This window comes from Pseudomonas sp. yb_2 (assembly GCF_043103905.1).
GTDB classification, from domain to species: Bacteria; Pseudomonadota; Gammaproteobacteria; order Pseudomonadales; family Pseudomonadaceae; genus Aquipseudomonas; species Aquipseudomonas alloputida.
The window spans coordinates 1-54,967 of the sequence record NZ_JBICKH010000025.1 but is presented as its reverse complement, the minus strand read 5'-3'; the positions used below and the strand labels follow the sequence as shown (position 1 = coordinate 54,967).

51 protein-coding genes and 1 pseudogene (1 of these 52 cut by a window edge) are annotated in these 54,967 nt (G+C 62.6%); 38 read left to right on the top strand and 14 right to left on the bottom strand.

Going from position 1 to position 54,967, the window contains the following annotated elements; genetic code table 11:
- The 3 genes in view from potA to ACF8FB_RS05485 are tightly spaced (each overlapping or abutting the next) and all read left to right on the top strand, a layout consistent with a single transcriptional unit that may run on beyond the window.
- A protein-coding gene (potA, locus tag ACF8FB_RS05495) for a polyamine ABC transporter ATP-binding protein (protein WP_010955706.1) crosses the window boundary here: on the top strand, positions 1-882 show its 3' portion. It extends 261 nt beyond the left edge of the window; only the last 882 of its 1,143 coding nucleotides appear in the window; its start codon lies off the left edge, out of view; the stop codon is at positions 880-882.
- The gene (locus tag ACF8FB_RS05490; protein WP_003253736.1) at positions 879-1,799 is read left to right on the top strand and encodes an ABC transporter permease subunit; all 921 of its coding nucleotides are present in this window, start codon (positions 879-881) and stop codon (positions 1,797-1,799) included. Before potA ends, ACF8FB_RS05490 begins: the two co-directional genes overlap by 4 nt.
- Positions 1,796-2,689 carry an ABC transporter permease subunit gene (locus ACF8FB_RS05485; RefSeq protein ID WP_010955705.1) on the top strand — a complete coding sequence of 298 codons (894 nt, stop codon included), beginning with the start codon at positions 1,796-1,798 and terminating at the stop codon, positions 2,687-2,689. The genes ACF8FB_RS05490 and ACF8FB_RS05485 overlap by 4 nt, the downstream gene beginning before the upstream one ends.
- Positions 2,690-2,795: 106 nt before the next feature.
- Here ACF8FB_RS05485 and ACF8FB_RS05480 read toward each other — a convergent pair.
- A pseudogene (locus tag ACF8FB_RS05480) lies at positions 2,796-3,250 on the bottom strand (transposase).
- 253 nt (positions 3,251-3,503) lie between these two features.
- Here ACF8FB_RS05480 and ACF8FB_RS05475 point away from each other — a divergent pair.
- The 11 genes from ACF8FB_RS05475 to ACF8FB_RS05425 all read left to right on the top strand — a co-directional run bounded on the left by ACF8FB_RS05475 (position 3,504) and on the right by ACF8FB_RS05425 (position 15,708).
- Positions 3,504-4,592: an efflux RND transporter periplasmic adaptor subunit gene (locus tag ACF8FB_RS05475; RefSeq protein WP_010955703.1), complete on the top strand. Its 1,089-nt coding sequence runs from the start codon at positions 3,504-3,506 to the stop codon at positions 4,590-4,592.
- A complete protein-coding gene (locus tag ACF8FB_RS05470) occupies positions 4,589-5,656 on the top strand; it encodes an efflux RND transporter periplasmic adaptor subunit (RefSeq protein ID WP_010955702.1) in 1,068 nt (355 codons plus the stop codon). The genes ACF8FB_RS05475 and ACF8FB_RS05470 overlap by 4 nt, the downstream gene beginning before the upstream one ends.
- Positions 5,653-8,706: an efflux RND transporter permease subunit gene (locus tag ACF8FB_RS05465; protein WP_010955701.1), complete on the top strand. Its 3,054-nt coding sequence runs from the start codon at positions 5,653-5,655 to the stop codon at positions 8,704-8,706. The genes ACF8FB_RS05470 and ACF8FB_RS05465 overlap by 4 nt, the downstream gene beginning before the upstream one ends.
- A 233-nt stretch (positions 8,707-8,939) precedes the next feature.
- On the top strand, positions 8,940-9,122 hold the full coding sequence (gene oscA, locus ACF8FB_RS05460; RefSeq protein WP_003248957.1) for a sulfur starvation response protein OscA: 183 nt from the start codon (positions 8,940-8,942) through the stop codon (positions 9,120-9,122).
- 50 nt (positions 9,123-9,172) lie between these two features.
- Positions 9,173-10,180 (top strand): sulfate ABC transporter substrate-binding protein, encoded by a 1,008-nt coding sequence (locus ACF8FB_RS05455; protein ID WP_350298456.1) that lies wholly within the window; start codon positions 9,173-9,175, stop codon positions 10,178-10,180.
- A 184-nt stretch (positions 10,181-10,364) separates the two neighbouring features.
- Positions 10,365-11,183 (top strand): sulfate ABC transporter permease subunit CysT, encoded by an 819-nt coding sequence (gene cysT, locus ACF8FB_RS05450; protein ID WP_003248961.1) that lies wholly within the window; start codon positions 10,365-10,367, stop codon positions 11,181-11,183.
- Positions 11,184-11,194: 11 nt separating this feature from the next.
- Positions 11,195-12,067 carry a sulfate ABC transporter permease subunit CysW gene (gene cysW / locus ACF8FB_RS05445; RefSeq protein ID WP_010955698.1) on the top strand — a complete coding sequence of 291 codons (873 nt, stop codon included), beginning with the start codon at positions 11,195-11,197 and terminating at the stop codon, positions 12,065-12,067.
- A gap of 3 nt (positions 12,068-12,070) precedes the next feature.
- Entirely contained in the window at positions 12,071-13,060 is a 990-nt protein-coding gene (locus ACF8FB_RS05440; protein ID WP_003248965.1) for a sulfate/molybdate ABC transporter ATP-binding protein, read from the top strand.
- Positions 13,061-13,270: 210 nt separating this feature from the next.
- The gene (locus ACF8FB_RS05435; RefSeq protein WP_010955697.1) at positions 13,271-13,852 is read left to right on the top strand and encodes an alpha/beta hydrolase; all 582 of its coding nucleotides are present in this window, start codon (positions 13,271-13,273) and stop codon (positions 13,850-13,852) included.
- Between the two features lie 64 nt (positions 13,853-13,916).
- A complete protein-coding gene (locus ACF8FB_RS05430; protein WP_010955696.1) occupies positions 13,917-14,747 on the top strand; it encodes a sigma 54-interacting transcriptional regulator in 831 nt (276 codons plus the stop codon).
- Positions 14,748-14,922: 175 nt separating this feature from the next.
- Entirely contained in the window at positions 14,923-15,708 is a 786-nt protein-coding gene (locus tag ACF8FB_RS05425; RefSeq protein WP_010955695.1) for a MetQ/NlpA family ABC transporter substrate-binding protein, read from the top strand.
- A 119-nt stretch (positions 15,709-15,827) separates the two neighbouring features.
- Here ACF8FB_RS05425 and ACF8FB_RS05420 read toward each other — a convergent pair whose 3' ends face one another.
- Complete coding sequence (locus ACF8FB_RS05420; protein ID WP_392511103.1) at positions 15,828-18,194, bottom strand: penicillin acylase family protein; 2,367 nt, start codon at positions 18,192-18,194, stop codon at positions 15,828-15,830.
- An 86-nt stretch (positions 18,195-18,280) separates the two neighbouring features.
- On the opposite strand from ACF8FB_RS05420, the gene ACF8FB_RS05415 reads away from it, so the two are divergent.
- Complete coding sequence (locus ACF8FB_RS05415) at positions 18,281-18,847, top strand: sugar O-acetyltransferase (RefSeq protein WP_004575846.1); 567 nt, start codon at positions 18,281-18,283, stop codon at positions 18,845-18,847.
- Here the strand turns inward: ACF8FB_RS05415 and ACF8FB_RS05410 are convergent.
- Positions 18,826-19,395, bottom strand: a complete 570-nt coding sequence (locus ACF8FB_RS05410) for a DUF6436 domain-containing protein (RefSeq protein ID WP_010955693.1) — start codon at positions 19,393-19,395, stop codon at positions 18,826-18,828. The genes ACF8FB_RS05415 and ACF8FB_RS05410 overlap by 22 nt on opposite strands.
- Positions 19,396-19,537: 142 nt before the next feature.
- On the opposite strand from ACF8FB_RS05410, the gene ACF8FB_RS05405 reads away from it, so the two are divergent.
- Positions 19,538-20,464: an alpha/beta hydrolase gene (locus tag ACF8FB_RS05405; protein ID WP_049588323.1), complete on the top strand. Its 927-nt coding sequence runs from the start codon at positions 19,538-19,540 to the stop codon at positions 20,462-20,464.
- On the opposite strand, the gene ACF8FB_RS05400 is transcribed toward ACF8FB_RS05405, so the two are convergent.
- Positions 20,465-21,217 (bottom strand): DUF2059 domain-containing protein, encoded by a 753-nt coding sequence (locus ACF8FB_RS05400; protein WP_010955691.1) that lies wholly within the window; start codon positions 21,215-21,217, stop codon positions 20,465-20,467.
- A gap of 113 nt (positions 21,218-21,330) precedes the next feature.
- On the opposite strand from ACF8FB_RS05400, the gene ACF8FB_RS05395 reads away from it, so the two are divergent.
- Entirely contained in the window at positions 21,331-21,963 is a 633-nt protein-coding gene (locus ACF8FB_RS05395) for a 2OG-Fe(II) oxygenase (RefSeq protein WP_049588366.1), read from the top strand.
- Positions 21,950-22,453, top strand: coding sequence for a DUF523 domain-containing protein (locus tag ACF8FB_RS05390; RefSeq protein ID WP_350298458.1), 504 nt, complete (start codon positions 21,950-21,952; stop codon positions 22,451-22,453). Before ACF8FB_RS05395 ends, ACF8FB_RS05390 begins: the two co-directional genes overlap by 14 nt.
- Before the next feature lie 119 nt (positions 22,454-22,572).
- Here ACF8FB_RS05390 and ACF8FB_RS05385 read toward each other — a convergent pair whose 3' ends face one another.
- Positions 22,573-23,061: a transporter substrate-binding domain-containing protein gene (locus ACF8FB_RS05385; RefSeq protein WP_104886929.1), complete on the bottom strand. Its 489-nt coding sequence runs from the start codon at positions 23,059-23,061 to the stop codon at positions 22,573-22,575.
- Between the two features lie 223 nt (positions 23,062-23,284).
- Here ACF8FB_RS05385 and ACF8FB_RS05380 point away from each other — a divergent pair, with 223 nt between their 5' ends.
- Positions 23,285-23,761 (top strand): DUF4399 domain-containing protein, encoded by a 477-nt coding sequence (locus tag ACF8FB_RS05380; protein ID WP_010955687.1) that lies wholly within the window; start codon positions 23,285-23,287, stop codon positions 23,759-23,761.
- A 47-nt stretch (positions 23,762-23,808) separates the two neighbouring features.
- Here the strand turns inward: ACF8FB_RS05380 and serA are convergent, their stop codons facing one another.
- The gene (gene serA, locus ACF8FB_RS05375; RefSeq protein WP_003248995.1) at positions 23,809-25,038 is read right to left on the bottom strand and encodes a phosphoglycerate dehydrogenase; all 1,230 of its coding nucleotides are present in this window, start codon (positions 25,036-25,038) and stop codon (positions 23,809-23,811) included.
- A gap of 171 nt (positions 25,039-25,209) precedes the next feature.
- On the opposite strand from serA, the gene ACF8FB_RS05370 reads away from it, so the two are divergent.
- The 4 genes from ACF8FB_RS05370 to ACF8FB_RS05355 all read left to right on the top strand — a co-directional run bounded on the left by ACF8FB_RS05370 (position 25,210) and on the right by ACF8FB_RS05355 (position 29,395).
- Positions 25,210-26,607: an FAD-binding oxidoreductase gene (locus ACF8FB_RS05370; protein ID WP_392511102.1), complete on the top strand. Its 1,398-nt coding sequence runs from the start codon at positions 25,210-25,212 to the stop codon at positions 26,605-26,607.
- A 26-nt stretch (positions 26,608-26,633) separates the two neighbouring features.
- Positions 26,634-27,299 (top strand): fumarylacetoacetate hydrolase family protein, encoded by a 666-nt coding sequence (locus ACF8FB_RS05365; protein WP_010955685.1) that lies wholly within the window; start codon positions 26,634-26,636, stop codon positions 27,297-27,299.
- A 182-nt stretch (positions 27,300-27,481) separates the two neighbouring features.
- Positions 27,482-28,402, top strand: a complete 921-nt coding sequence (locus tag ACF8FB_RS05360) for an SdiA-regulated domain-containing protein (protein WP_350298459.1) — start codon at positions 27,482-27,484, stop codon at positions 28,400-28,402.
- A 90-nt stretch (positions 28,403-28,492) separates the two neighbouring features.
- Positions 28,493-29,395, top strand: a complete 903-nt coding sequence (locus ACF8FB_RS05355; RefSeq protein WP_010955683.1) for an SdiA-regulated domain-containing protein — start codon at positions 28,493-28,495, stop codon at positions 29,393-29,395.
- Between the two features lie 104 nt (positions 29,396-29,499).
- Here the strand turns inward: ACF8FB_RS05355 and rpiA are convergent, their stop codons facing one another.
- Positions 29,500-30,174 carry a ribose-5-phosphate isomerase RpiA gene (rpiA, locus tag ACF8FB_RS05350; RefSeq protein WP_003249004.1) on the bottom strand — a complete coding sequence of 225 codons (675 nt, stop codon included), beginning with the start codon at positions 30,172-30,174 and terminating at the stop codon, positions 29,500-29,502.
- A 133-nt stretch (positions 30,175-30,307) separates the two neighbouring features.
- Between rpiA and ilvA the strand changes: the two genes are divergently transcribed.
- Positions 30,308-31,822 carry a threonine ammonia-lyase, biosynthetic gene (ilvA, locus tag ACF8FB_RS05345; protein ID WP_010955682.1) on the top strand — a complete coding sequence of 505 codons (1,515 nt, stop codon included), beginning with the start codon at positions 30,308-30,310 and terminating at the stop codon, positions 31,820-31,822.
- A 147-nt stretch (positions 31,823-31,969) separates the two neighbouring features.
- Positions 31,970-32,395, top strand: a complete 426-nt coding sequence (locus tag ACF8FB_RS05340) for a DUF2269 domain-containing protein (RefSeq protein WP_010955681.1) — start codon at positions 31,970-31,972, stop codon at positions 32,393-32,395.
- A gap of 130 nt (positions 32,396-32,525) precedes the next feature.
- On the opposite strand, the gene ACF8FB_RS05335 is transcribed toward ACF8FB_RS05340, so the two are convergent.
- Positions 32,526-33,182 carry an HAD family phosphatase gene (locus ACF8FB_RS05335; RefSeq protein ID WP_010955680.1) on the bottom strand — a complete coding sequence of 219 codons (657 nt, stop codon included), beginning with the start codon at positions 33,180-33,182 and terminating at the stop codon, positions 32,526-32,528.
- Positions 33,183-33,323: 141 nt separating this feature from the next.
- Here ACF8FB_RS05335 and ACF8FB_RS05330 point away from each other — a divergent pair, with 141 nt between their 5' ends.
- Together ACF8FB_RS05330 and ptsP are read left to right on the top strand one after the other, a co-directional pair.
- Positions 33,324-33,803 (top strand): RNA pyrophosphohydrolase, encoded by a 480-nt coding sequence (locus ACF8FB_RS05330; RefSeq protein WP_003249017.1) that lies wholly within the window; start codon positions 33,324-33,326, stop codon positions 33,801-33,803.
- A 22-nt stretch (positions 33,804-33,825) separates the two neighbouring features.
- Positions 33,826-36,105: a phosphoenolpyruvate--protein phosphotransferase gene (gene ptsP / locus ACF8FB_RS05325; RefSeq protein WP_003249020.1), complete on the top strand. Its 2,280-nt coding sequence runs from the start codon at positions 33,826-33,828 to the stop codon at positions 36,103-36,105.
- Between the two features lie 133 nt (positions 36,106-36,238).
- Here ptsP and ACF8FB_RS05320 read toward each other — a convergent pair whose 3' ends face one another.
- The gene (locus ACF8FB_RS05320; RefSeq protein WP_003249022.1) at positions 36,239-36,985 is read right to left on the bottom strand and encodes an NRDE family protein; all 747 of its coding nucleotides are present in this window, start codon (positions 36,983-36,985) and stop codon (positions 36,239-36,241) included.
- Between the two features lie 130 nt (positions 36,986-37,115).
- Here ACF8FB_RS05320 and ACF8FB_RS05315 point away from each other — a divergent pair, with 130 nt between their 5' ends.
- The 3 genes from ACF8FB_RS05315 to ACF8FB_RS05305 are packed head-to-tail and all read left to right on the top strand — an operon-like array spanning position 37,116 to position 39,744.
- Positions 37,116-37,898, top strand: coding sequence for a sulfite exporter TauE/SafE family protein (locus ACF8FB_RS05315; protein ID WP_003249024.1), 783 nt, complete (start codon positions 37,116-37,118; stop codon positions 37,896-37,898).
- A gap of 16 nt (positions 37,899-37,914) precedes the next feature.
- On the top strand, positions 37,915-38,721 hold the full coding sequence (gene lgt / locus ACF8FB_RS05310) for a prolipoprotein diacylglyceryl transferase (RefSeq protein WP_010955678.1): 807 nt from the start codon (positions 37,915-37,917) through the stop codon (positions 38,719-38,721).
- Positions 38,722-38,772: 51 nt separating this feature from the next.
- Complete coding sequence (locus tag ACF8FB_RS05305) at positions 38,773-39,744, top strand: thymidylate synthase (protein WP_350298460.1); 972 nt, start codon at positions 38,773-38,775, stop codon at positions 39,742-39,744.
- Positions 39,745-39,800: 56 nt separating this feature from the next.
- On the opposite strand, the gene cadR is transcribed toward ACF8FB_RS05305, so the two are convergent.
- Positions 39,801-40,244: a cadmium resistance transcriptional regulator CadR gene (gene cadR, locus ACF8FB_RS05300; protein ID WP_010955676.1), complete on the bottom strand. Its 444-nt coding sequence runs from the start codon at positions 40,242-40,244 to the stop codon at positions 39,801-39,803.
- A gap of 83 nt (positions 40,245-40,327) precedes the next feature.
- Here cadR and ACF8FB_RS05295 point away from each other — a divergent pair, with 83 nt between their 5' ends.
- From ACF8FB_RS05295 to ACF8FB_RS05275, 5 genes are all read left to right on the top strand, one after another.
- Entirely contained in the window at positions 40,328-42,580 is a 2,253-nt protein-coding gene (locus tag ACF8FB_RS05295) for a heavy metal translocating P-type ATPase (protein WP_392511101.1), read from the top strand.
- Between the two features lie 9 nt (positions 42,581-42,589).
- Positions 42,590-43,459, top strand: a complete 870-nt coding sequence (locus ACF8FB_RS05290) for a LysR family transcriptional regulator (protein ID WP_392511100.1) — start codon at positions 42,590-42,592, stop codon at positions 43,457-43,459.
- A gap of 228 nt (positions 43,460-43,687) precedes the next feature.
- Complete coding sequence (locus ACF8FB_RS05285) at positions 43,688-44,746, top strand: putative 2-aminoethylphosphonate ABC transporter ATP-binding protein (protein ID WP_392511099.1); 1,059 nt, start codon at positions 43,688-43,690, stop codon at positions 44,744-44,746.
- 1 nt (position 44,747) lies between these two features.
- Complete coding sequence (locus tag ACF8FB_RS05280; RefSeq protein ID WP_392511098.1) at positions 44,748-46,472, top strand: putative 2-aminoethylphosphonate ABC transporter permease subunit; 1,725 nt, start codon at positions 44,748-44,750, stop codon at positions 46,470-46,472.
- 18 nt (positions 46,473-46,490) lie between these two features.
- The gene (locus ACF8FB_RS05275) at positions 46,491-47,516 is read left to right on the top strand and encodes a putative 2-aminoethylphosphonate ABC transporter substrate-binding protein (RefSeq protein WP_392511097.1); all 1,026 of its coding nucleotides are present in this window, start codon (positions 46,491-46,493) and stop codon (positions 47,514-47,516) included.
- 289 nt (positions 47,517-47,805) lie between these two features.
- On the opposite strand, the gene ACF8FB_RS05270 is transcribed toward ACF8FB_RS05275, so the two are convergent.
- Positions 47,806-49,170, bottom strand: coding sequence for a GTPase/DUF3482 domain-containing protein (locus ACF8FB_RS05270; RefSeq protein WP_004577212.1), 1,365 nt, complete (start codon positions 49,168-49,170; stop codon positions 47,806-47,808).
- Entirely contained in the window at positions 49,163-50,554 is a 1,392-nt protein-coding gene (locus ACF8FB_RS05265; RefSeq protein ID WP_392511096.1) for a DUF2868 domain-containing protein, read from the bottom strand. Before ACF8FB_RS05265 ends, ACF8FB_RS05270 begins: the two co-directional genes overlap by 8 nt.
- Before the next feature lie 54 nt (positions 50,555-50,608).
- Here ACF8FB_RS05265 and ACF8FB_RS05260 point away from each other — a divergent pair, with 54 nt between their 5' ends.
- The gene (locus tag ACF8FB_RS05260) at positions 50,609-51,124 is read left to right on the top strand and encodes a dihydrofolate reductase (RefSeq protein WP_392509465.1); all 516 of its coding nucleotides are present in this window, start codon (positions 50,609-50,611) and stop codon (positions 51,122-51,124) included.
- Between the two features lie 131 nt (positions 51,125-51,255).
- Here the strand turns inward: ACF8FB_RS05260 and ACF8FB_RS05255 are convergent, their stop codons facing one another.
- Positions 51,256-52,647: an L-cystine transporter gene (locus tag ACF8FB_RS05255; RefSeq protein ID WP_392509464.1), complete on the bottom strand. Its 1,392-nt coding sequence runs from the start codon at positions 52,645-52,647 to the stop codon at positions 51,256-51,258.
- A 244-nt stretch (positions 52,648-52,891) separates the two neighbouring features.
- Between ACF8FB_RS05255 and ACF8FB_RS05250 the strand changes: the two genes are divergently transcribed.
- Positions 52,892-53,947, top strand: a complete 1,056-nt coding sequence (locus ACF8FB_RS05250; protein ID WP_021783642.1) for a phosphorylcholine phosphatase — start codon at positions 52,892-52,894, stop codon at positions 53,945-53,947.
- Between the two features lie 8 nt (positions 53,948-53,955).
- Here ACF8FB_RS05250 and ACF8FB_RS05245 read toward each other — a convergent pair whose 3' ends face one another.
- Positions 53,956-54,624 (bottom strand): FMN-dependent NADH-azoreductase, encoded by a 669-nt coding sequence (locus ACF8FB_RS05245; protein WP_392511095.1) that lies wholly within the window; start codon positions 54,622-54,624, stop codon positions 53,956-53,958.
- 102 nt (positions 54,625-54,726) lie between these two features.
- On the opposite strand from ACF8FB_RS05245, the gene ACF8FB_RS05240 reads away from it, so the two are divergent.
- Positions 54,727-54,967, top strand: a 241-nt coding sequence (locus ACF8FB_RS05240; protein WP_392511094.1) for a LysR family transcriptional regulator, incomplete at its 3' end; no start/stop codon positions are given.

Here is a 54,967-nt window from a genome sequence, read left to right as displayed (position 1 = left end):
GACATGCCGCCCTACGAGCGGCCAATCAACATGATGTTCCAGTCCTACGCACTGTTCCCGCACATGACCGTGGCGCAGAACATCGCCTTCGGCCTGCAGCAGGACAAGATGCCCAAGGCCGAGATCGATGCCCGCGTGGCCGAGATGCTCAAGCTGGTGCACATGACCCAGTACGCCAAGCGCAAGCCGCACCAGTTGTCGGGCGGCCAGCGTCAGCGTGTGGCGTTGGCCCGCTCGCTGGCCAAGCGCCCTAAACTGCTGCTGCTCGACGAGCCAATGGGTGCACTGGACAAGAAACTGCGTTCGCAGATGCAGCTGGAGCTGGTCGAGATCATCGAGCGCGTGGGTGTAACCTGCGTGATGGTGACCCACGACCAGGAAGAGGCCATGACCATGGCCCAGCGCATCGCCATCATGCACCTGGGCTGGATCGCCCAGATCGGCTCGCCAGTGGACATCTACGAGACACCTACCAGCCGCCTGGTGTGCGAGTTCATCGGTAACGTCAACCTGTTCGAAGGTGACGTGGTCGACGACGCCGAAGGCTACGCGATCATTGCCAGCCCGGAGCTGGAGCGCAAGATCTACGTGGGCCACGGCATCACCACCTCGGTGGAAGACAAGCACATCACCTACGCCCTGCGCCCGGAAAAGATGCTGGTCACCACCCAGCAGCCAACCTGCGAGCACAACTGGTCGCGCGGCAAGATCCACGACATCGCCTACCTGGGCGGCCACTCGGTGTTCTATGTCGAGCTGCCGAGCGGCAAGGTCGTCCAGTCGTTCGTTGCCAACGCCGAGCGCCAAGGTACCCGTCCTACCTGGGGCGATGAAGTGTACGTATGGTGGGAAGACGACAGCGGCGTGGTACTGCGGTCATGAAACTGCGCAAGCTCAAGCGAGCCTTCCAGCGTCTGGTCCCGGAGGGGCGGCACTTGGTGATCGGCGTGCCGTTCATCTGGCTGTTCCTGTTCTTCATGCTGCCGTTCTTCATCGTCCTGAAGATCAGTTTTGCCGAAGCTGACGTGGCAATTCCGCCGTATACCGAGATCTACACCTACGTCGAAGACAAGATCCAGCTGGTCCTCAACCTGGCCAACTACGGGCTGTTGACCGAGGATGAGCTGTACCTCTCGGCCTATCTGGGTTCGCTGAAGATGGCGTTCTTCAGCACCCTGCTGTGCCTGCTGATCGGCTTCCCGATGGCCTACGCCATTGCCAACGCCAAGAAGGAGACCCAGACGGTCCTGCTGTTGCTGATCATGATGCCAACCTGGACCGCGATCCTGATCCGCGTCTATGCCTGGATGGGTATCCTCAGCAACAACGGCCTGCTCAACGGTTTCCTCCTGTGGACCGGCTTGATCGACCAGCCGTTGCAGATCCTCAACACCAACCTGGCGGTGTACATCGGCGTGGTCTATTCGTACCTGCCGTTCATGATCCTGCCGCTGTTCGCCAACCTGGTTAAGCATGATCCGAGCCTGCTCGAAGCTGCCTCCGACCTGGGTTCGAGCACCTTCAACAGCTTCTGGAAGATCACGGTACCGTTGTCGAAGAACGGCATCATCGCCGGCTGCATGCTGGTGTTCATCCCGGTGGTGGGCGAGTTCGTGATCCCGGAACTGCTGGGTGGCCCGGAAACCCTGATGATCGGTAAAGTGCTGTGGCAGGAGTTCTTCAACAACCGTGACTGGCCGGTGGCATCCGCCCTGGCGGTGGTGATGCTGGCAATCCTGATCGTGCCGATCCTGCTGTTCAACCGTAGCCAGGCCAAAGAGATGGAGGGCCGCGCATGAAACGCTTCAGTTTCTCCAAGCTGATGCTGGTGCTCGGCTTGCTGTTCATCTACCTGCCGATGCTGATCCTGGTGATCTACTCGTTCAACGCCTCCAAACTGGTGACGGTGTGGGGCGGCTGGTCGATCAAATGGTACGTCGGCCTGCTCGACAACTCCCAGCTGATGGGTTCGGTGATGCGCTCGCTGGAAATCGCTTGCTACACGGCGGTGGCGGCAGTGGCGCTGGGTACCCTGGCGGCCTTCGTGCTGACCCGCGTCACCCGCTTCAAGGGCCGCACGCTGTTCGGTGGCCTGGTCACTGCGCCGCTGGTAATGCCCGAAGTGATCACCGGTCTGTCGCTGTTGCTGCTGTTCGTGGCCATGGCGCAGATGATCGGCTGGCCTCAGGAGCGGGGTATCGTCACCATCTGGATCGCCCATACAACGTTCTGTGCGGCGTATGTGGCGGTGGTGGTGTCGGCTCGCCTGCGTGAGCTGGACCTGTCGATCGAGGAAGCGGCGATGGACCTGGGTGCCAAGCCGTGGAAGGTGTTCTTCCTGATCACCATCCCGATGATCGCGCCATCGCTGGCGGCGGGCGGCATGATGTCGTTTGCCCTGTCGCTGGACGACCTGGTATTGGCCAGCTTCGTCTCTGGGCCTGGCTCGACCACCTTGCCGATGGAAGTGTTCTCGGCGGTGCGCCTGGGTGTGAAGCCTGAGATCAACGCCGTGGCCAGCCTGATCTTGCTGTCGGTATCGCTGGTGACCTTCTTCGTCTGGTACTTCAGCCGCCAGGCCGAAGAGCGTCGTCGCAAGGCGATTCAGCAGGCGATCGAAGAGGGTGCTGCAGCCAACGCTTCGCAGCCGCAGGTCAAGCGCCCGGCGCAGGTGGCTGCGTCGGCCTGACCTGGCCCTTTCGCGGGCACGCCCGCTCCCACAGGGACCTCACAGCCTTCAGGGTTGTGGTGAGCCCTGTGGGAGCGGGCATGCCCGCGAAGGCTCCAGCACCGATTCAAAGCCATACCGCATCCCAATGTGGATAGTCCCTGATACTTCTGACCAATCCAGCCCTCAAGGGATTGGCAACAATGTACCGGGCTACATGAACCACACACTCTTCCTGCCGCAGCGCATGGTCCTGGTAACCCGGTTGCCATATCGGCTTGTGCCCGACACCGGCCTTGCGCAAGGCAATCGCTGTGCGTGATTTGAACTTGCGCATCAACGTTCCCAATGTCACTTCTTTCAGCTCAATCAGCCAATGCAGATGGTCCGGCATCACTACCCAGGCCAACGATTGGCAGTCCTGAATGTCATCTGAGGCCCGAAGGTGTTTGACCACCAGACGGGCATGGTGGAAGTCGCGGAACAGTGGTTTGCGTTGATGCGTGATGGTGGTCAGCTGTAGAGCCTGCCGGGCTCGGAGAAGCGCCCACGGCGCAATCGGTGGCATTCGGCTAACGGCATTTTGATCTTCCTTGAATGTGAGCCTCCCTGTGAAAGGTAGCGGTTGGAACGGGGATGGCCGATGCCTGATGGTTTCTGGATATGGCAGATACTGATACATGGCTGTGGAGGCCTCTTCGCGGGCTCGCCCGCGAAGAGGCCCCCGCAGGCACCAAAAATGCCAGCATGGCCCCCGTCAGTGATGTTTATCGAACCCTGAACTACGCTCACAGTCGCATCCCACAAATCATTTGTGCACAAGCAAGGAGCCAGCATGGCGTTGATGCGTCCGCTGTCGGTTGTCTGCCTGGGGCTGTTGTACATGCTCACCGGCTGTAGCAAGGAAGAGGTCCCCGAGACACTGCCTCGGGTGGGTGTGCAGCAGGTACAACCCACCGATTTCGCTGCCAGGGTCACTTTGACCGGCGACGTGCAGGCGCGGGTGCAGACCGATTTGTCATTCCGCGTCGGCGGCAAGATCATTTCGCGTAGCGTCGACGTGGGCGATCACGTCAAGGCCAACCAGGTGCTCGCCCGGCTTGACCCGAAAGACCTGCAGAACAATGTCGACTCGGCCAAGGCCGAGGTATTCGCCGCGCAGGCGCGGGTCACCCAGACCAGTGCGGCCTTCGTGCGCCAGCAAAAACTGCTGCCCAAGGGCTACACCAGCCAGAGCGAGTACGATGCTGCCGAGGCCGCGCTGCGCAGCAATCAGAGCGCACTCAAGGCCGCCCAGGCGCAACTGGCCAATGCCAACGAGCAACTCAGCTACACCGCACTGGTCTCCGAGGCCGCCGGGGTGATCACCGAGCGTCAGGCCGAGGTTGGCCAGGTGGTGCAGGCGACCATGCCGATCTTCAGCCTGGCCGTCGATGGCGACCGCGATGCGGTGTTCAACGTCTACGAGTCGCTGCTGGTGGCGCCGCCCAGCGATGCCGGGGTAGTCGTGAGCCTGCTGGACGATCCCAAGGTCCAGGCCCATGGCTTCGTACGTGAAATCACCCCCACGGTGTCGGCGCAAAGCGGCACCGTACAGGTCAAGGTAGGGCTCAAGGACGTGCCGCCCGGGATGCAGTTGGGGGCACCGGTTACTGCCACCACCAACGCCCAGGGCCGGCCCAGCATCGAGCTGCCATGGTCGGCACTGACCAAGGCCTTGCATGAGCCTGCCGTGTGGGTGGTGGGCGAGGGCGACAAGGTGGAACTGCGCAAGGTCGAAATCCGCCGTTACCTCACCGGCAAGATCGTGGTCGCCAGCGGCCTGAAAGGCGGCGAGACCGTAGTGGTCAACGGCGGCCAGTTGCTGCACCCCGGCATGCAGGTACTGAAGGTCGACGCCAAGGGCCCGGGGGGTGAGCTATGAAGCGTCTGTTGCTGATGCTCTCGGCCGCTGTGCTGCTGGTCGGTTGCACTAGTGAAGAAGAGGCACCAGAGGTGATCCGGCCAGTGCTGTCGGTCAAGGTCGAACCTCAGGTGCAGTCGCAGCTGGGCCGCTTCGCCGGCAGTATCCAGGCGCGCTTCGAAAGCACCTTGGGCTTCCGGGTTTCCGGGCGCATTGCCCGACGCTGGCTGGACGTGGGCGCCCAGGTGAAGCCGGGCGACACCTTGGCCACCCTGGACCCGACCGACCAGCAGAACCAGTTGCGCGCCGCCGAAGGCGATCTGGCCAAGGTGCAGGCACAGTGGATCAACGCCCAGGCCGATGCCCGTCGCCAGCAGCAGTTGTATGACCGTGGGGTAGGCGCCCAGGCACAGCTGGATATCGCCCAGACCAACCTGAAAACCACCAGTGCGGCGTTGGAGCAGGCGCGCTCCGCCGTCAGCCAGGCCCGTGACCAGCTTGACTACAGCACCCTGCGTGCAGACCACGCTGCCGTGATTACCGCGTGGCAGGCCGAAGCCGGGCAAACCGTTACCGCCGGGCAAGCCGTGGTGACCCTGGCCCGGCCGGACGTGAAGGAGGCGGTAATCGACCTGCCGATCGGCCTGGCCGAGCAGTTGAGCAAAGGCCTGACCTTCACCGTTGCCTCGCAACTGGACCCGACCATCAACACCACGGCCAGCCTGCGTGAACTGGAGCCCCAGGCTGATGCTACCACCCGTACCCGCCGCGCTCGCCTGACCCTGGCCAGCACACCGGCGGCCTTTCACCTCGGCACCGCCATCAGTGTGACCCTTAGCTCGGAAGTGTCCCCGCGCAGCGAACTGCCCTTGAGTGCCTTGCTCGAGCGTGATGGCAAGACCCAGGTGTGGGTGATCGATACGCAGAACAAGACCGTGGCCACCCGTGACGTGGCGCTGATCGACCGCACCGCTGACAGCATCGTGCTGAGCGCCGGTGTGCAGCCCGGTGAGCGCGTGGTCACCGCCGGCGTCAACAGCCTCAAGCCTGGCCAGAAGGTCACCTTCGACGAGGATGCGCAATGAAAGGAAGCTTCAACCTGTCCGACTGGGCACTCAAGCATCAATCGTTCGTCTGGTACCTGATGTTCGTTAGCCTGTTGATGGGGATTTTTTCCTACTTCAACCTGGGCCGCGAGGAAGACCCGTCGTTCACCATCAAGACCATGGTCATCCAGACCCGGTGGCCCGGTGCGACCCAGGACGAAACCCTGTACCAGGTTACCGACCGCATCGAGAAGAAGCTCGAAGAACTCGACTCGCTCGACTACACCAAAAGCTACACCCGCCCTGGCGAATCCACGGTCTACGTGTACCTTCGCGATACCACCAAGGCCAAGGACATTCCGGATATCTGGTACCAGGTGCGCAAGAAAATCCAGGATATTCGTGGCGAATTTCCCGCCGGTATCCAGGGGCCGGGCTTCAACGACGAATTCGGTGATGTATTCGGCTCGATCTATGCCTTTACCGCTGACGGCCTGACCCTGCGCCAACTGCGGGACTACGTGGAACAGGCACGGGCCGAGGTCCGCGATGTACCCAACATCGGCAAGATCGAGCTGGTCGGCACCCAGGACGAAGTGCTGTACCTGAACTTCTCCACCCGCAAGCTGGCAGCCCTGGGCATTGACCAGCGCCAGGTGATGCAGGCACTTCAAGCGCAGAACGCGGTAACGCCGGCCGGCATGATCGAGGCCGGCCCGGAGCGCATCTCGGTGCGTACGTCCGGGCAGTTTGCCTCGGAAAAAGACCTGCAAACCGTCAACTTGAGGATCAACGACCGCTTCTTCCGCCTGGCCGATATCGCCGACATCGAGCGCGGCTACGTCGACCCGCCTTCGCCAATGTTCCGTTACAACGGCCAGACAGCCATTGGCCTCGCCATCGGCATGAAGGCCGGCGGCAACATCCAGGTGTTCGGTGCGGCGTTGAAAAAGCGCATGGACCAGGTGGTCCAGGACCTGCCGGTGGGTGTCGGTGTACACACCGTTTCTGACCAGGCCGTGGTGGTCAAGCAGGCGGTAGGCGGTTTCACCAGCGCACTGTTCGAAGCGGTGGTGATCGTGCTGGCCGTGAGCTTTGTCAGTCTTGGCGTGCGCGCCGGGCTGGTGGTGGCCTGCTCGATCCCACTGGTGCTGGCCATGGTGTTCGTGTTCATGGAGTACAGCGGCATCACCATGCAGCGGATCTCGCTGGGTGCGCTGATCATTGCGCTAGGCCTGCTGGTGGACGATGCGATGATTACCGTGGAGGTGATGGTCACGCGGCTGGAAATGGGTGAAAGCAAGGAGCAGGCGGCGACGTTCGCCTACACCTCCACAGCCTTCCCCATGCTTACCGGCACCTTGGTGACCGTGGCCGGGTTCGTGCCTATCGGCCTCAACGCCAGTTCTGCGGGTGAATACACCTTCACCCTGTTCGCGGTGATTGCCGTGGCCCTGATCGTGTCGTGGGTGGTGGCTGTGTTCTTCGCGCCGGTGCTTGGCGTGCATATTCTCAAAGGCGACAAGCTCAAGGCTCACGAGGCTGAGCCTGGCCGGGTCGGGCGGGCATTTGAAGGCGGGTTGCTGTGGTGCATGCGCAACCGCTGGTTGACCATCATCGGCACCGTGGTGCTGTTCGCCCTGGCGATCTTCTGCATGCGTTTTGTGCAGAACCAGTTCTTCCCGTCCTCGGACCGCCCGGAAATTCTCGTCGACCTCAACCTGCCGCAGAACGCTTCGATCGAGGAGACGCGCAAGGTGGTCGACCGTTTCGAGGCGCGGATCAAGGACGACCCGGACCTGGTGCACTGGAGTACCTACATCGGCCAGGGCGCGATCCGCTTCTACCTGCCCCTCGATCAGCAGTTGCAGAACCCTTACTACGCGCAGCTGGTGATTGTCAGCAAGGGCTTCGAAGAGCGTCAGGCCATGATGGACCGCCTGCAGAAGATCCTGCATGAAGAATTCGTCGGCGTCGGCACCAACGTGCAATCGCTGGAGATGGGCCCGCCGGTGGGCCGGCCGATTCAGTACCGGGTCAGCGGTGCCGACATCGACCAGGTGCGCAAACACGCCATCGAGCTGGCCACCTTGCTCGACCAGAACGAGCACATCGGCGAGATGATCTACGACTGGAACGAGCCGGGTAAGGTGCTGCGCGTGGAAATTGCCCAGGACAAGGCACGCCAGCTGGGGCTGTCGTCCGAAGATGTTGCCAATGTGATGAACAGCATCGTAAGTGGCGTGCAGATCACCCAGGTCAACGACAATATCTACCTGGTCGATGTGGTCGCCCGCGCCGAAGACAGCGAGCGTGGCTCACCTGATACGCTGCAGAACCTGCAAATTCTTACCCCTAACGGCACGTCGATCCCGCTGCTGTCGTTCGCCACCGTGCGCTACGAACTGGAACAGCCGCTGGTGTGGCGCCGCGACCGCAAGCCGACCATCACCATCAAGGCCTCGGTCAATGGCGAGATCCAGCCCACTGACCTGGTGGCCCAGCTGAAGCCGAAAATCGACGAATTCGCCAGCAAGTTGCCGGTAGGCTTCGAAGTGGCTACCGGCGGTACGGTGGAGGAGAGTGCCAAGGCGCAAGGGCCGATCCGCAAGGTTATCCCGCTGATGCTGTTCCTGATGGCGACCTTCCTGATGATCCAGTTGCACAGCGTGCAGAAGCTGTTTCTGGTGGTCAGCGTGGCGCCGTTGGGGCTGATCGGGGTGGTGCTGGCGCTGGTGCCTACGGGTACGCCGATGGGCTTTGTGGCGATCCTCGGCATCCTCGCGCTGGCGGGCATCATCATTCGTAACTCGGTGATTCTGGTGACCCAGATAGACGAGTTCGAAGCCCAGGGCTTGTCGCCGTGGGATGCGGTGGTGGAGGCCACCAACCACCGACGCCGGCCGATCCTGCTGACCGCGGCGGCGGCGAGCCTGGGCATGATCCCGATTGCACGCGAGGTGTTCTGGGGCCCCATGGCCTACGCCATGATTGGCGGGATCATCGTGGCGACCTTGCTGACGCTGCTGTTCCTGCCGGCGCTGTACGTGGCCTGGTACAAGATCCGCGAGCCGCAGAAACACGCCTGAAGGCCCATATGGCCCCTGGTAGGAGCGGGTTTACCCGCGAATGCGATGGTGCATCGACCACCGTATTCGCGGGTAAACCCGCTCCTACCAGAGGCGTGTTCTCTTAAATGGTTATATAAAAATTCTTAAACAGTATTTTTAAGAATAATCCCGCCTCACTACTATTGCCCTCAAGCCAGGCGCAAAACCCCTTCAAACCTCTGCCCGGCGCCCTCACTCCAAGGAGAACGAGCATGAGTGCATCTCTGCGTAGCATCGACGGTCAGGACGAAGCCACCATCTTGCGTGAAATCCAGAGCGCCCTGCGCGACCTGCGTTTCGGTGCGGTGGAGATCACCGTGCACAACGCTCAGGTCGTACAGATCGAGCGCAAGGAGAAGTTCCGCCTGCAACAGCCCGGCAACAAGCCCGGCTGATCGGCGCCACAACATCCAAAACTAGAAAAATGCCAATCGGGAGCTTCACCATGTCCATCCGCCGTTATGCGCTCGCCGCCCTGGCCAGTGCTGTTTTTGCCGGTTCCGCCATCGCCAAGGACTACGAACTGCTCAACGTGTCCTATGACCCGACCCGTGAGCTGTACCAGCAGTACAACGCCGAGTTCATCAAACACTGGCAACAGGCCCACCCGGGTGACAAGGTGAAAATCCAGCAATCCCATGGGGGGTCGGGCAAGCAGGCCCGTGCGGTGATCGACGGCCTGCGCGCCGACGTGGTGACCCTGGCCCTGGCCGGTGACATCGACGAAGTGGCCAAGCTTGGCAAGACCCTGCCCGAGAACTGGCAGACCCGCCTGCCTGACGCCAGCACCCCGTACACCTCGACCATCGTGTTCCTGGTGCGCAAGGGCAACCCGAAAGGCATCAAGGACTGGGGCGACCTGATCAAGAAGGACGTGTCGGTCATCACCCCGAACCCGAAAACCTCCGGCGGTGCGCGCTGGAACTTCCTCGCAGCGTGGGCGTACGGCCTGAAGGTTGGCGGTAGCGAAGAGAAGGCCAAGGCCTATGTGCAGGAGCTGTTCAAGCATGTACCGGTGCTGGATACCGGCGCCCGTGGTTCGACCATCACCTTCGTCAACAATGGCCAGGGCGACGTGTTGCTGGCCTGGGAAAACGAAGCCTTCCTGGCCCTGAAGGAAGACGGTGGTGCCGACAAGTTCGAGATCGTCGTGCCGTCGCTGTCGATCCTGGCCGAGCCGCCAGTGGCCGTGGTCGACAAGAACGCCGAGAAGAAGGGCAATACCGAGATTGCCATCGAATACCTCAAGCACCTGTACAGCCCGGCCGGGCAGAAGATTGCCGCCGAGAACTTCTACCGCCCGCGTGACGAGAAAGTCGCTGCGCAGTTCGGCAAGCAGTTCCCGAAACTGGACCTGGTGACCATCGACAAGGACTTTGGTGGGTGGAAGACTGCACAACCGAAATTCTTCAATGATGGCGGTGTGTTCGACCAGATCTATCAGGCACAGTAAGCGCCAAAGGAAAGCGGGGCCGCGTGCGGCCCATTCGCGGCACAAGGTCGCTTCCACAAGGAACCATGATCTCCTGTGGGAGCGGCCTTGTGTCGCGAATGGGCTGCCAAGCAGCCCCAGGATTCAAAAGCTTGCACCGGCCCGGGATTGTTTCCGGGCTGAGTGCGTTCAACCAGGGATATTTATGTCGCGTCGTATCTCCCCCGTCATACCCGGCTTCGGGCTGACGCTGGGCTACACCTTGGTGTACCTCAGCCTGATCGTGCTGATACCGCTGGCGGCCATGTTCATCCATGCCTCGCAGCTGACCTTCGAGCAGTTCTGGACCATCATCAGTGCGCCGCGAGTGATCGCTGCGCTCAAGCTGAGCTTCGGCACCGCCCTGTTCGCCGCCATCATCAACGGTGTGATCGGTACCCTGCTGGCCTGGGTGCTGGTGCGTTACACCTTCCCCGGGCGCAAGATCATCGATGCGATGATTGACCTGCCGTTTGCCTTGCCCACCGCGGTTGCCGGTATCGCCCTAACGGCCCTGTACGCGCCGCAGGGCTGGGTCGGCCAGTTCGCCACCGACCTGGGCTTCAAGATCGCCTACACCCCGCTGGGCATCACCCTGGCACTGACCTTCGTGACCTTGCCGTTCGTGGTGCGTACGGTGCAGCCGGTACTGGCCGACATCCCGCGTGAAGTGGAAGAGGCCGCAGCCTGCCTGGGGGCCAAGCCACTGCAGGTGTTTCGCCACATCCTGGCGCCGGCCCTGCTGCCGGCATGGCTCACCGGCTTTGCCCTGGCCTTCGCCCGTGGCGTGGGCGAGTATGGTTCGGTGATCTTCATTGCCGGCAACATGCCGATGAAGACCGAGATTCTGCCGCTGCTGATCATGGTCAAGCTCGACCAGTACGACTACACCGGCGCGACCGCCATCGGCGTGTTGATGCTGGTGGTTTCCTTCATCCTGCTGCTGCTGATCAACCTGCTGCAGCGCCGCATCGAAACCCCTTGAAGGAGGCCGGCATGTCCAGTTCATCCCTGAGTGCAAGTGCCGCAGCCAACGCCGCCCGCCGTGGCAGCGCCACGTCACGGCGTATCCTGATCGGCCTTGGCTGGCTGGTGTTCGCCCTGTTCCTGCTGCTGCCGCTGGTGATCGTGGTATCGCAGGCGCTGAAGAACGGTTTTGGCACCTTCTTCGAGGCGATATTCGAACCCGATGCGTTGTCGGCGCTGAAGCTGACCCTGCTCGCCGTGGTTATCTCGGTGCCGCTGAACCTGGTATTTGGCGTAAGCGCTGCCTGGTGCGTGAGCAAGTACACCTTCCGTGGCAAGAGCATCCTGGTCACCCTGATCGACCTGCCGTTCTCGGTGTCACCCGTGATTGCCGGCCTGGTCTACGTGCTGATGTTCGGCGCGCAAGGCCTGCTCGGGCCGTGGCTGCAGGACCACGATATCCAGATAGTGTTCGCCCTGCCGGGCATTGTCCTGGCGACCATTTTCGTGACCGTACCGTTCGTGGCCCGTGAGCTGATCCCGCTGATGCAGGAGCAAGGCACGCAAGAGGAGGAGGCCGCACGGCTGCTCGGTGCCAACGGCTGGCAGATGTTCTGGCACGTGACCCTGCCGAACATCAAATGGGGCCTGATTTACGGCGTGGTGCTGTGTACCGCGCGGGCCATGGGCGAGTTTGGCGCGGTGTCGGTGGTGTCGGGCCACATCCGTGGCGTGACCAACACCTTGCCGCTGCATGTGGAGATCCTCTACAACGAGTACAACCACGTCGCGGCCTTCAGCGTGGCCAGCCTGTTGCTGATCCTGGCGCTCTTCATCCTGCTGCTCAAGCAGTGGAGCGAGAACCGTATTAACCGCCTGCGCCACAGCGCCGCGGAGGAATGATTCATGTCGATCGAAGTTCGTAACGTCAGCAAGCGCTTCAACAGCTTCCAGGCCCTGAACGCTATCAACCTGGACATCAACAGCGGCGAGCTGGTGGCTTTGCTCGGCCCGTCCGGCTGTGGCAAGACCACCCTGCTGCGCATCATTGCCGGCCTGGAAACCCCGGACCAGGGCAACATCGTGTTCCATGGCGAGGACGTTTCCGGCCATGATGTGCGTGACCGTAACGTCGGGTTCGTGTTCCAGCACTACGCGCTGTTCCGCCACATGAGCGTGTTCGACAACGTTGCCTTCGGCCTGCGCATGAAGCCCAAGGGCGAGCGCCCGAGCGAGAGCAAGATTGCCGAGAAGGTGCATGAGCTGCTGAACATGGTGCAACTGGACTGGCTGTCCGACCGCTACCCCGAGCAGCTTTCCGGTGGCCAGCGTCAGCGTATCGCCCTGGCCCGTGCCCTGGCGGTGGAGCCGAAGGTGCTGCTGCTGGACGAGCCATTCGGTGCGCTGGATGCCAAGGTGCGCAAGGAGCTGCGTCGCTGGCTGGCGCGGCTGCACGAGGATATCAACCTGACGTCGGTGTTCGTTACCCACGACCAGGAAGAAGCCATGGAAGTAGCCGACCGCATCGTGGTGATGAACAAGGGCGTGATCGAGCAGATCGGCTCGCCGGGTGAAGTGTACGATCAGCCGGCCAACGATTTCGTCTACCACTTCCTCGGTGACTCCAACCGCCTGGCCTTGAGCGAAGGGCATCACGTGCTGTTTCGCCCGCACGAGGTGTCGCTGTCGCGGCACGAGACCGAAGGGCACCATGCGGCCGAGGTGCGCGACATTCGGCCGTTGGGCGCAACCACGCGGGTGACCTTGAAGGTGGAAGGGCAGAGTGAGCTGATCGAGGCCGAAGTGGTGAAAGACCATGACAGCCTGACCGGGTTGGCGCGGGGAGAGACGTTGTTCTTCCGGCCGAAGGTGTGGCAGAAGGTGGCGGATATCTAAGTCGCACAAGGCAAAGAGAGCCCGGGCATGGTCCCGGGTTTTTCTTGCCTGAACGCGTGACAGGGCAGCTTTACAGCCTTTCTCAAGCGAGTGGCTGTAGCCTGCTTGTTATGCAATATGGGTATTAATAAATATCTTCTTATTCCTTTACGAATATTTCGCCCTCCCTATACTTGTCTCCAAGCACGCAAACTTACTGGAGGCGTCCCCATGCGCAATGAGTCGATTCGCTACCTGATTGTGCCGGGTTGGCAAGGATCGCCAGACAACCATTGGCAGAGTCACTGGCAGCGCACCCTGCCCAACAGTGCACGGGTTGAACAGCAAGACTGGCTCACCCCGCAGCGGCAGGACTGGGTGCACGCGTTGGAGCAGGCGATTGCCGCCGAGCGCTCGCCGGTGATCCTGATTGCCCACAGCCTTGGTTGCATCACTGTCGCCCATTGGGCAGCGCAGGCAAGCCCGGCCTTGCTACGGCAGGTGCGTGGTGCACTGCTGGTGGCGCCGGCAGATGTCGAACGGCCCACGTGCGCACCCGTGCTGCGCAACTTTGCGCCGATCCCTACCGAGGTGCTGCCGTTCCCTAGCCAGGTTGTCAGCTCGGACAACGACCCAGCCGTGAACGTGCCACGGGCGCTGTACCTGGCCCAGGCATGGGGCGCCGAAGCGGGTTTGCTGAGCAATGCCGGGCACATCAACGTCAAGTCCGGTCATGAGCGCTGGGAACAAGGTTTCGCCTACCTGTATCGCCTGCAGAGCCGGATTGAGCAGCGCGCACTGCGCCGCGCCTGATCGCCCTTACTGTTCACCCTTTGCCTGACGCCTGGCCATTACGGGCCTGGGGCGGGAGTTCGTCATGACGTTTCAAAACCCGTTCGGCCAGCCGCTACTGACCTTTCCCGAGCTGGACAAGAGCCCGCTGAGCATTCGTGCCAAGGCGCTGGTGTTCATCGACCCGCGCTCGCAGCAGCTGCGCGAGGACCTTGAGCGCCTGGCGCCACAACCTTTGCCGGTGCTGATCCGTGGCGAAACCGGCACCGGCAAGGAGCTGCTGGCCCGGCAGATCCACCGTACCAGCGACCGTGGAGGGTTGTTCGTGTCGGTCAACTGCGCGGCCATCAGCCCCACCTACGCCGATGCCGAGCTGTTTGGCTATAGCGCCGGCAGCCATGGCGGTACGGCCAGCAGCCGCGCCGGCTGGTTCGGTTCGGCCAGCGGCGGCACCTTGTACCTGGACGAGATTGCCGACTTGCCGTTGGCCATCCAGGGCAAGCTGCTGGCGGCCCTGGAAAACCGCGAGGTCACTCGGGTGGGCGCGCAGCAGCCACAGCCGGTGGATGTGCGTCTGGTAGCCGCCACCAGCATCGACCTGGCCCGTGTGGTGCGTGCAGGGCGCTTCAACGAGCGCCTGTACCAGTATTTGCGCGAGGGCGCGCTGGAACTGCCGCCGCTGCGCGAGCGGCCGGGCGATATCCTGCCGCTGGCCGAGTACTTTGCGGGCATCTACAGCGTGCGCCTGCAACGGCCTGTGCCCTTGGTGAGCGAGGCGGCGCAGCGGGTTCTGGAGGGGCATTTCTGGCCCGGCAATACCCGCGAACTGGAGAACGTCATCCACTTTGCATTGCTGGTCAATGACGGCGAAGAGATCCTGCCCGAAGACCTCGACCTGCCTGACCCCGCACGTTAGATATCGCTCCTGAGTAAGGAGGCTTATGTAATTCTGTTTTTGGAATAAGCAGCTAAGTAAAAGATATTGTTGCGGAATAAAAAATTTGGGTATCGTCCGCCTCACGCCCACTGGTGAACCGGTTGGGCACCCGATTCGCCATCGTCGATGGCCCAGATTCAGAACAAGGACCACCATGAAGAAGACCCTGCTGACCACTGCCCTGGCTGCTGCCCTGTCGTTCTCCGGCCTGGCCGCTGCTGCCGAGAAACTGGTGGTTGCCGCTACCCCGGTACCGCACGCCGAAATCCTCGAATTGATCAAGCCGACCCTGGCAAAAGAAGGCGTGGACCTTCAGATCAAGGTCTTCACCGATTACGTGCAGCCGAACGTGCAGGTGGACCAGAAGCGTCTGGACGCCAACTACTTCCAGACGCTGCCGTACCTGCAGAACTTCAACGAAGGCAAGGGCACCCACCTGGAAACCGTGGTGGGTGTACACGTAGAGCCCTTCGGTGGCTACTCGAAGAAGGTCAAGGCCCTGAGCGAGCTGAAAGAAGGCGCAACCGTTGCCATCCCTAACGAGGGCAGCAACAGCGGCCGTGCGCTGCTGCTGCTGCAGAAGGCCGGCCTGATTACCTTGAAAGACCCGAAGAATGCCCTGGCCACCCCCAAGGATATCGCCGAGAACCCGAAGAAGCTGAAGTTCCGCGAGCTTGAGTCGGCCATGCTGCCCCGTGTGCTGGACCAGGTCGACCTGGACATGATCAACACCAACTACGCCCTGGAAGCTGGCCTGAACCCGGCTAAAGATGCACTGGTGATCGAAGGTGCCGACTCGCCTTACGTGAACTTCCTGGTGGCCCGCCCGGACAACAAGGACAGTGAGGCCATCCAGAAACTGGCCAAGGCCCTGACCAGCCCGGAAGTCAAGGCATTCATTGCCAAGAAGTACCAAGGTGCCGTACTGCCGGCGTTCTGATTTCGCTAGCAACGCCTGATATGTGCCAACGCCGACACCTTGTGTCGGCGTTTTTCTTCAGCCCTGCCCGCACAGCACCGTAGAAGCCTTTTGCTGCGAAGCGGCCGCAAAGCAGCCTCTTACTTCGGGGGTACCAGCCGTAAGGTACTTTGCGCCGGAATCACCCCCATCTGCGCCCGCTGATACTGCCCCTGCACATACCCCTCGGCCTGGTCCGCGTAATGCCGGTCGAACGGCACGCCACTCTGCCCGACCGGGTTGATGGTCAGCGCCTGCCCGGCATCGGCAAAGTCGATCAGCCGCCGCGTCGACGGCCCATAGGTCACCGGCCATGGCGCAGAGCTGATCTTCGCCGAGAGGTTGTTCGGCACTTCATGGGTACCGGGTGCGGCGAATGGCCCAACGTTGAACAGCAGGTTCAGCGGCTTTTTCACCCCAAGCGGATGGTTGTGGGTCAGGGTATGGGCCTTGCCCCATTGCCAGCTGGCTGGGTCCTTGCCGAGGGTGTCGCGCAAGTGGCCAAGGCTCTTCTGCCAGGCTTCGCGCACGATCGAGCTGCGGTCAGTGCGCTGGTTGGCGCCGCGGGTGTTCCACCAGGGCGACTCGGCATCGGCGGCCAGGCGCGGCAGCGCAGCATCGATGGCACGGGTGCTGATCAGCACCGGGAACCAGATATCGCCCAATTCGTCATGCAACGCGGCATAGGCCAGCTCGTAGAGGAACTGGTTGAACAGCGTGGCGCTGGTTGAGTCCAGTGGATAGTCGCCGCGCCAGGCAGCCAGCTGCTCGACCAGTTCCTCTTCCTCGTCACCCTGGGCGATCTGACGCAACGTCGCTAGCAGCGGTGCCAAGGTGCGCGGGCCGTAATCGCTGGCCGTATCGAGTTGCAGCGCCTGGCTGTTCTGCATGTCCCATTTCACCTCCGGGTTGGCCAGCTGGCGATCGAGCTGGCGGCCGCGGTCGGCGAGGTTGTAGTAGCCGGGTATCGGCACCACGGCGGGTGGCTGGTAGTTGGCCGAGACGATATAACCGCTGGCCGGATTCTCCTGTTGCGGGTTGACGCTGAAGGGGTAAAAGCCGGGTTTGTCGGCCTGGCTGCTGGCGCCGTCGAGGATGAACGCCGGGTTCACACCGTCCGGGCGAATCGGCAGTTTCGCCGCCGCCCACCAGCCGATATCGCCACGGGCATTGGCCCAGACGAAGTTCAGCCCCGGCGCCTGCACCTTGGCAGCCGCTTCGCGCATCTTGCCCAGGGTGTCGGCGCGATTGAGCTGGTAGAAGCCTTCGAGGATCGGGTTCTCGGTTTCGAGGAACGCCCACCACATGGCAATCGGCGTGGCCCCTGCCGTGGCGCCGAGGACTTCGTTGACGATTGGCCCGTGGGGTGAGCGGCGCAGGTTGATGGTGACCGGTTGCTCGCCTTTGATTGCAATCTGTTGCTCGGTCTTTTCCAGTGTGCGCCACTGGCCATCGACCATGACCTGGTCAGCGTTGGCAGGGTTGGTCTTTTCTGCGATCAGGTCGACGTCGTCGTTCTGGAACATGGTCAGGCTCCAGCCGAAGTCACGGTTGTGGCCGAGCAGAGCGAATGGGTTGAGTGCCTGAAAAAAGCCGTAGAGGTTGAAGCCGGGCGCTGACAGCTCGGCCTCGTACCACACCGCAGGTACGGCAAAGCTGATGTGCGGGTCGCCAGCCAGCAACGGCTTGCCACTGCGGGTGCGGCTACCCGCCACCGCCCAGGCGTTGCTGCCTTCGAACTGCGGGATGCCGGCATCGCCCAGCGCCTCATCGCTTAAGCGCGCAAGTGCTTCCAGGCTTTGCCAGTCGGCAGCGGCCAGTGGCGTGCCCAGTGCGCCCTCGGGTTGCCAGCCAAGGTCGAATATTTTCAGGTAGTCAGGCCCCAGCTGGTCTCGGATGTAGGTCAGAGCAGGCTCGGTGCGGAACGCGGCGGCAAAACTGTAGGCCAGGTAGCCGGCGATGCTCAACGTGTCCTCGGCGGTGAACGGGCGCGGGGTGATGCCGAGCAGGTCGAATTCCGTGGGCTTGGGGTTGCTGGCCTGCCAACTGTTGACCCCGTCGAGGTAGGCTTGCAGGGCCTGCCATGCCGGCGCCTGCGGATCCTGGCGCTTGGCCATCAGCGCGGCCTGCTCGCGTATGCGCAGGCTACGGAACAGGGTGTCGGTGGGCAGCAGCTTGTCGCCGAGCACCTCAGCCAGTTCGCCACGGGCCAGGCGGCGTAGGATCTCCATCTGGAACAAACGGTCCTGGGCATGCACGTAGCCCAGTGCGCGGTAAAGGTCCGGCTCGCTCTGTGCCTGCAGGTGTGGCACGCCGCGTGCGTCGTAGCGCACGCTGACCGGCGCTTGCAGGCCGGCAACGGCGACCTCGCCCTCGCGCTGCGGCAGCTTGCCCTGAACGTACCAGTACCCGGAGGCGCCAGCGGCCACGGTGACTACCACCGCCAGCAGGGTCAGGCTGCGCTTCATTCAGACTCCTTGTGCATTCAAACGAAAAATGTGGTCCGATCATCGGCGGATTCGCGAACAGAGCATAGCCCCAGGAAGGAGTTTCCATGTCCCTCAGCGAAAAACACAAAATGCTCACCGGCCAGCTCTACCACGCTGGCTGCCCTGAACTACAGGCCGAGCAGATCGCCAACAAGCACTGGATGCATCGCTACAACAACAGTGTCGAACTGCTCAACGACGCACGCCACGGGCTGCTTGTGGAGCACTTTGGCCAGGTTGGCGAAGGCGCGGTGATTCGCCCGCCGTTCTATTGCGACTACGGCTACAACATCAGCGTTGGCCGTAATACTTTCATGAACTTCAACTGCGTGATCCTCGACGTGGTGCCGGTGCGTATCGGCGAGGACTGCCAGATCGGTCCCAACGTGCAGATCTATACCGCCGACCATCCGCTCGATCCTGAAGTGCGGCGCAGCGGGCTGGAGAGCGGGCGGCCGGTAACCATCGGCGACAACGTGTGGATTGGCGGTGCGGCGATCATCCTGCCGGGGGTGACCATCGGTGATAATGCCATCGTCGGCGCCGGCAGTGTGGTGACCCGGGATGTGCCCGCGGGCGCGACGGTGGTGGGTAACCCGGCGAGGGTCCGTCAGCCCGACCAAGGGCAGTAGCAGCCTACCGCCAGGGTATTGGAGGCGTTGACCTGGCGGCCGTCGAGCAAAGCCTTGAGGATTGGCTCGATGAAGCTGTTGCTGGCGTTGCACACGGCACCTTCGCTGTAGGGGCCAAAATAAGCCAGGCGGCCTTGCCGGTCCCAGATGGCCACGGCCGGGGACGCAGGCAGGTGCTCGCTGCCGGGCAGGTGGGTGATGGGTTGCAAGCTGCCGATATTGGCCGGCAGCTGGCCGTGGCTGCCGGGTTTTTGCAGCACATGGAAGGTAACGTCGTGGCCAGCGAACTGGCTGATAAGGTCGCCCAGGTGCTGTTGGTTGCCGACGTTGCATGGGCAGGCCGGGTCCCAGAAATGCACGACGCGGATCGGGCCAGCACCGGCCAGCTCGGCAGGTAGCTGTAACTGGCTGCCGTCGAATAGCGTGGCCTGGTTGTCGAACGGGCGCAGGTAGCGAGCCTGAAAGGCGCTGTAGGCCTGCCAGAGGATTACGGCGCCGACCAACAAGGCGATGACCGTGCACAGCGGTTTGATGATTCGGCTATTCATGAAGAGTCGGTGGCCCTTTCGCGACACAAGGCCGCTCCCGCAATTAGTTCGATGCTGGTTGTTCGAGGTGAGCAAGCTTGCCATGGCGCCGGCCAGAGCTGAAGATTCCAGATCAATACTTGCATCAATGTGGATGTACCCGATGCCCCCTGCCTTTCACCCCGACCGCCTGCGCACCCGCCTGGCGCCGTTCACCACTCGCCAGCCACTGTCGGCACAAGCGCAGGACTACCAGCGCTTCTATGGCCTGAACCTGCCGGCACACAGCTGGCTGGGTAGCTTTCAGGCAGCGGGGTTCGACCTGGTCGGGCAGGCATGGCTGCCCGAGCAGCCAAGCGCGACGCTGTTCCTGCTGCACGGCTATTACGACCACATGGGCCTCTACCGACATGTGATCGAGTGGGCACTCAAGCAGGGTTTCGCCGTGATCAGCTGTGACCTGCCCGGCCACGGCCTGTCCAGCGGCGAGCGGGCCAGCATCACTGACTTCGCGGTGTACCAGCAGGTGCTGGAGGCCTTGTTCGAACAGGCGCACACGCTGCAACTGCCGCACCCGTGGCACCTTTGTGGGCAGAGCACGGGGGGGGCGATTGCCGTGGACCATCTGCTGCACCAGGGTGCACGCAGCCCCGTCGATGGCCAGGTCATCCTGCTGGCCCCGCTGGTGCGGCCAAGTTCCTGGCGTTGGTCGAAGTTCAGTTATTGCGTGCTGCGCCACTTCGTCAATGGCATCGAACGGCGCTTCAGTGAGAACACCAACGACCCGGCCTTTCTGCCGTTCCTGGAGGCCGACCCGCTGCAACCGCGTCGCCTGCCAACGGCCTGGGTGGGCGCACTGATCGCCTGGGTCAAACGCATCGAGGCCGCGCCGCGCAGTGCGCGTCGGCCATTGATCGTGCAGGGGGAGGCGGATGGCACGGTGGACTGGCCCCACAACCTCGAAGTGCTCAAGGCCAAGTTTGCCGAGCCACAGATCCTGATGCTGCCCGAAGCCCGTCACCACCTGGCCAACGAGTTGCCGGGAATCCGCCAGCGCTACTTCGACTTCATCGACCAGCGCCTGGGCTGATCACTTCAGGTCGTTGGTGCTCTGGCCAACCGCCAGGCCGGCACGTACAGCGGCCAGGGCCGCCTGGTAGTAAGCCTTGCCCTCGGGCGACTCGGCAAAGGTGGCGAACGCTTCCAGCTCGGCATCGGACAGGTCGCGGTAGACGTACAGCAGGGTGTTGTTCAGGTCTTCGCCAATCTGCCCCATCAACCGCTGGCGCTGGCCATCCAGCAGGCTCTGGGCCTGGCCGCCGCCGAACAGGCCGGGGATCATCGAGCTGAGGCTGTCGGCGGCTACACCGGCGATGGCAAGGCTGACTTCGGCGCCGGCTTCCCGCGCAGGCAGGGCTTGGGCCAGGTGGCCGATGATCAGCAGACGATCGTCGCTGGCCTGGATCTTGGGCAGGCCTTTGGCGTTCTTGGCCAGTTCGTCCTTGCGGGTGGCCTTGAGCTCGGCCGCCACCACTTTGCGCCCCAGCGGCGACTGGAAGAAGGCCAGGGCTGGTGCCGGGTCGGCCAGGGTGGCGCGCAGCTTTGCCTGGGCGCGACGGTCCACCGCCTGGGCCTGGAAGCGCTGGTTGCTGTTGTTGACCAGCGCCTGGTACACGGCGGGTGGCAAACTGTTGCGGTAGCGCTCCTGGGCAGCGGTCAGGGCATCGTTGAAGTGGGCGCGCTGGTCGGGCCAGCCGGCAGCCTTATACAGTTGATCCAGGTTGTCTGCCCAGACAGGCATGGTGCAGATCATCAGCAGAATCAGGGAAAACAGACGGCGCATTCAGGACTCCTGTCGGCAGGTGGCTATTGTCCTTGGCCCGGCGCCGGTTTGTCGAGATATCCGCGTGTTTCTCGGCCAAGTGGCGCTGTGCGGCGACAGGGCGAATGGATATGATGCGCGCCATGCACATATCCCCTGAACACCCGATGCTTGCGGCCGTCGTCGACGATCTGGCCACCCATGGCTGGTCCCAGCAGGCGCACTTTCTGCCTGCCGACCTGGTGCGCGCACTTGCAGCCGAGTGCCGGCGCCGTGATGCCGAAGGCGAACTCAACCCCGCAGGGGTTGGGCGGGGAGCTACCCAGGAGGTGCGCGAAACCATTCGCGGTGACCAGATCCAGTGGATCGACCCGGGGCAGGCCGAGGCCTGCGACCAGTACCTAGCGGCCATGGATCAGCTGCGCCTGGCAATCAACCAAGGCCTTTTCCTGGGCCTGGAAGACTTCGAATGCCACTTTGCCCTGTATCCACCGGGGGCATTCTATCGCCGGCACCTGGATCGTTTTCGCGACGATGACCGGCGCATGGTCTCGGCGGTGCTTTACCTCAATGAAGGCTGGCAACCGCATGACGGTGGCCAGTTGCGCATGTTCCTGGCCGACGGTGTCGAGCACGATGTCGAGCCAGTGGCCGGTTGCCTGGTGGTATTCCTGTCGGGCGAAGTGCCTCACGAAGTACTGCCGGCCGGGCGTGAGCGGCTGTCATTGACCGGCTGGTTCAGGCGGCGTGGCAATGACCCGTTCTGATAGGCCCAAGGTGCTGGTGAGCGCCTGCCTGTTGGGGCAGCCAGTTCGCTATGACGGCCGGGCCAGCGGCCATCCCGATTTGTTGCAGCAGTGGCAGGCCGAAGGGCACGTGGTGCCGTTGTGCCCCGAGGTAGCAGGCGGCTTGCCGACACCACGGCCGCCAGCGGAGATCCCGGGAGGGCAGGGCAGCGCAGTGCTCGAGGGTGACACACAGGTGCTGACAGTGACGGGTGAAGATGTCAGTGCCGCGTTTCTGGCCGGAGCGCAGTTGGCGCTGGAACTGGTGCGGCAGCATGGCATTCGTGTAGCGGTGCTGAAGTCTGGCAGCCCTTCGTGTGGCAACCGGTTGACCTATGATGGCACCTTCAGTGGTGTGAAAGTGGCGGGGGAAGGGGTAACCACGGCGCTGCTGCGGCGGGCGGGAGTGCAGGTGTTCAGCGAGCTGGAACTGGACCAGGCGCAGCGGGCTTTGGCTGATATATCTGCTTGAACCTGTGCCGGCCCTTTCGCGGGTGAACCCGCTGATGGACACACGTCGAGGGTTGGACCTAGGCCGCCGTAGGATCGGGTTTACCCGCGAAGAGGCCAGCACAGGTTGCAAACAAGACCTTACTGCCCGCCTGCAGTCTCCTGCACACCCTTGAACCACTTCTGCTCAAGTTCGGCAGTCCGGCCACTGTCTTTCAAACGTTGCAACGCATTGTTTACGGCACTTTCAAAAGCCGGGTTGTCCTTCTGGAACGGGATCACCAGCTTCTTCTCGCCAATCGGCAGGCTTACATCGAGCGGGCCGTCGCCTGTGAGCGATTCACTCGACGGGGTGAATGTGATGTCGTACTTGCCACTCTCGACACCCGCCAGCACTTCGGTAGCCGGGGCTTCGACGAACTCGGCGCGCAAATCCAGTTCCTTGGCCAGGGCCTGGCCAAATTCGATGTCGAAACCTGTCAGGTGGTCGTCTTGCTTGAAGGCGTATGGCGAGTTCTCGGCCTGTACGGCAATGCGCAGTTCGCCCCGGTCGGCGATTTCGTCGATCAGCTCCGCCTGAGCCAATGGACTGATCAGTACTGCCAGCAGTACCCCTATGGTCGAACGCATGTATGCCCCTTTTCTTTTAGCAGTTTGAAATCGATCGCCACGGCTTTCTTCCTCGCCGTGATCGAGCGCAGCCTATGACCTTCAAGCCTCGGCATTGTTTAACCCTGACGGAAATATTTCTGTCAGGCAATGTGAACACCTTGGCGGTTATTTCAACTAAGGTGAACTACCGCCGCGTTTGGATGACAGGCTGCGGTCAATAAGTGAACCACAGGAGAAGTGAATGAACAGCCTATTTTCGCGTGCTGCCGTTGCCGGTCTGCTGATGGGAGCGTCGGTGTTCGCCAGTGCCGCAGACGCCCTGAAGAGCCAGGAGCCGCCCAAGGAGGCGAAGGTCTTCATCGTTTCCCCCGCCGATGGTGCCACGGTCGACAAGACCTTCACCGTCAAGTTCGGTATCGAGGGTATGGGCCTCAAACCTGCGGGTGACCAAACCCCGCACACCGGGCACCACCATCTGCTGGTGGATGTCGACAAAGAGCCGGTGGCTGACATGCCGCTGCCGACCAGCCTGATGCCAGAGGCCGGCGTCGCACTGCCGAAGGGACCGCAAGTGCTGCACTTCGGCAAGGCACAGACCGAAACCAGCATTACCCTGACCCCGGGCAAGCACACCCTGCAACTGATTCTGGGTGACCAGTATCATGTGCCATTCAAGCCTAGCGTCGAGTCGAAGAAGATCACGGTTGAAGTGAAATAAAAAAAGGGAGGCCACCAGGGCCTCCCTTTTTCATACCGCCAGCGACCTTAGAACAGGACGCGCGAACGGATGGTGCCTTTGACCTGTTGCAGTTTTTCCTGCGCCAGGTCCGAGTACTCGGCGTCAACATCGATTACCACGTAACCGACTTTCTCGTTGGTCTGCAGGAACTGACCGGAGATGTTGATACCGTTCTCGGCGAAGACCTTGTTGATCTCGCTGAGCACGCCCGGGATGTTTTCGTGAATGTGCAGCAGACGGTGTTTGCCTGGGTGCGCTGGCAGGGCCACTTCCGGGAAGTTGACCGAGGACACCGAGGTACCGTTGTCGCTGTACTTGACCAGTTTCTCGGCCACTTCCAGGCCGATGTTGGCCTGGGCTTCGGCGGTGGAACCACCAATGTGCGGCGTCAGGATCACGTTGTCGAGGCCGCGCAGCGGGCTCTCGAACTCTTCGTCGTTGGAGCGTGGCTCGACCGGGAACACGTCGATGGCGGCGCCGATCAGGTGCTTGTCCTTGATGGCAGCGGCCAGGTGGTCCAGCTCGACCACGGTGCCACGGGCGGCGTTGATCAGGATCGCGCCCTTCTTCATCGAGCGGATTTCCTTCTCGCCGATCATCCACTGGGTGGATGGCAGCTCAGGCACGTGCAGCGAGACGATGTCAGCCAGGCCCAGCAGCTCGTTCAGGCTGGTGACCTGCACGGCGTTGCCCAGTGGCAGCTTGGTCAGCGGGTCGAAGAAGTACACCTGCATGCCCATGTTCTCAGCCAGTACCGAAAGCTGGGTACCAATCGAGCCGTAGCCGACGATGCCCAGTTTCTTGCCGCGGATTTCGAACGAGTTGGCCGCGCTCTTGATCCAGCCGCCACGGTGGCAGGAGGCGTTCTTCTCTGGGATGCCGCGCAGCAGCAGGATGGCTTCGGCCAGTACCAGCTCGGCCACCGAGCGGGTGTTGGAGTATGGCGCGTTGAACACGGCGATACCGCGCGCGCGGGCAGCTTCCAGGTCAACCTGGTTGGTGCCGATGCAGAAGCAGCCAACTGCGACCAGTTTCTTGGCACAGTCGAAGATCTCTTCGGTGAGCTGGGTACGCGAACGGATGCCGATGAAGTGGGCATCGGCGATCTTTTCCTTCAGCTCGGCTTCCGGCAACGAACCAGTGAGGTATTCGATGTTGGTGTAGCCGGCGGCCTTGAGGGTATCGACCGCGTTCTGGTGCACACCTTCAAGAAGAAGGAACCGGATCTTGCTCTTGTCGAGAGAAGTCTTGCTCATCTGCGTAAACCTGTATCCCGGAGATAAATTGGCGAGGGGTGATGCCAGGCGCGAGGGCAGCCTTAGCATGAACAGCGGGAGGGCTATGCTAGCATACGCGACACAATCTGAGCTTATCCCGACAGGTGAAGAGTGCTCAGGGTGACCATGAATAAGTCGAGAGTTCCAGCGATGACCCATCCCGCTGTTATTGAAGAACTGATGACCCTTGTCGACCCTGGCAAGGTCCTGACTGACCCGGTTTCCCTCGAAGCGTATGGCAAGGACTGGACCAAGCATTACCCGCCTGCGCCCAGCGCCATCGTCTTTCCCAAAACGATAGAACAGGTGCAAGCCATTGTGCACTGGGCCAATGCGCACAAGGTGGCGCTGGTGCCCTCTGGCGGGCGCACCGGGCTTTCTGCCGGCGCCGTGGCGGCCAATGGCGAGGTTGTCGTCGCCTTCGACTACATGAACCAGATCCTTGGCTTCAATGCTTACGACCGTACTGTGGTTTGCCAGCCAGGGGTCGTCACCCGCCAGCTGCAAACCTACGCCGAAGAGCAAGGCCTTTATTACCCGGTGGACTTCGCTTCCAGCGGTTCCAGCCAGATTGGCGGCAATATCGGCACCAACGCCGGCGGGATCAAGGTGATTCGTTACGGTATGACCCGCAACTGGGTGGCCGGGCTGAAAGTGGTCACCGGCAAGGGCGAGTTGCTGGAGCTGAACAAAGACCTGATCAAGAACGCCACCGGCTACGACCTGCGCCAGCTGTTCATTGGTGCCGAGGGTACGCTGGGCTTCGTGGTCGAGGCCACCATGCGCCTGGACCGCGCACCGCGCAACCTCACCGCCATGGTGCTGGGCACACCGGACTTCGACTCGATCATGCCGGTGCTGCACGCCTTCCAGGGCAAGCTGGACCTGACCGCTTTCGAGTTCTTCTCCGACAAGGGGTTGGCCAAGATCCTCGCCCGCGGCGATGTGCCTGCGCCCTTCGCGACGGATTGCCCGTTCTATGCGCTGCTTGAGTTCGAGGCCAGCACTGAAGACGTGGCCAACGAAGCATTGGCTACCTTCGAGCACTGCGTCGAGCAGGGTTGGGTGCTGGATGGGGTGATGAGCCAGAGCGAAACCCAGCTGAAAAACCTGTGGAAGCTGCGCGAGTACCTGTCGGAAACCATTTCGCACTGGACACCGTACAAGAACGACATTTCCGTCACCGTCTCGAAAGTGCCTGCGTTCCTGCGCGATATCGACGCCATCGTCTCTGAACATTATCCGGACTATGAAGTGGTGTGGTACGGCCATATTGGTGACGGCAACCTGCACCTGAACATCCTCAAGCCTGAGCATATGAGCAAGGACGACTTCTTCGCTTCGTGTGCCAAGGTCAACAAGTGGGTGTTCGAGATCGTCGAGCGTTACAACGGGTCGATTTCTGCCGAGCATGGCGTGGGCATGACCAAGCGCGACTACCTGGGCTACAGCCGTTCCCCCGAAGAAATCGCCTGCATGAAGGCAATAAAGGCCGTGTTCGACCCTAACGGCATCATGAATCCGGGTAAGATCTTCGCACCTGAATAAAAAGCAGTATCCAGAAGGAGTCGGCCATGAGTTACCAGCACCAGTACGTAGACGGCACGCGCATTCACTTCCCCTTGGGCAAGGTGGTGTGCATCGGCCGTAACTATGCCGAGCATGCCAAGGAACTGGACAACCCGATCCCCACCGAGCCGCTGCTGTTCATCAAGCCAGGCAGCTGCGTGGTGCCGGCCGAAGGTGGCTTCAAGATCCCGGCCGAGCGCGGGTCGGTGCACTATGAGGTTGAAATCGCCGTGCTGCTGGGCAAGCCGCTGTCGACCCACCCGAGCGAGGAAGAGGTGCTGGACGCCATTTCCGGTTACGCACCGGCGCTGGACCTGACCCTGCGCGACGTGCAGGCCAAACTGAAGGAAAAGGGGCTGCCCTGGGAGCTGGCCAAGTGCTTTGACGGCGCTTGCGTGCTGCCACCGTTCGTCTCGGCCGCCAGCTTCGAGGACGTGACAGACATCCCGGTGCGCCTGACCGTGAACGGCGAAGTACGCCAGGATGGTAATAGCGCGATGATGCTGAACCCGATCGTGCCGATGATTCAGTACATGGCAGCGCATTTCTCGCTACAAGCGGGGGATGTGATCCTCACCGGTACCCCGGCCGGCGTCGGGCCGTTCAATGTCGGTGACGAGCTGGTGCTGGAGCTGCCGGGTGTGAGCCGCTTCGAAAGCCGGGTGCTTTGACTCGAAACCGCGTCGCTTTCTTCGCGGGTAAACCCGCTCCTACAGGGGTTGCACAGGGCCTTGAATACTGTGCAGTACCTTGGGCACGGGTTTACCGGCGAAGAGGCCGGCCCTGTTTACCGATTTTTCACACCCAATCCGGATAATGCGCGCACCTACGCCCATTTTCCCAGGATCACCGCATGCCATCCTCCTCCAGCGCCCCGGCAACTCCCAAGCGTCGCTTCTACCTGCGCTGGCCCTTCGGCCTGGCCGTGGCGGCGGTGATTGGCTATGGCGTGGCCGTGGCCATGCACTGGGATGACCGCGGTGCACTGTGGGTAAAAGAAAGCTTCGAAAGCACCGCCGAGCGCAGCGAAAGCGTATGGCTGCCGGATTACCAGGTGGACATCGACGCCAAGCCGCTGCCGGGCATGGACGATGATGAAGCCTCGGATGTGGCCTTCAACCCGCAGACCCGCACGCTGTTCGCGGTCATGGGCAAGAACCCGTTCCTGGTCGAGCTGAGCCTGGAGGGCGATGTACTGCGCAAGATCCCGCTCAACGGCTGGAACAACCCCGAAGGCGTGGCGGTGCTGGAAGACGGCAACCTGGCCATCACCGACGAGCGCCTGCATGACCTGACCGTGGTCAAGGTGGACGCGCAGACCACCGCACTGAATCACGACGACTTCCCGAGCCACGACCTGGGCCCTTCGGCCAAGAGCAACAAGGGCTTCGAGGCCATCGCCTGGGACCCGCTGCGCCAGCGCCTGATCATTGGCGAGGAGCGCCCGCCCAAGCTGTACACCTGGAACACCGATGGCCGCAGCCCGCTCAAGGGTGAGAAGCAGCCGTTGCCTAGCGATGAACTCGACTTGCGCAACCTGTCTGCGCTGGGTGTCGACCCGCGTACTGGCCACTTGCTGGTGCTTTCGGCCGACTCCAACATGCTGCTGGAGCTGGACGAGCAGGGCCAGCAAGTCAGCTTCATGACGCTGCTGGGCGGCTTCAACGGGCTTGAAGGCACCATTCCGCGGGCTGAAGGGGTGGCCATGGACGACAGGGGCAACTTGTACATGGTCAGCGAGCCGGCGCTTTTCTATCGATTCAAAAAGAACTGACAACATCATCAGAATTGCCTGACGCTTGCATTAAGCTTTGCTTCAGCCATTCATGATTAGATTCGCCATCCTTGTGTCGAGTCTGTCCCTATGCGTCGTTTTGTTCGCCTGTTCCTTGTTCTGGCTGCCCTTGCTCTGCTGCTGCTTGGCTGGGCCGGGCAGGAGTTTCGCCTGTTCGAGCGTGGCTGGTTCAATCTCAAGACCTGGTGGCAGCCTGTGGAGCGCAGCATTGGCCTGGATCGCTACCGGGTGGTGCTGGAGGCGCAACCGATCGAAGGGCTGGATGATGACATTTCGGCGCTGACCTACGACCCCGACCGCAAAACCCTCTTCACGGTCACCAACGCCCGTTCGGAGCTGATCGAGCTGTCGCTGGATGGCCGTATCCTGCGCCGTGTGCCGCTGACTGGCTTCGGCGACCCGGAGGCTGTTGAGTACGTTGGGCCAAACAGCTATGTGATCACCGACGAGCGTCAGCAACGGCTGATTCGCGTACGGCTGGAAGACGACACGATGTTTCTCGATGCCGGTGATGCCGAACAGCTGACGTTGGGTATTGGCCTCAATGGCAACAAAGGCTTCGAGGGCCTGGCGTACGATTCGGCGGGCAAGCGCCTGTTCGTGGCGAAGGAGCGTGACCCGATGCTGATCTATGAGGTGCATGGCTTCCCGCATGACAATCCGGAGAAGCCCTACGCCGTGCATGTGGTGCAGGACCGCAAGCGCGATTCACGGTTGTTTGTGCGGGATTTGTCGAGCTTGCAGTTCGATGAACGCAGCGGGCATTTGCTGGCATTGTCGGACGAGTCGCGGTTGGTGCTGGAGCTGGATGTACAGGGCCAGCCGCTGAGTACCTTGTCGTTGCGCAAGGGTTTCCAGGGGTTGCAGGCGACGGTGCCGCAGGCGGAGGGGATTGCGATGGATGAAGCGGGGACCATTTACCTGGTCAGTGAGCCGAACCTGTTCTATGTGTTCAAGCAGCCGACTGACTGATCGCCTGTCAGGGCCTGTTCGCGGGTAAACCCGCTCCTACAGGGATCGCCACGGTTCCAGGCCGGTGGGGTACCTTGTAGGAGCGGGTTTACCCGCGAAGGGTTTTACTCGGCCTTCAGGCTCTTCACGCCTTCAGCGGTGCCCAGCAGCAGCAGATCCGCCGGCCGCGCCGCGAACAGGCCGTTGGTCACCACGCCGACGATGGCGTTGATCTGCGCTTCCAGCTCCACCGGGTTGGTGATCTGCAGGTTGTACACATCCAGGATCACGTTGCCGTTGTCGGTGACCACGCCTTCACGGTACACCGGGTCGCCACCCAGCTTCACCAGCTGACGCGCCACGTGACTGCGGGCCATGGGGATCACTTCGACCGGCAGCGGGAAGGCCCCCAGTACCGGCACCAGCTTGCTGCCGTCGGCGATGCAGATGAAGGTCTTGGCCACGGCCGCGACGATCTTTTCGCGGGTCAGCGCTGCGCCGCCGCCCTTGATCAGGTGCAGGTGTGCGTCGCTCTCGTCGGCACCGTCCACGTAAAACTCAAGCTCGCTTACGCTGTTCAGTTCGTAGACCGGGATGCCATGGCCCTTCAGGCGCTGGGCAGTGGCTTCGGAGCTGGCGACTGCGCCGTCGAACGCGGTCTTGTGCTGAGCCAGGGCATCGATGAAGAAGTTGGCGGTCGAACCGGTACCGACGCCTACGACGCTCTTTTCATCCAGCTTGGGCAGAATGAAGTCGACAGCGGCCTGGGCGACGGCCTGTTTGAGTTGGTCCTGGGTCATGCGGGCTCCGGAAGGGGCAGGGCGGTTTCAAAGTTGCCTAGTATAACGGCTCGCACGGCTTTGCTGTGGTCGCCCGACGTAGCGCTGGGGTAGACTCCCAGCCCTCGTCCCGCGGCCCAGTGATGCTTTCCCGATGCTCGAACAGTACGTCAAGAAGATCCTCACCTCGCGCGTCTATGACGTTGCCGTCGAAACCCCGTTGCAGAGCGCCGGGCAGCTGAGCAAGCGCCTGGGCAACCAGATTCTGCTCAAGCGCGAAGACCTGCAGCCAGTATTCTCGTTCAAGATCCGCGGCGCGTATAACAAGCTGGCCCAGCTGAGCCCGGAAGAACTGGCCCGCGGGGTGGTGACCGCCTCTGCCGGCAACCACGCCCAAGGCCTGGCCCTGGCCGCGCGTGAAATGGGCATCAAGGCCACCATCGTGATGCCCAAGACCACTCCGGAGATCAAGGTCGAAGGCGTGCGCTCGCGCGGTGGCAAGGTGGTGCTGCATGGCGACTCGTTCCCTGAGGCACTGGCCTATTCGCTGAAACTGGTCGATGAAAAGGGCTTCGTCTACGTTCACCCTTACGACGATCCGCACACCATCGCCGGGCAGGGCACCGTCGCCATGGAAATCCTGCGCCAGCACCCTGGCCGGCTGGATGCGATCTTTGTGCCGGTGGGCGGTGGCGGCCTGATCGCCGGCATTGCTGCCTATGTGAAGTACCTGCGCCCGGAAATCAAGATAATCGGTGTCGAGCCGGACGATTCCAACTGCCTGCAGGCGGCCATGGCTGCCGGTGAGCGTGTGGTGCTGCCGCAGGTCGGGCTGTTCGCCGATGGCGTGGCGGTGGCGCAGATTGGCCAGCACACCTTCGATATCTGCCGCCACCATGTGGACGAAGTCGTCACTGTCAGTACCGATGAAATCTGCGCAGCAATCAAGGATATCTACGACGATACCCGCTCGATCACCGAGCCTGCTGGCGCGCTGGGTGTGGCGGGCATCAAGAAGTACGTCGAGCTATACGGCGTCAGCGGCCAGACCTTGGTGGCCATCGACTCCGGTGCCAACGTCAATTTCGATCGCCTGCGCCATGTGGCCGAACGTGCCGAGCTGGGTGAAAAGCGCGAGGCGATCATCGCCGTGACCATCCCTGAGCGCCCGGGTAGCTTCAAGGCCTTCTGCGAGGCTATCGGCAAGCGTCAGATCACCGAGTTCAACTACCGCAAGCACACCTCTGACGAAGCGCATATCTTCGTTGGGGTGCAGACCCACCCGGAAAACGACCCGCGCGCGGCGCTGGTGCAGCAACTGACCGAACAGGGCTTCCCGGTTACCGATCTGACCGACAACGAATTGGCCAAGCTGCATATTCGTCATATGGTCGGCGGCCACTCGGCCGGTGCCAGCGACGAAATGGTGCTGCGCTTCGAATTCCCCGAGCGGCCAGGGGCACTGTTCAACTTCCTCAACAAGCTGGGCGGGCGCTGGAACATCTCGATGTTCCACTACCGCAACCATGGCGCGGCTGACGGGCGCGTGGTGGCGGGGCTGCAGGTGCCGGAGGACGAACGTCACCTGGTGCCGGCAGCGCTGGCCAAGATCGGTTACCCGTACTGGGACGAGACCGAAAACCCGGCCTACAAACTGTTCCTGGGCTGAGCGGCTAAGCTAGGGCTGATGGCCCTTTCGCGGGCTTGCCCGCTCCCACAGGTACTGCGCAGGCCTCAAGGCCTGAGATACCTTGGCAGGAGCGGGTAAGCCCGCGAAGAAGCTACCGCAAAATGCCAGTTTAAGGACGACCGAGAGATGGAACACCTGACCACGCTCAAGACCCTGCACATCATCGCCACCGCGCTGCTGTTTCTGGGCGCCCTGGGCCTGGCGATCTGGACCTGGCGCGCTCGCCGTCAGGGCGATGCCGAAGCCTACGCCAAGCTGCTGCGCCGGCCGTTGGTGTTCGTCTGGTTGGTGATGGGCCTGTGCCTGGTGAGCATGCCGTTCACCGGCTGGTGGCTGGTACACCTGGTGGGCTGGCCACTGGGGCAGACCTGGGTGTTGGCATCCAGTGTCATCTATACATTTGGCGCGTTTGCCGTGTGGTGGCTGCTGGTGCGGCTGAACCGGCTGCGCAAGGCCGAGGTGGTAGGGTTGCGGTTTACCCTGGCGCTGGCGGTATTCAGTGGGGTTTGCTTCCTGTCCATTGCCGGGCTGATGGGGGCCAAGCCGGTCTGACAGCCTTGTGCTGATTGTGCCGGCCTATTCGCGGGTGAGCCCGCTCCTACAGGTACAGCGCAGCCCTCAAGGCCTGTGGTGATTCCTGTGGGAGCGGGCGTGCCCGCGAAAAGACCGGCACGGGAAAACCTCAATCCCGCAGCGAGATCACCGGCCACCCACGCTTATCCGCCTCGGCCCGCAGGTCCGGGGCCGGGTCCACTGCCACTGCATGCGTCACCCGCTGCAACAACGGCAGGTCATTCATCGAGTCGCTGTAGAAGTAGCTGTCCTCAAGATCAAAGCCGTTCTCCAGCATCCAGCGCTCCAGCCGCGTCACTTTGCCTTCACGGAAACACGGTATATCGGTACTACGCCCGGTGTAGCGGCCGTCGCGCACCTCGCATTCGGTTGCCAGCAACACCCGCACCCCCAGGCGCCGGGCGATCGGTGCGGTGACGAAGCGGTTGGTAGCGGTGATGATCACCAGCTGGTCGCCCGCCTCGCGGTGCTGCTGCAGCAAGGCCAGGGCCTTGGGCAGGACGATGGGCTCGATGCAGTCGCGCATGAAGTCGCGGTGCCACTCGTCGAGCCGGGCCATGGGTGTTGCCGCCAGGATCTCCATGGAAAAGGCCAGGTAGGCCTGCAGGTCCAGGGTGCCATTGAGGTAATCCTGGTAGAAGCTGTCGTTGCGTTGCTTGTAGGCGACCGGGTCGAGAATGCCGCGCTCGCAAAGATAGTCACCCCAGGCATGGTCGCTGTCGCCACCGAGGAGGGTATTGTCCAGGTCGAATAAAGCCAGGCGCATCGCGGTCACTCGCATCAGCCACAGGGTAGGCCCGCAGAATACGGAGTTTTCACGCAGCTGCACATAAGCTTGGCGGGCGCGTTGCTGCGCTCGCAAGCTTTGTGGAACAATGCGTTGACATGCGTTTGCGAGGTTGCTGCCGTGATCGACCCGGATGGTTTTCGCCCCAATGTCGGGATCATTCTCACGAATGATGCCGGGCAGGTGCTATGGGCTCGACGGATCAACCAGGATGCCTGGCAATTCCCCCAGGGTGGTATCAACCCTGACGAGACGCCGGAAGACGCCCTGTACCGCGAGCTGAACGAAGAAGTTGGCCTTGAACGCGACGATGTAGAAATTCTTGCCTGCACCCGTGGCTGGTTGCGTTATCGTTTACCCCAGCGATTGGTACGTACCCACAGCCAGCCGCTGTGCATCGGCCAGAAGCAGAAGTGGTTCCTGCTGCGCCTGGTGAGCAACGAACAACGGGTGCGGATGGACCTGACCGGCAAGCCGGAATTCGACGGTTGGCGCTGGGTGAGCTATTGGTATCCGCTGGGCCAGGTTGTGACATTCAAGCGCGAGGTGTACCGGCGCGCCCTGAAAGAGCTAGCACCGCGTCTGTTGACGCGCGACTGACGACGGAGTTCGACCCCGAGCCATGCTCAATACGCTGCGCAAGATCGTCCAGGAAGTAAACTCCGCCAAAGATCTCAAGTCGGCGTTGGGGATCATTGTCTTGCGCGTCAAGGAAGCCATGGGCAGCCAGGTCTGCTCGGTCTACCTGCTCGACCCGGAAACCAACCGCTTCGTGCTGATGGCGACCGAAGGCCTGAACAAGCGCTCCATCGGCAAGGTCAGCATGGCCCCCAACGAAGGCCTGGTTGGCCTGGTCGGTACCCGGGAAGAGCCGCTGAACCTGGAAAACGCCGCCGACCACCCGCGTTACCGCTACTTTGCCGAAACCGGCGAAGAGAAATTCGCCTCCTTCCTGGGTGCGCCGATCATCCACCACCGCCGTGTGGTCGGGGTACTGGTCATCCAGCAAAAGGAGCGCCGCCAGTTCGACGAGGGCGAGGAAGCCTTCCTGGTCACCATGAGCGCCCAGCTTGCCGGGGTTATCGCCCACGCCGAGGCTACCGGCTCGATCCGTGGCCTGGGCCGTCAGGGCAAAGGTATTCAGGAAGCGCGCTTCGTGGGTGTGCCGGGTTCGCCTGGTGCCGCGGTGGGGCGTGCGGTGGTGATGTTGCCGCCGGCCGACCTGGAAGTGGTCCCGGACAAGACCGTCGATGACATCGACGCCGAACTCAAGCTGTTCCAGAACGCCCTGGAAGGTGTGCGCGACGACATGCGCAAGCTGTCGGCCAAACTGGCCACCCAGCTGCGCCCGGAAGAGCGTGCGCTGTTCGACGTCTATCTGATGATGCTAGAAGACGCAGCCCTGGGCGGTGAGGTGACCGAGGTCATCAAGACCGGCCAGTGGGCCCAGGGCGCCCTGCGCCAGGTGGTTGGTGAGCACGTCAACCGCTTCGAGCTGATGGACGACGACTACCTGCGTGAGCGTGCCTCCGACGTCAAGGACCTGGGGCGTCGCCTTTTGGCCTACTTGCAGGAAGCGCGCTCGCAGTCGTTGGTGTATGCCGACAACACCATCCTGGTCAGTGAGGAACTGACACCGGCCATGCTCGGTGAAGTGCCGGAAGGCAAGCTGGTCGGCCTGGTCTCGGTACTCGGCTCGGGCAACTCCCACGTCGCCATCCTCGCGCGGGCCATGGGCATCCCCACGGTGATGGGCCTGGTCGACCTGCCATACTCCAAAGTCGACGGTATTGAACTGATCGTCGACGGCTACAAGGGCGAGGTGTTCACCAACCCCAGCGAAGTGCTGCGCAAGCAGTACAGCGAAGTGGTCGAAGAGGAACGCCAGCTGGCCCAAGGGCTGGATGCACTGCGCGAACTTCCGTGCGTCACCCCCGACGGCCATCGCATGCCCCTGTGGGTCAACACCGGCCTGCTCGCTGACGTGGCCCGTGCCCAGCAGCGCGGCGCCGAAGGGGTAGGCCTGTACCGCACCGAAGTGCCGTTCATGATCAACCAGCGTTTCCCCAGTGAGAAAGAGCAGCTGGCCATCTACCGTGAGCAGCTGGCGGCCTTCCACCCGTTGCCGGTGACCATGCGTACCCTCGACATCGGTGGCGACAAGGCTCTGTCGTACTTCCCCATCAAGGAAGAAAACCCGTTCCTCGGCTGGCGCGGCATTCGCGTCACCCTCGACCACCCGGAAATCTTCCTGGTACAGACCCGCGCTATGCTCAAGGCCAGCGAGGGCCTGAACAACCTGCGCATCCTGCTGCCGATGATTTCCGGCATTCACGAGCTGGAAGAGGCGCTGCACCTGATCCACCGTGCCTGGGGTGAAGTGCGTGACGAAGGTACCGATGTACCGATGCCGCCCGTGGGTGTGATGGTGGAAATCCCAGCGGCGGTGTACCAGACCAAGGAGCTGGCGCGGCAGGTGGACTTCCTGTCGGTAGGCTCCAACGACCTGACCCAGTACCTGTTGGCGGTGGACCGCAACAACCCGCGGGTCGCCGACCTGTACGATTACCTGCACCCGGCGGTACTGCAGGCTCTGAACACGGTGGTGCGCGACGCCCATGGCGAAGGCAAGCCGGTGAGCATCTGCGGCGAGATGGCCGGTGACCCGGCGGCAGCGGTCCTGTTGATGGCCATGGGCTTCGACAGCCTGTCGATGAACGCCACCAACCTGCCGAAGGTCAAGTGGATGCTGCGCCAGATCAATATGGGCAAGGCCAAGGAACTGCTGGCCGAGGCCTTGAGCCATGACAACCCGCAGGTTATCCACAGCTCGCTGCAGCTGGCCCTGAAGAACCTTGGGTTGGCGCGGATGATTGGGCCTGGGGCTAATAAAACCTTGTGAGGGTGATGCTGTCTGTGCCGGCCTCTTCGCGGGTTTACCCGCTCCTACAACGGCCTGGGTCCAACCCCAGATGTGTGTACGTGGTAGGAGCGGGTTTACCCGCGAAGAGGCCCGAACAGACAACATCAAATGTTCAGGCCAACAACTCAATTTCCCCCAAATGCCCGCCAAAAGGCCCGAAACTGCGCTCAACCAGCCGCCTTTGCCCCTGATCATCCACAATGAGCACTGTGCTCGCCCGGGTCCCGTAATTCTGGCTGGCGATGAAGACGCTCGATAGCAACTTCTCGGTTGCCAACCCCACGCCTGTTTCGGGTAGATCACCATCAGCCGCGGGCTCGTTATCCGCGAGCAAAGCCAGCAGCCTGTGCGGCTCCGGCGTGTCCAGCAGGTTTTCCAGCCCGTCACGTGCCTTCACCAGCTTCGGCCACGGTGTATCCAGCCCGGCGTTCGAAAGCCCGTAAACCCCAGCCTTCAGCAGGCGCGGCGTGGCCTCACGGGCATGCAGATAACCCAGTTGCTGCCCATCACCCACCAGCAGGTTGAACCCCGAGTACTGCCCGCTACGGCTGGCCACCTGGTCCAGGTAAGCCTCAACCCCTAGCTCGCCCTGCAGAAACGCCGCCACCAGCTCACCCCGCGAGCGGGGCCCCTGCGCCTGGCCCGGGTCGCGGATGTTGGTCAGCGCGGCAAAGCGCCCCTGTGGGCCTACGCCCAGCCAGGTACCGCCTGCCTCCAGGTCGCGCCCGGCATGCACCCCAGGTGCATCCTCCCAGGCCGCCAGGGGCTGAGTGGGGCGGGCATAGAATTCGTCGCGGTTGGCCGCCACGATCAGCGGCAGGGCGTGCCCCGGCCGCCAGGCAAATACGATCAGGCACATAGGTTGGGCCTCTGTGTTTTTTTGTCACTGTACCCACAGGAACGATGCGGATCCATCCTGACACAGAGTTCACTAGAGCCCCGAGCCCGGCTTCCGTTACCATGCCGGATTGATTTCTAGGGGATGCCGAATGGAATTCGTGCTCTATCTGTTGTTGGGCGCCTGTGCCGGTGTGCTGGCCGGGCTGTTCGGCGTGGGCGGCGGCATCATCATCGTGCCGGTGCTGGTGTTCAGCTTTACCCTGCAGGGTTTCGACGCTTCGGTGCTGACCCACCTGGCCGTCGGCACGTCATTGGCCACCATCGTCTTCACTTCGATCAACGCCGTGCGGGAGCACCACCGCAAGCGCGCGGTGCAATGGCCGATCTTCATCTGGATGACCATCGGCATCCTTCTGGGTGCCGGTGTCGGTGCCAAGACCGCTTCGCTGATCCAGGGGCCACTGCTGCAAAAGATCATCGGTGTGTTCGCCCTGGTCATCGCCGCGCAGATGGCCCTTGACCTCAAACCCAAGGCCAGCCGTGGCGTCCCCGGCAAACCTGGGCTGATCGGTGCAGGTGGCGTGATTGGCTGGGCCTCGGCCATTTTCGGCATTGGCGGTGGTTCGCTGACGGTGCCGTTCCTCACCTGGCGTAGCCTGCCCATGCAGCAGGCAGTGGCCACGTCATCGGCCTGTGGCCTGCCGATTGCTGTGGCCAGTGCCCTGAGCTTCATGCTGCTGGGTTGGCACGAGGAGCACCTGCCGCCCCACAGCCTGGGTTACGTGTACCTGCCGGCGCTGGTCGGCATTGCCGTGACCAGCATGTTCTTCGCCCGCTTCGGCGCGCGCCTGGCGCACAAGCTGTCGCCCCGTTTGTTGAAACGCCTGTTCGCAGCCCTGTTGTTCTGTGTTGGCCTCAGCTTTTTGATTTGAATCGAGAGGAAGTTCCATGCTGCCTTACCCGCAGATAGACCCCGTGGCCTTGGCCATCGGGCCGCTGAAAATCCATTGGTACGGCCTGATGTACCTGATCGGCATCGGCGGTGCCTGGCTGCTGGCCTCACGCCGGCTGAACCGCTTCGACCCCACCTGGAACCGCGAGAAGCTGTCCGACCTGGTGTTCTGGCTGTCGATGGGGGTGATTGTCGGCGGGCGCCTGGGCTATGTGCTGTTCTACGATCTGCACGCCTACCTGGCCAACCCGACGCTGATCTTCGAGGTGTGGAAGGGCGGTATGTCGTTCCACGGCGGCTTCATCGGCGTGATGCTGGCGGCCTTGTGGTTCGGCAAGCGCAACAACAAGTCGTTCTTCGAGCTGATGGACTTCGTCGCCCCGCTGGTGCCGATTGGCCTGGGGGCCGGGCGTATCGGCAACTTCATCAACGCCGAACTGTGGGGCAAACCCACCGACGTCCCATGGGCGATGATCTTCCCGCCGTTCAGCGACCCGGCCCAGTTGCCGCGCCACCCATCGCAGCTCTACCAGTTCGCCCTTGAGGGCGTGGCGCTGTTCGTCATCCTGTGGCTGTTCTCGCGCAAGCCACGGCCGACCATGGCGGTGTCGGGAATGTTCTCGTTGTGCTATGGCATCTTCCGCTTCGCCGTGGAGTTTGTCCGGGTGCCGGATGCACAACTCGGTTACATCGCGTTCGGCTGGCTCACTCAAGGCCAGTTGCTGTGCATTCCGATGATAGTCGGTGGCCTCGTCTTGATCTGGTGGGCTTATAATCGCAAGCCTACGGCGAAACCCGCCTGATTAATCCCACGGCAGGGGCGATCCCCCTGCCGTTTTTGCTACAGGTAAGCCATGAAACAGTATCTGGACCTGGTCCGCGACGTCATTGATAACGGCACGTTGCAGGGAAACCGCACCGGCATCCGCACCATCAGCCTGCCGGGCGCGATGCTGCGTTTCGACCTGCAGAAGGGCTTTCCGGCCATTACCACGCGCAAGCTGGCGTTCAAGTCGGCGATCGGTGAAATGGTCGGTTTCCTGCGTGGCGTGAAGAACGCCGGTGAGTTCCGTGAGCTTGGCTGCAAGGTCTGGGACCAGAACGCCAACGAAAACGCCCAGTGGCTGGCCAACCCGTTCCGTCAGGGCCATGACGACCTGGGCGAGATCTATGGTGTGCAATGGCGCCAGTGGCCGGGCTACAAGCGCATCCCGCTGAGCAACCCGGCGGCCATCGAAATGGCCGAGCAAGCCGGTTTCCGCCGTATTGCCCAGGACGAAGAGGAGGGCGTCGCGTTCGTCATCCTGTACAAGGCGATCGACCAGGTGCGCCAGTGCCTGGACACCATCGCCCACGACCCGGGTAGCCGCCGCATCCTGTTCCACGGCTGGAACTGTGCGCAACTGGACGAAATGGCACTGCCACCGTGTCACTTGCTGTACCAGTTCCACCCGAATGTCGAGACCAGGGAAATTTCCCTGACCCTCTACATCCGCTCCAACGACCTGGGGCTGGGCACGCCGTTCAACCTCACCGAAGGCGCGGCGCTGCTGTCGCTGTTCGGCCGCCTGACCGGCTATACACCGCGCTGGTTCACCTACTTCATCGGCGATGCCCATGTGTATGAAAACCACCTGGACATGCTGAACGAGCAGCTCAAGCGCGAGCCGTTGGAAGCGCCGAAGCTGGTGATCAGCGACCGTGTTCCGGCATTTGCCGAAACTGGCAAGTATGAGCCGGAGTGGCTGGAGAAGATTGAGCCGAGTGATTTCTGGCTGGAAGGCTATGAGCACCATGCGCCGATGACAGCGCCGATGGCGGTCTGATAGATCTCTATTGTTAGAACTGACCTCTTCGCGGGTTCACCCGCGAAGCTTTTGGCTCAATGCCCGTGACTCCGCCCCACATGCGAATGTTCGGTATCCGGTACCGATACCGCCCCGTTTGTCTCCAGTTGCTGCAAGATCGCGCATTCACTCCCCTGCGCGTTGCAGCGCCGCCGCAGCTCCACCAGCTGCTCCTGCAATGCCACCAAGCCATCAATCCGCGCCTGAACATGCTCGATATGCTCGTCGATCAGCGCATTGACGCTGCCGCACGCGTCGTCGGGGCTGTCGCGCAGGCGTAGCAGGCTGCGGATTTCGTCCAGGGTCATGTCCAGCGTGCGGCAGTTGCGGATGAAGGTAAGCCGCTCCACATGGGCCTGGGTGTACAACCGGTAGTTGCCCTCGCTGCGCGCCGGCTCTGGCAGCAGGTTTTCCCGCTCGTAGTAGCGGATGGTTTCCACCGCGCAGTCGGTGGCTTTGGCCAGTTCTCCGATCTTCATCACTAAATCTCCAGCAAGTGGCTTGACCCTATAGTGGCTACAGGGTGTTCACTTGGCAACAGGCTCAATTTAAGGATGACCCCATGAACCAGCCTGTCAGCCACGAACACAAGCATCCGCACGATCACGCTCATGGTGATGACGACCATGGCCATGCTGCCCACGGCCACAGCTGCTGCGGCGCCAAAGCCGCGCCGCCGCTGGTGCAACTGAGCGAAACGGCCAGTGCCCAGGCACAACTCAGTCGTTTCCGCATCGATGCCATGGACTGCCCCACCGAGCAGACCCTGATTCAGGACAAACTGAGCAAGCTGGCCGGTATCGAACAGCTGGAATTCAACCTGATCAACCGCGTGCTTGGCGTGCGCCACACCTTGGACGGCACCGCCGATATCGAGCGGGCTATCGATAGCCTGGGCATGAAGGCCGAGCCGATTGCTGCCCAGGACGACGGCAGCGCCAGCGTGCCACAACCGGCCAAGGCCCGCTGGTGGCCACTGGCATTGTCGGGCGTCGCCGCGATCGCCGCCGAAATCGTGCACTTTGCTGCACTGGCCCCTGAGTGGGTGGTAGCGGGACTGGCGCTTGCCGCGATCCTCGGTTGCGGCCTGGGTACCTACAAGAAGGGCTGGATTGCCCTGAAAAACCGTAACCTCAACATCAATGCGCTGATGAGTATCGCCGTGACGGGGGCCGTATTGATCGGCCAGTGGCCGGAGGCGGCGATGGTCATGGTGCTGTTCACCGTTGCCGAACTGATCGAAGCGCGCTCGCTGGACCGTGCGCGCAATGCCATCGGCGGGTTGATGCAGCTGACCCCGGACATGGCTACGGTGCAGCAGGCCGATGGCCAGTGGCGCGAGCTGGAGGTGCGTGAGGTGGCCATCGGCGCACTGGTGCGGGTGCGCCCCGGTGAGCGCATCGGCCTGGACGGTGAAGTGACCAGCGGGCAATCCAGCGTCGATCAGGCGCCGATTACCGGTGAAAGCCTGCCTGTGGAGAAGGGGGTGGGTGACAAGCTGTTCGCTGGCACCATCAACCAGGCGGGGGCGCTGGAGTTTCGCGTCACCGCCGCTGCCGGGCAGTCGACTCTGGCGCGGATCATCAAGGCCGTGGAGGAAGCGCAGGGCGCGCGGGCGCCTACCCAACGCTTCGTCGACCGTTTCTCGCGTATCTACACCCCGGTGGTATTCGCCATTGCCCTGGCCGTGGCGCTGTTACCCCCGCTGTTCATGGCTGGCGCCTGGTTCGACTGGGTTTACCGCGCCTTGGTGCTGCTGGTGGTGGCCTGCCCCTGCGCGCTGGTGATCTCGACCCCGGTGACCATCGTCAGTGGCCTGGCCGCCGCTGCGCGCAAAGGCATCCTGATCAAGGGTGGCGTGTACCTGGAGGGTGGCCGCCATCTGGATTTCCTGGCCCTGGACAAGACCGGCACCATCACCCATGGCAAGCCGGTGCAGACCGACGCCAAGGTGCTGGTGCCGCTGTTCGAAGACCGTGCACAAGCCTTGGCGGCCAGCCTGGGCGAGCGTTCGGACCACCCGGTGTCCCGCGCCATTGCCGAGTTCGGCAAGCAGCAAGGCCTGGCCTTGAGCGAGGTCAGTGACTTCGCCGCCCTGGCCGGGCGTGGCGTGCGTGGCGTGATCGCCGGTGAAGTCTACCACCTGGGCAACCATCGTCTGGTCGAGGAACTGGGGCTGTGTTCGCCAGCGTTGGAGGCCCAGCTTGATGCGCTGGAGCGCCAGGGCAAGACCGTGGTCCTGCTGCTCGACCGATCCGGCCCTCTGGCACTGTTCGCCGTGGCCGACACGGTCAAGGACAGCAGCCGTCAGGCGATCGCCGAATTGCATCAACTGGGTATCAAGACTGTCATGCTGACCGGTGACAATCCGCATACTGCGCAGGCCATTGCCGCCGTGGTGGGGATCGACCGCGCCGAGGGCAACCTGTTGCCGGCCGACAAGCTGAAAACCATTGAGGCGTTGTACGCACAAGGCCATCGGGTGGGCATGGTCGGTGACGGCATCAACGACGCCCCGGCGCTGGCCCGCGCCGAAATCGGTTTTGCCATGGCTGCTGCCGGCACCGACACCGCCATCGAGACGGCTGATGTGGCACTGATGGACGATGACTTGCGCAAAATCCCGGCCTTCGTCAGGCTGTCGCGCCAAAGTGCGGCGATCCTCATGCAGAACATCGTTCTGGCGTTGGGCATCAAGGCGATATTTCTGGCGATCACCTTTGCCGGCATGGCCACGATGTGGATGGCGGTGTTCGCTGATATGGGCGTGAGCTTGCTGGTGGTGTTCAACGGCTTGCGCCTTTTGCGCAAATAGAGGACGTGCATGCTGAGTGCCGAGCTGAAGGCCTTCTACATGGTGGCCCGTCTGGGCAGCATCACCCAGGCGGCGAAGAAGCTTGGCCTCAGCCAGCCCACGGTGACCACGCAGATCCGCAGCCTAGAAGGCCAGTACGCCGTGGAGCTGTTCTACCGCGGCGGGCGGCGCCTGGTGTTGAGCGAGGAGGGCTTACGCCTGCTGCCGATGGTCAAGGCGCTGCTGCAGCAGGAAGCCGACATCGAGTTCGAGCTGCGCAACAGTGGCCAGGCCCAGGGCAGCCTGCGCATTGCTGCCACTGCGCCTTACTACATTCTCGACCTGGTCAAGATCTATCGCGAACGCTTGCCGCAGGTTGAAGTGGCGGTGGAGATCGGCAACTCGCAGCAGGTGCTGGAAATGCTCAAGGATTACCGGGTGGATATTGCCGCGTCGTCGCAATGGGTGGAGGACGCGCGGTTGGTGCGGCGGATACTGGGCACTGACCCTTTGGTGGTGGCGGTGCACCGCAACCACCCTCTGGCCCAACGCCAGACGGTGTCGATCGAGGTGGTGTCGGGGCATTGCCTGCTGATGCGCGAGAAGGGCTCGACCACACGCAAGCTCACCGAGCAGATGATGCAGGAGGCGGGGGTCAAGGCCGGCGCCCTGATGGAAATCGGCAGCCGCGAGTCGATCCGCGAAGCGGTGCTGCGCAATATCGGCATCAGCGTGATTGCCCGTCATGAGGTGCCGCACAACCCCGAACTCCGGGTGCTGGCGCTGGAGAATGCGCCGGTGATGCACGAGTACCTGTATTGCCTGAAGGAACGGCGCCAGGCCCGGTTGCCGGCGGCATTCCTGGGGGTGGCGCAGGAAGTGGCCGGTTCGCAGTTCTAGATTTTTGCTGGCTTCTTCGCGGGTAAACCCGCTCCTACATTTCAGCGTACCCGCGCGTCTGCATTTTCCGCGAACATGCATGCCGTAGGAGCGGGTTTACCCGCGAAGAGGCCGGCACAGGCCACTACTAAATCTGCCTATACCACTATCACCGGCTTTTGCCTTAAAGCCACAGAACCTTCGCACAGCCTGCCTAGCATGGCCCCATCTCTTCGATGAGGCCATGCCATGAACCACACCACCCCCGGCGCACAGATAAAAGTGTGCAACATCCACAAGCGCTTCGGTGCCTTTACGGCGCTCAACGATGTCTCGCTGGACATCGCCGCGGGCGAACTGGTGTGCCTGCTCGGCCCGTCCGGTTGTGGCAAGACCACGCTGCTGCGCTGCATTGCCGGCCTGGAGCGCCAGGACCGCGGTACGCTGTACATCGGCGAACGCGATATCTCCACGCTGTCACCCCAGGCGCGGGACTACGGCATCCTGTTCCAGTCCTATGCGCTGTTTCCCAACCTTACCGTCGAAGCCAATATCGCCTATGGCCTGACGGGCAGTGGTCGCGAGCAGGCCCGTCAGCGGGTGGCCGAAATGCTCGAACTGGTTGGCCTGTCTGGCAGCGAGAAGAAGTACCCAGGCCAGCTCTCCGGTGGCCAGCAGCAACGTGTGGCCCTGGCCCGCGCGCTGGCACCGTCGCCATCGCTGCTGCTGCTCGATGAGCCGATGTCGGCGCTGGACGCCCGGGTGCGCGAGCACTTGTGCACCGAACTGCGTCAGCTGCAGCGCCAACTGGGCATCACCACGTTGATGGTTACCCACAACCAGGACGAGGCCATGTTGATGGCCGACCGCATTGCGGTGATGAACAACGGCCAGGTCGAGCAGTACGCCACCCCGCAGGAAATCTATGACCACCCGGCCACGCCGTTCGTGGCCGAGTTCGTCGGCCAGGGCAACTGGCTGCCGTTCCAGCGCAGCAGCGACAGCCATGCCCTGGTCGGCGACATGAACATGCGCCTGGCGCCGGGTTCAGCCCAGGCCAGCAGTGGCCGGCTGTTCTGCCGCCCGGAAGCGATCACGGTCAACCCGGTGGTGCACGAAGAAAACCTGTTCCCGGCCATGGTCCGCGAAATCACCTTCCTCGGTAACCGCTGCCGCATGAGCTTTGCACTCAAGGCCCTGCCAGGCCATGCCCTGCTGGCCGAACTGGCCCCCGAGGCCATGCCGCGCCTGGGTTCGCAGGACATCTGGGTGGCGTTGCCGCCGCAGAGCCTGCAGGTGTTTGCCTGAGATGGCCGCGCCAATGTCCCTGCCGTTGAGCCAGGCCAACGTCGCGCCGCGTGCTGGCATCGCCCTGGGTGACCGGCTGTTCGTCATCGGCGGCAAGAGCCTGCTGCTGATCCTGTTGGTGCTGGCCGTGCTGATGCCGTTGCTGGCGATCTTCTGGCGTGGTTTCAGCGGTGAAGCGGGCCAGGGCGGTGGCTTGCTGGCGGCCAGTGAACTGTTCACCAGCGCCAGCTTCCATTGGTTGCTTGGCAACAGCCTGTCGGTGGCCTTCACTGTCGCGGCCATTGTGGTACCGCTGGCCTATTTGTTCGCCTTTGCCCTGCAACGCACGTTGATCCCGGCCAAGGGCCTGTGGCGGGGGATTTCGCTGCTGCCATTGCTTGCACCGTCGATGCTGCCGGCGATCGCCCTGGTCTACCTGTTTGGCAACCAGGGCCTGCTGCGTGGGTTGCTCAGCGACAATATCTACGGCTTCTGGGGCATCGTGCTGGGCGAGGCCATCTACACCTTCCCGCATGCGCTGATGATTCTGCTGTCGGCACTGTCACTGGCCGATGCTCGCCTGTTCGATGCGGCCTCCAGCATGGGGGCAGGCTCGTGGCGGGCGTTCACCAGCATCACCTGGCCAGCCTCGCGCCAGGCAGTATTCGCGGCGTTCTGCCTGGTATTCACGCTGACTATCACAGACTTCGGTGTACCGGTCGTGGTGGGGGGCGACTATCAAGTGCTGGCGCTGGAAGCTTACAAGGCGGTGGTGGGCCAGCAACAGTTCGGCCGTGGTGCGCTGATCGGCATGGTGCTGCTGTTGCCGGCCCTGTTCAGCTTTACCGTCGACGCCTGGCTGCGCCGACGCCAGGGCGAGGCCATGGGCGGCCGTGCTCAGGTGTTCGAACCCAAGCCATCACGCGGCCGCGATGCCTGCTTCCTGACCATTGTGCTGCTGGTGTGCGCGGCGTTGCTGGTGGTGATCGGTATGGCGGTGTACTCCTCGCTGGTCACTTTCTGGCCCTACAACCTGTCGTTGTCGCTGCGCCACTACCTGTTCGAAGACACTGCCGGTGGCGGCTGGCTGGCCTACCGCAATAGCGTGACCATGGCCATTGGCACCGCACTGATCGGCAGCATCGTGATCTTTACCGGCGCCTACCTGATGGAGAAGACCCAGGGCCAACGCCTGCTCAACCATGCGCTGCGCCTGCTCAGCTTCATCCCCATGGCCGTGCCGGGCCTGGTACTGGGCCTGGGCTACGTATTCTTCTTCAACCTGAACGGTAACCCGCTGCATGTGCTGTACGGCGGCATGGGGTTGCTGGTGGTGTGCACCATTGCCCATTACCTGACCACCGCGCAGATGACCGCGACCACCGCCCTGCGCCAGCTCGACGGCGAGTTCGAGGCCGCCGCGCTGTCGCTGAAAGCGCCGCTGTACAGGCACTTCCTGCGCGTGACCGTGCCGATCTGCCTGCCGGCACTGCTGGATATCATCCGCTACCTGTTCGTATCGGCAATGACCACCGTGTCGGCAGCGATTTTCCTGTACAGCCCCGACACCCTCCTGGCTGCCGTTGCCGTGCTGAACATGGACGACGCCGGCAACGTTGGCGGGGCCGCTGCCATGTCCACCTTGATCCTGCTGACCAGTGCCGGCGCTTCACTGTTGCTGGCTGCAGCCTCGCGCGGCCTGCTGCGCCGCTCCCAAGCCTGGCGCCAACGCGCCGCGACCGTCTGACCTGAAAGGAACCTACCCATGCACAAGCACCTTGCCCTTGCCGCTGCCGTTTCCGCCGTGTTCAGCCTGCAGGCTTCGGCCGCTGCTACCCAGCTGACGGTCTACACCGCTCTGGAAGCCGAGCAGCTGAAAACCTACAAACAGGCCTTCGAGAAAGCCAACCCGGATATCGAGATCAAGTGGGTGCGTGATTCCACCGGCATCATCACTGCCAAGCTGCTGGCGGAGAAAGAGCGCCCGCAAGCCGACGCTGTGTGGGGGCTGGCGGCATCGAGCCTGGCCATCCTCGATCAGAACGGCATGCTCGAAGCTTATGCGCCCAAGGACCTGGGCAAGATTTCCGGCAATTATCGTGACGCCGCCAACCCGCCAGCCTGGGTCGGCATGGACGTGTGGGCGGCCACCCTTTGCTTCAACACCATCGAGGCCGAGAAACAGGGCCTGAGCAAACCGGTGAGCTGGCAGGACCTGACCAAGCCTGAATACAAAGGCAAGATCGTCATGCCCAACCCGGCCTCGTCCGGCACCGGCTTCCTGGATGTCAGTGCCTGGTTGCAAACCTTTGGCGAGCCGCAGGGCTGGGCCTACATGGATGCGCTGCACCAGAACATCGGCCAGTACGTCCATTCCGGCTCCAAACCGTGCAAGTTGGCGGCGGCGGGCGAGTTCCCGATCGGAATTTCGTTCGAATACCCGGCCGTTCAGCTCAAGCGCCAAGGCGCGCCGTTGGACATCGTGTTGCCAAAGGAGGGTTTGGGCTGGGAGATCGAGGCAACCGCAGTGATCAAAGGCTCGCCCAAGGCCGATGCGGCCAAGCGCCTGGCCGATTTCTCGGCCAGCCCGGCGGCCATGGAACTGTACAAGGAAAACTTCGCCGTACTGGCCGCGCCGGGCATCGCCAAGCCGCAGACCGAGCTGCCGGCGGATTATGAGCAGCGGTTGATCAAGAACGACTTTGTCTGGGCTTCTAAAAACCGTGACCAGATTCTGGCCGAATGGCGCAAGCGCTATGACGGCAAGTCGGAGAAGGTGGCCCAGCAGTAACGCTTCACTATTGCAGGGCCGGCCTCTTCGCGGGTAAACCCGCTCCTACACAGATTGGTGGTGGGCACACATCGGGGGTTGGACACAGGCCGTCGTGTAGGAGCGGGTTCACCCGCGAAGAGGCCGGCCCTGCTGGCCAATTTCCGCCCGCCGTTCACTGTTGCTGCCGCTACCGTATTCGCGGGTAAACCCGCTCCTACACCGGATTGGCGGTGGACACACATCGGTGGTTGGACACAGACCGCCGTGTAGGAGCGGGTTTACCCGCGAAAAGGCCAGGCCTGCTGGCTCAAATCTGTGAAACCAGCGCCTCCAACTGCTCCTGCCGCTCAGCCTGATTCAGCTTGGCCCCGGGATTCAGGGTGGACCATTGCGGGTGCGCCCGCGCCTTGACCAGCGCCTCCGGCAACTTGCCCTCGCGCCAGGCCTTTTCATCCAGCTCACCCAGCCTGATGCTGTCCTGCGCCGCATGCCCGCGGTTATCCAGCGCCACCATCAACTGCTGCTGACGCAAGGCCAGCAAACGCAATACAGTGTCGTCCACGGTCAGCTCGCGCTTGCCCTTGAGCTTGCCCATCAACCGTGCCCCATAGTTGCGCGCCGTCTGCAGCGCGCCACCGGCAATCGCCCCGGCCAGCGCCGCTGCGCCGAGGGTAAGGCCACCGACCAGCAAATCGACCCCGGCACCGGCCGCAGCACCCGCCGCCACACCGCTGCCCAGGCGCACGCCCAGCAGTTTCAACGTCTCTGGATTGAACAAATCATCGCCCCAGCGGCCGTCCAGCAACGGCAGGTCGCTGGCATGGGCGTCCTCGCGGCGGAAGGCATACAGCTTGAGCAAGGCTTCGACGCAGCGTTGTTCTCGTTGGCGTATGTCCTGGCGCAGCGCTTCGATGGCTCGAGCTTCTGCCGCTGGTTCGGCCTCGACACTGCGCCGGCATGCAGCGCAATCGAGCAGCAGTTCGGCGATCAGGCGCTTGCCGCTGTGCCGGCGTGCCAAGCGCTGCGCCTGCTGGTCGTCGATCAGTCGTTGCAGCGCCGGGCGGGCGTTTTCCAGCAGCAGCGCCAGGCTTTCATACAAACGGCGCTCGCCATCCTCTGGCGGGGCCACGCTGTCGAACCGCACCAATGCGTGAAGCCCAAGCCGGGCAAGGGCTTCACGCCATTCCGGTTCGCGGTGCTGGCTGCTGGCGACGAAGTTGAGCACCGGCAGCAACGGCTTGCCGCAGTTGGCCAGTACTTCCAGTTCGTCACGGTACTTGGCCAGCACCGGCTCGCGCGCATCGATCACATACAGCCCGGCATTACTGGCCAGCAGTTGGCGCAATACCTTGGCCTCCTGCTCGAAACGTTGGCGCGCTTCGCTGCCCTGCAGAAAACGCTCCAGCCGGGCCGGGCCGTCCAGGCGCTCGCCCGGGCGTTCCAGACGTTCAAGGTAGTCGAGCAGGGCGATGGCATCTTCCAGGCCGGGCGTGTCGTACAGCTCCAGCAAGGGTTCACCGTCCACAGACAGCCGCGCACCTTCCACATGGCGGGTAGTGCTGGGGCGGTGGGACACTTCGCCAAAACCGACGTCGCGGGTCAGGGTGCGCAGTAGCGAGGTTTTGCCAACATTGGTATGGCCGACCACGGCCAGTTTCAGTGGCTCAGTCATGGCCATGCTCCAGCCAGGTCAGCGGTGAGGTGTCGGCATGTTGCAAGCCAAGGCGGTCAAGGGCTTCGTGCCAATCGCCCAGGCGCTCGGCATCGAGGGGCTGGCCCGGTGCAGCCTGCAGCAGCCAGATACGGGTTGCGCCGGCATTGCGCGCCAGTTCGGCGAGCAGCGCCAAACTGCCACGGTCCGGCGAGCGACGTGGGTCGCAGGCGATGGCCAGGCGTGCCGGTGGGAAGCGGCTGAGCTGTTCCAACAGCCGGTTGCGTGATTCGCGGCTGTCGAGCACGCCGGCATCGGTCACGCTTTTCGGCAGGGCGGGTGGCCAGGGGCGCTGGTCGTCCAGCTCCAGGCCCACCAGCAGGGCACCGCTGCTGCCGCTTTCCAGCTGCCCGGCGGCAAACTGCGGCAAGGCTTGCGGGGCAGCATCCTGCACGCCCATGCGTTCGCTGCGCGGCATCAGTGCCTCGCGCAGTTGCGCGTAGCCGGGCAACCCCAGGTCCAGCGTCAGGCGTTCACGGCCCTGGCGCCAGCGCCACAGGAATAACCCGGCCAGCAGCAGGCGGGGCAGCAGGCCGTATACCAGCACCACGCCGAGCAGCCAGCTGGCCCAGGCCTGGCGGGCGACGTCCAGGGCTGGCAGGCTGTCGCCGCTGGCGCGGATCATGGCTTCGTCGGGCACGGCGAAGCCCAGCAACGACGGGAGGGCGCCCAGTGCTTGGGTCAGGTGAATGAACGGCTCGGCGGCGAGCAAGGTGGTTTCCCAGACAAAGCCATAGCGCCGGGTCGCCAGCAAAACCAGCAGCATGCCCAGCGCGGAGAGCATCGCCAGCAGCCACAGGCCGTGTACCAACAGGCCGAGCAGCCACCGGTTGAGGCGTTGACGTTGCAGCAGCACCAGCAGCGCTGGCGCCAGGTGCGCGGCCTTGGCATCGCGGGCAAAGCGTTCGCTTAGCCACAGCCACAAGCGGCCCAGCCCTGCGCCATGCTCGCCGCTCAGGGCAAAACCCATGGCCCAGCCCAGTAGCATGAGCAGGTTCAGCCCGAGCAGGCTGCCCAGCGCCCAGAACACATTCACCGGGCGCTGCCCGTCACCGAGGGCGGCCAGCCCCAGGCCCGCGCCGCTGAGCACGGCCATCAGCAACAAGGCCAGCAGCGCCAGGCGCGCGCCCTGCTTCCAATGGCGCAGGGCGCCGGTCATGTCATCGCGCTCGGCCAGGAACAGCGCACGCGTTTCGATGCGCGTGGCCAGGTCGCCACCTAGCTGGCGGGCGTGGCGGTTGGCTTCCTGGTCTTCCAGCGGGCCGGCATGTTCTTCGCGCAGGCGTACCGCTTCGGTGAGCCAGCGCTTGTCCAGTGGCGTGGGTGCAGTCACAAGGTCTTCCATTGCACAGGTCAAGGCAGAAGCATAACCCACACGCCCGGTGCTATCCTCGCCGGCATGAATACATCACTCCCCCTCAGCCTGATCGCGGCTTATGCCGAGAACCGCGTGATCGGCATCGACAACTCCATGCCCTGGCATTTGCCGGGGGACTTCAAGTACTTCAAGGCCACCACCCTGGGCAAGCCGATCATCATGGGGCGCAAGACCTGGGACTCGCTGGGGCGGCCGCTGCCTGGGCGGCTGAACATCGTGGTCAGCCGCCAGCCGGGGCTTGAACTTGCAGGTGCCGAAGTGTTCGCTTCGCTTGAACAGGCGTTGGTGCGGGCCGAGCAGTGGGCGCGCGAGCAGGGCATCGGTGAGCTGATGTTGATTGGTGGGGCGCAGCTGTATGGGCAGGCGCTGGAGAAGGGGCTGGTCAGCCGCATGTACCTGACGCGGGTTGAGTTGGCGCCAGAGGGGGATGCGTGGTTCCCGGCGTTTGATGAAGGGCAGTGGAGGCTGACTTCTAGCGAGGCACAGGCTGAGGAAGGTAAGCCGGTGTATCACTTCGAGGTTTGGGATAAGGGGTGAGATTGTTGGGGGCTGCTTTGCAGCCCTTCGCGGGTGAACCCGCTCCTACGGGGGGGCGCAGGGGGTTGAGGTTTTGAGCAGGACACGAGCGGCCTTGTCGCGAAAGGGGCGCAATGCGCCCCGGCGATCTGTCAGGTGTGGCTCAGATCGGCATGTTCATCACCGGCCAGCACTTCCTTGTCAGTCTCTTTCAACAGCTGGCTGGTGACAACGCCCGCCGTCATCGAACCGTTCACGTTCAACGCCGTACGGCCCATGTCGATCAGCGGTTCCACCGAAATCAGCAACGCCACCAGTTCCACCGGCAAGCCCATGGCTGGCAGCACGATCAGCGCGGCAAAGGTGGCACCGCCGCCCACGCCGGCAACCCCTGCAGAGCTCAGCGTGACGATGGCCACCAGGGTGGCGATCCACAGCGGGTCGAAGGTGTCGATGCCTACTGCTGGCGCGACCATCACCGCCAGCATGGCTGGATAGAGCCCGGCGCAGCCGTTCTGGCCAATGGTGGTGCCGAACGATGCGCTGAAGCTGGCGATCGATTGCGGCACGCCCAGACGGCGGGTTTGTGCCTCGATGTTCAGCGGAATGCTGGCGGCGCTGGAGCGGCTGGTGAAGGCGAAGGTCAGCACCGGCCACACCTTGCGGAAGAAGCGCAGCGGGCTCACGCCGGTGGCGGCGAGGATGATGCCGTGCACCACGAACATCAACCCCAGGCCCAGGTACGACACCACCACGAAGCTGCCCAGCTTGAGGATGTCCTCCGTGTTGGAACTGGCCACTACTTTGGTCATCAACGCCAGCACGCCATAGGGGGTCAGCTTCATCACGACCCGCACCAGGCGCATTACCCAGGCCTGCAGGGTGTCGATGGCCGACAGGGCGCGCTCGCCCTTCTCGGCGTCGTCCTTGATCAACTGGAGCGCGGCCAGGCCGAGGAACACGGCAAAGATCACCACGCTGATGATCGAGGTCGGCTTGGCCCGCGCCAGGTCGCCTATCGGGTTGCTGGGGATGAACGACAGCAGCAGTTGCGGGATGTTGAGGTCGGCGACCTTGCCCGCGTAGTCACTGTGGATAACCTGCATGCGTGCGCTTTCCTGGGCGCCGGCCACCAGGCCCTCGGCACTGAGGCCGAACAGGTTGGTCAACACAATGCCGATCAGGGCGGCAATGGCCGTGGTCAGCAGCAGGGTGCCGATGCTCAGCACGCTGATGCGGCCCAGTGAAGAGGCATTGTGCAAACGTGCCACGGCACTGAGGATCGAGGCGAAGATCAGCGGCATGACAATCATCTGCAACAGGCCGACATAGCCGTTGCCGACCAGGTCGAGCCAGGCGATGGTTGCCTTGAGCACGGGGTGGCCAGCGCCATAGATCGTGTGCAGCACAAGGCCGAAGACCACGCCCAGCACCAGGCCAAGCAGTACCTTCTTGGCCAGGCTCCAGTCGGTGCGGCGGGTTTGTGCCAGACCCAGCAACAGGGCCAGGAATGCCAGCAGGTTGAGTGACAGCGGCAGGTTCATTGAAGCTCCAGCAGAAAAAAGCAGAAGTGGCATCGCCTCTGTGAGCGATTGCGAACGGAAATGCTAACAGCCTGAAAACAAACGAATTTATACCTAAATGGAATTTCCATAGTCGTTTATGGAATAACGGGATGTCGCAGATTGCAATGAACAAGGCGTTTGCAGCTGCCTGGAGGTCGTTATCGGGGGCTTGCAGTGGGGATTGTTGCACTAGCGTTTCTGGGTCATTTCAGGAGATTCGTACATGAAAGTCGCTGTGAAAGCCGCCGCCATCGGCCTGTCCCTGCTGTTCAGTATCGAAACCTTCGCCACGGAGCTCAAACACTGGCCCGCCGACGCGGCCAAACAGCTCGACAGCATGATCGCCGCCAATGCCAACAAGGGTAACTACGCGGTGTTTGACATGGACAACACCAGTTACCGCTATGACCTGGAAGAAGCCTTGCTTCCGTTCATGGAAAACAAGGGGCTGCTAAGCCGCGACAAGCTCGACCCTTCGTTGAAGCTGATGCCGTTCAAGGACACTGCCGAGCACAAGGAAAGCCTGTTCAGTTACTACTACCGGCTGTGTGAAATCGATGACATGGTCTGCTACCCGTGGGTAGCCCAGGTGTTCTCCGGCTTTACCCTCAAGCAGCTGAAGGCGCAGGTGGATGAGCTGATGGCTTCGACCAAGCCGATCCCCAGCACCTATTACGAAGGCGACCAGGTCAAGGCCATCGAGGTTCAGCCGCCCAAGGTCTTCAAGGGCCAGGCCGAGCTGTACAACAAGCTGATGGAGAATGGCATCGAGGTCTATGTGGTTTCGGCGGCCTCCGAAGAGCTGGTGCGCATGGTCGCCTCGGACCCCAAGTATGGATACAACGTGAAGCCCCAGAACGTGATTGGCGTGAGCCTGCTGCTCAAGGACCGCGCCAGCGGACAGCTGACCACTGCGCGCAAGCAGATCAGCGCCGGGCACTACGATGCCAAGGCTAACGAGGGCCTGGAGCTGACCCCTTACCTGTGGACCCCGGCCACCTGGATGGCGGGCAAGCAGGCGGCGATCCTTACCTACATCGATGAGTGGAAGAAACCGGTGCTGGTGGGCGGCGACACGCCGACCAGCGATGGCTACATGCAGTTCCACGGGGTGGATGTGGGCAAAGGCGGTATCCACCTGTGGATAAACCGCAAGGCCAAGTACATGGACCAGCTCAACGGGATGATTGCCAAGAATGCGGCGGCGCAGGCCAAGGAAGGGTTGCCGGTGACGGCAGACAAGAACTGGGTGATCGTCACGCCGGAGCAGATCCAGTAACGGGAATATCAACCATCGCGGCCCACAATGAGGGTCTGGGCCGCTTTCTGGTCAATGTTCTTCGCCAACAGGGTCACTTGTTCAATGGCACGTTCACGGATCCTGGCGCCCTCAGGGCCTAGGGTCTGTTCGACCACTACACTGTGCGCCTGGTTAATCCCAACGAAGCGAAACCATGTGTCGATGAAGGTTTTTTCCAGGCCAAAATACTGGTCGGGTGTCTGTGAGGCGGGCCCGTAGCCCAAACCACGGGTGTAGATGGCAACCGCTCGACGCCCGCCAAGCATGCCGTTCAACCCGTGTTCATCGAAGGTGAACAGCACATCTTTGTGCGAAATTGCGTCGATCAGGTGCTTGAGCTTGTACGGAATACCGAAATTCCACAGCGGTACGCTGAACACCAAGGTATCCGCCCGGTGGAACCGTTGAGCGAGGGTCTTGATCCGATCCCATGCAGCGGCCTGTGCGGTTGACAGCGGGGCATCGGCAAGCCCCGCGTACTTCGCCGCGAGCAAGGCGCCATCTACCTCAGGCAGCTCACATTCCCAAGGATTCAAGTGATCGATTTCCACCGCTTTGCGCTCGGCCAATGCCGCCAGGAACACGTCGGTAATCTGAGCGGAAACGGACCGCTCTCCTCTGGGTGAGGCGCAGACATACAAGATACGTTCAACCACGGGGCTTCTCCCAGGTAGTGTTGATGAGCCTTGCCTGACGCTTCACCGCCCAGGCGTTCGGCGCACAGTCTGATTCAGGGCGATTCATTATAGAAATGACGTATGCTCACGAGATTGAGTGAGATAGGTGATGAATCTGTGTTCGATACTGTGCTTTTGCGGAGCTTGATTGCCGTTGCCGACACCGGTGGTTTCACCCGCGCTGCGCACAGGCTGCACCTAACGCAGTCGGCGATCAGCGCTCATATTCGGCGGCTTGAACGCGAAGCTGGACAAAAATTGCTGGAGCGTACGACCCGTTCGGTCAGCCTGACACCCGCAGGCGCTCGGTTGGCAGGCTATG

What these genes read in the sequence shown, in the direction of transcription:
- ACF8FB_RS05270 (WP_004577212.1), bottom strand. Translation starts at nt 49,170, where the DNA reads ATGACTGAGCCACTGAAACTGGCCGTGGTCGGCCATACCAATGTTGGC.
- ACF8FB_RS05405 (WP_049588323.1), top strand. Translation starts at nt 19,538, where the DNA reads ATGCCCCCTGCCTTTCACCCCGACCGCCTGCGCACCCGCCTGGCGCCG.
- ACF8FB_RS05420 (WP_392511103.1), bottom strand. Translation starts at nt 18,194, where the DNA reads ATGAAGCGCAGCCTGACCCTGCTGGCGGTGGTAGTCACCGTGGCCGCT.
- ACF8FB_RS05320 (WP_003249022.1), bottom strand. Translation starts at nt 36,985, where the DNA reads ATGTGCCTGATCGTATTTGCCTGGCGGCCGGGGCACGCCCTGCCGCTG.
- ACF8FB_RS05395 (WP_049588366.1), top strand. Translation starts at nt 21,331, where the DNA reads ATGCGCGCCATGCACATATCCCCTGAACACCCGATGCTTGCGGCCGTC.
- ACF8FB_RS05355 (WP_010955683.1), top strand. Translation starts at nt 28,493, where the DNA reads ATGCGTCGTTTTGTTCGCCTGTTCCTTGTTCTGGCTGCCCTTGCTCTG.
- ACF8FB_RS05275 (WP_392511097.1), top strand. Translation starts at nt 46,491, where the DNA reads ATGCACAAGCACCTTGCCCTTGCCGCTGCCGTTTCCGCCGTGTTCAGC.
- ACF8FB_RS05435 (WP_010955697.1), top strand. Translation starts at nt 13,271, where the DNA reads ATGCGCAATGAGTCGATTCGCTACCTGATTGTGCCGGGTTGGCAAGGA.
- ACF8FB_RS05400 (WP_010955691.1), bottom strand. Translation starts at nt 21,217, where the DNA reads ATGCGCCGTCTGTTTTCCCTGATTCTGCTGATGATCTGCACCATGCCT.
- lgt (WP_010955678.1), top strand. Translation starts at nt 37,915, where the DNA reads ATGCTGCCTTACCCGCAGATAGACCCCGTGGCCTTGGCCATCGGGCCG.
- ACF8FB_RS05390 (WP_350298458.1), top strand. Translation starts at nt 21,950, where the DNA reads ATGACCCGTTCTGATAGGCCCAAGGTGCTGGTGAGCGCCTGCCTGTTG.
- ACF8FB_RS05290 (WP_392511100.1), top strand. Translation starts at nt 42,590, where the DNA reads ATGCTGAGTGCCGAGCTGAAGGCCTTCTACATGGTGGCCCGTCTGGGC.
- ACF8FB_RS05465 (WP_010955701.1), top strand. Translation starts at nt 5,653, where the DNA reads ATGAAAGGAAGCTTCAACCTGTCCGACTGGGCACTCAAGCATCAATCG.
- cadR (WP_010955676.1), bottom strand. Translation starts at nt 40,244, where the DNA reads ATGAAGATCGGAGAACTGGCCAAAGCCACCGACTGCGCGGTGGAAACC.
- ACF8FB_RS05425 (WP_010955695.1), top strand. Translation starts at nt 14,923, where the DNA reads ATGAAGAAGACCCTGCTGACCACTGCCCTGGCTGCTGCCCTGTCGTTC.
- ACF8FB_RS05265 (WP_392511096.1), bottom strand. Translation starts at nt 50,554, where the DNA reads ATGGAAGACCTTGTGACTGCACCCACGCCACTGGACAAGCGCTGGCTC.
- serA (WP_003248995.1), bottom strand. Translation starts at nt 25,038, where the DNA reads ATGAGCAAGACTTCTCTCGACAAGAGCAAGATCCGGTTCCTTCTTCTT.
- ACF8FB_RS05380 (WP_010955687.1), top strand. Translation starts at nt 23,285, where the DNA reads ATGAACAGCCTATTTTCGCGTGCTGCCGTTGCCGGTCTGCTGATGGGA.
- ACF8FB_RS05340 (WP_010955681.1), top strand. Translation starts at nt 31,970, where the DNA reads ATGGAACACCTGACCACGCTCAAGACCCTGCACATCATCGCCACCGCG.
- ACF8FB_RS05305 (WP_350298460.1), top strand. Translation starts at nt 38,773, where the DNA reads ATGAAACAGTATCTGGACCTGGTCCGCGACGTCATTGATAACGGCACG.
- ACF8FB_RS05455 (WP_350298456.1), top strand. Translation starts at nt 9,173, where the DNA reads ATGTCCATCCGCCGTTATGCGCTCGCCGCCCTGGCCAGTGCTGTTTTT.
- cysW (WP_010955698.1), top strand. Translation starts at nt 11,195, where the DNA reads ATGTCCAGTTCATCCCTGAGTGCAAGTGCCGCAGCCAACGCCGCCCGC.
- ACF8FB_RS05295 (WP_392511101.1), top strand. Translation starts at nt 40,328, where the DNA reads ATGAACCAGCCTGTCAGCCACGAACACAAGCATCCGCACGATCACGCT.
- ptsP (WP_003249020.1), top strand. Translation starts at nt 33,826, where the DNA reads ATGCTCAATACGCTGCGCAAGATCGTCCAGGAAGTAAACTCCGCCAAA.
- ACF8FB_RS05385 (WP_104886929.1), bottom strand. Translation starts at nt 23,061, where the DNA reads ATGCGTTCGACCATAGGGGTACTGCTGGCAGTACTGATCAGTCCATTG.
- oscA (WP_003248957.1), top strand. Translation starts at nt 8,940, where the DNA reads ATGAGTGCATCTCTGCGTAGCATCGACGGTCAGGACGAAGCCACCATC.
- ACF8FB_RS05315 (WP_003249024.1), top strand. Translation starts at nt 37,116, where the DNA reads ATGGAATTCGTGCTCTATCTGTTGTTGGGCGCCTGTGCCGGTGTGCTG.
- ACF8FB_RS05360 (WP_350298459.1), top strand. Translation starts at nt 27,482, where the DNA reads ATGCCATCCTCCTCCAGCGCCCCGGCAACTCCCAAGCGTCGCTTCTAC.
- rpiA (WP_003249004.1), bottom strand. Translation starts at nt 30,174, where the DNA reads ATGACCCAGGACCAACTCAAACAGGCCGTCGCCCAGGCCGCTGTCGAC.
- ACF8FB_RS05365 (WP_010955685.1), top strand. Translation starts at nt 26,634, where the DNA reads ATGAGTTACCAGCACCAGTACGTAGACGGCACGCGCATTCACTTCCCC.
- ACF8FB_RS05475 (WP_010955703.1), top strand. Translation starts at nt 3,504, where the DNA reads ATGGCGTTGATGCGTCCGCTGTCGGTTGTCTGCCTGGGGCTGTTGTAC.
- ACF8FB_RS05260 (WP_392509465.1), top strand. Translation starts at nt 50,609, where the DNA reads ATGAATACATCACTCCCCCTCAGCCTGATCGCGGCTTATGCCGAGAAC.
- ACF8FB_RS05490 (WP_003253736.1), top strand. Translation starts at nt 879, where the DNA reads ATGAAACTGCGCAAGCTCAAGCGAGCCTTCCAGCGTCTGGTCCCGGAG.
- ACF8FB_RS05415 (WP_004575846.1), top strand. Translation starts at nt 18,281, where the DNA reads ATGTCCCTCAGCGAAAAACACAAAATGCTCACCGGCCAGCTCTACCAC.
- ACF8FB_RS05485 (WP_010955705.1), top strand. Translation starts at nt 1,796, where the DNA reads ATGAAACGCTTCAGTTTCTCCAAGCTGATGCTGGTGCTCGGCTTGCTG.
- ACF8FB_RS05410 (WP_010955693.1), bottom strand. Translation starts at nt 19,395, where the DNA reads ATGAATAGCCGAATCATCAAACCGCTGTGCACGGTCATCGCCTTGTTG.
- ACF8FB_RS05370 (WP_392511102.1), top strand. Translation starts at nt 25,210, where the DNA reads ATGACCCATCCCGCTGTTATTGAAGAACTGATGACCCTTGTCGACCCT.
- ilvA (WP_010955682.1), top strand. Translation starts at nt 30,308, where the DNA reads ATGCTCGAACAGTACGTCAAGAAGATCCTCACCTCGCGCGTCTATGAC.
- cysT (WP_003248961.1), top strand. Translation starts at nt 10,365, where the DNA reads ATGTCGCGTCGTATCTCCCCCGTCATACCCGGCTTCGGGCTGACGCTG.
- ACF8FB_RS05470 (WP_010955702.1), top strand. Translation starts at nt 4,589, where the DNA reads ATGAAGCGTCTGTTGCTGATGCTCTCGGCCGCTGTGCTGCTGGTCGGT.
- ACF8FB_RS05250 (WP_021783642.1), top strand. Translation starts at nt 52,892, where the DNA reads ATGAAAGTCGCTGTGAAAGCCGCCGCCATCGGCCTGTCCCTGCTGTTC.
- ACF8FB_RS05255 (WP_392509464.1), bottom strand. Translation starts at nt 52,647, where the DNA reads ATGAACCTGCCGCTGTCACTCAACCTGCTGGCATTCCTGGCCCTGTTG.
- ACF8FB_RS05430 (WP_010955696.1), top strand. Translation starts at nt 13,917, where the DNA reads ATGACGTTTCAAAACCCGTTCGGCCAGCCGCTACTGACCTTTCCCGAG.
- ACF8FB_RS05440 (WP_003248965.1), top strand. Translation starts at nt 12,071, where the DNA reads ATGTCGATCGAAGTTCGTAACGTCAGCAAGCGCTTCAACAGCTTCCAG.
- ACF8FB_RS05335 (WP_010955680.1), bottom strand. Translation starts at nt 33,182, where the DNA reads ATGCGCCTGGCTTTATTCGACCTGGACAATACCCTCCTCGGTGGCGAC.
- ACF8FB_RS05280 (WP_392511098.1), top strand. Translation starts at nt 44,748, where the DNA reads ATGGCCGCGCCAATGTCCCTGCCGTTGAGCCAGGCCAACGTCGCGCCG.
- ACF8FB_RS05285 (WP_392511099.1), top strand. Translation starts at nt 43,688, where the DNA reads ATGAACCACACCACCCCCGGCGCACAGATAAAAGTGTGCAACATCCAC.